The 48,438-nt window shown below is 65.9% G+C and carries 46 protein-coding genes and 1 pseudogene; 26 read left to right on the top strand and 21 right to left on the bottom strand.

The annotated features are described in order from the left end of the window. Positions 1-54 precede the first annotated feature (54 nt). A pseudogene (locus PAA8504_RS10195) lies at positions 55-360 on the top strand (integrase core domain-containing protein); the annotation flags it as partial. A 264-nt stretch (positions 361-624) separates the two neighbouring features. Here the strand turns inward: PAA8504_RS10195 and PAA8504_RS10190 are convergent. After that, positions 625-843: a hypothetical protein gene (locus PAA8504_RS10190; protein WP_108894053.1), complete on the bottom strand. Its 219-nt coding sequence runs from the start codon at positions 841-843 to the stop codon at positions 625-627. Between the two features lie 942 nt (positions 844-1,785). Between PAA8504_RS10190 and PAA8504_RS10185 the strand changes: the two genes are divergently transcribed. The 3 genes from PAA8504_RS10185 to PAA8504_RS10175 all read left to right on the top strand — a co-directional run bounded on the left by PAA8504_RS10185 (position 1,786) and on the right by PAA8504_RS10175 (position 3,606). Beyond that, positions 1,786-2,412, top strand: a complete 627-nt coding sequence (locus tag PAA8504_RS10185; RefSeq protein ID WP_108894052.1) for a VOC family protein — start codon at positions 1,786-1,788, stop codon at positions 2,410-2,412. 105 nt (positions 2,413-2,517) lie between these two features. Next, positions 2,518-3,201: a molecular chaperone DjiA gene (locus PAA8504_RS10180; protein ID WP_108894051.1), complete on the top strand. Its 684-nt coding sequence runs from the start codon at positions 2,518-2,520 to the stop codon at positions 3,199-3,201. 51 nt (positions 3,202-3,252) lie between these two features. Next, positions 3,253-3,606: an AAA+ family ATPase gene (locus PAA8504_RS10175; protein WP_108894050.1), complete on the top strand. Its 354-nt coding sequence runs from the start codon at positions 3,253-3,255 to the stop codon at positions 3,604-3,606. Here PAA8504_RS10175 and ppx read toward each other — a convergent pair. The 4 genes from ppx to PAA8504_RS10155 all read right to left on the bottom strand — a co-directional run bounded on the left by ppx (position 3,603) and on the right by PAA8504_RS10155 (position 9,298). Continuing rightward, on the bottom strand, positions 3,603-5,162 hold the full coding sequence (gene ppx, locus PAA8504_RS10170; RefSeq protein WP_108894049.1) for an exopolyphosphatase: 1,560 nt from the start codon (positions 5,160-5,162) through the stop codon (positions 3,603-3,605). The genes PAA8504_RS10175 and ppx overlap by 4 nt on opposite strands. Before the next feature lie 143 nt (positions 5,163-5,305). Next, positions 5,306-7,483 carry an RNA degradosome polyphosphate kinase gene (locus tag PAA8504_RS10165; RefSeq protein ID WP_108894048.1) on the bottom strand — a complete coding sequence of 726 codons (2,178 nt, stop codon included), beginning with the start codon at positions 7,481-7,483 and terminating at the stop codon, positions 5,306-5,308. 28 nt (positions 7,484-7,511) lie between these two features. Next, the gene (locus PAA8504_RS10160; protein ID WP_108894047.1) at positions 7,512-8,195 is read right to left on the bottom strand and encodes a P-loop NTPase family protein; all 684 of its coding nucleotides are present in this window, start codon (positions 8,193-8,195) and stop codon (positions 7,512-7,514) included. Then, positions 8,192-9,298 carry an AI-2E family transporter gene (locus PAA8504_RS10155; protein WP_108894046.1) on the bottom strand — a complete coding sequence of 369 codons (1,107 nt, stop codon included), beginning with the start codon at positions 9,296-9,298 and terminating at the stop codon, positions 8,192-8,194. Before PAA8504_RS10155 ends, PAA8504_RS10160 begins: the two co-directional genes overlap by 4 nt. A gap of 124 nt (positions 9,299-9,422) precedes the next feature. On the opposite strand from PAA8504_RS10155, the gene PAA8504_RS10150 reads away from it, so the two are divergent. Together PAA8504_RS10150 and proS are read left to right on the top strand one after the other, a co-directional pair. Beyond that, positions 9,423-10,223 carry a glycosyl transferase gene (locus PAA8504_RS10150; protein WP_108894045.1) on the top strand — a complete coding sequence of 267 codons (801 nt, stop codon included), beginning with the start codon at positions 9,423-9,425 and terminating at the stop codon, positions 10,221-10,223. Between the two features lie 61 nt (positions 10,224-10,284). Next, on the top strand, positions 10,285-11,622 hold the full coding sequence (gene proS, locus PAA8504_RS10145) for a proline--tRNA ligase (protein ID WP_108894044.1): 1,338 nt from the start codon (positions 10,285-10,287) through the stop codon (positions 11,620-11,622). 6 nt (positions 11,623-11,628) lie between these two features. On the opposite strand, the gene PAA8504_RS10140 is transcribed toward proS, so the two are convergent. The 3 genes from PAA8504_RS10140 to PAA8504_RS10130 are packed head-to-tail and all read right to left on the bottom strand — an operon-like array spanning position 11,629 to position 12,979. Continuing rightward, positions 11,629-12,030 carry a hypothetical protein gene (locus PAA8504_RS10140; RefSeq protein ID WP_108894043.1) on the bottom strand — a complete coding sequence of 134 codons (402 nt, stop codon included), beginning with the start codon at positions 12,028-12,030 and terminating at the stop codon, positions 11,629-11,631. A 60-nt stretch (positions 12,031-12,090) separates the two neighbouring features. Beyond that, positions 12,091-12,348: a hypothetical protein gene (locus PAA8504_RS10135; protein WP_108894042.1), complete on the bottom strand. Its 258-nt coding sequence runs from the start codon at positions 12,346-12,348 to the stop codon at positions 12,091-12,093. Continuing rightward, positions 12,335-12,979: a Rho termination factor N-terminal domain-containing protein gene (locus PAA8504_RS10130; protein WP_219928914.1), complete on the bottom strand. Its 645-nt coding sequence runs from the start codon at positions 12,977-12,979 to the stop codon at positions 12,335-12,337. Before PAA8504_RS10130 ends, PAA8504_RS10135 begins: the two co-directional genes overlap by 14 nt. A 141-nt stretch (positions 12,980-13,120) precedes the next feature. Between PAA8504_RS10130 and PAA8504_RS10125 the strand changes: the two genes are divergently transcribed. After that, positions 13,121-14,308, top strand: a complete 1,188-nt coding sequence (locus PAA8504_RS10125) for a PQQ-dependent sugar dehydrogenase (protein ID WP_108894096.1) — start codon at positions 13,121-13,123, stop codon at positions 14,306-14,308. A 28-nt stretch (positions 14,309-14,336) separates the two neighbouring features. Here the strand turns inward: PAA8504_RS10125 and PAA8504_RS10120 are convergent, their stop codons facing one another. The 9 genes from PAA8504_RS10120 to PAA8504_RS10080 all read right to left on the bottom strand — a co-directional run bounded on the left by PAA8504_RS10120 (position 14,337) and on the right by PAA8504_RS10080 (position 25,362). Further along, positions 14,337-15,197, bottom strand: a complete 861-nt coding sequence (locus PAA8504_RS10120) for an SMP-30/gluconolactonase/LRE family protein (RefSeq protein ID WP_108894041.1) — start codon at positions 15,195-15,197, stop codon at positions 14,337-14,339. Further along, positions 15,194-15,796: a 2-dehydro-3-deoxy-6-phosphogalactonate aldolase gene (locus tag PAA8504_RS10115; RefSeq protein WP_108894040.1), complete on the bottom strand. Its 603-nt coding sequence runs from the start codon at positions 15,794-15,796 to the stop codon at positions 15,194-15,196. Before PAA8504_RS10115 ends, PAA8504_RS10120 begins: the two co-directional genes overlap by 4 nt. Positions 15,797-15,799: 3 nt before the next feature. Continuing rightward, positions 15,800-16,693, bottom strand: coding sequence for a 2-dehydro-3-deoxygalactonokinase (locus PAA8504_RS10110; protein WP_108894039.1), 894 nt, complete (start codon positions 16,691-16,693; stop codon positions 15,800-15,802). A 141-nt stretch (positions 16,694-16,834) separates the two neighbouring features. Then, complete coding sequence (locus PAA8504_RS10105) at positions 16,835-17,686, bottom strand: dimethyl sulfoxide reductase anchor subunit family protein (RefSeq protein WP_108894038.1); 852 nt, start codon at positions 17,684-17,686, stop codon at positions 16,835-16,837. Between the two features lie 104 nt (positions 17,687-17,790). Then, positions 17,791-18,534, bottom strand: a complete 744-nt coding sequence (locus PAA8504_RS10100) for a 4Fe-4S dicluster domain-containing protein (protein ID WP_108894037.1) — start codon at positions 18,532-18,534, stop codon at positions 17,791-17,793. Continuing rightward, positions 18,531-21,398: a molybdopterin-dependent oxidoreductase gene (locus PAA8504_RS10095; RefSeq protein ID WP_108894036.1), complete on the bottom strand. Its 2,868-nt coding sequence runs from the start codon at positions 21,396-21,398 to the stop codon at positions 18,531-18,533. The genes PAA8504_RS10100 and PAA8504_RS10095 overlap by 4 nt, the downstream gene beginning before the upstream one ends. Positions 21,399-21,614: 216 nt before the next feature. After that, complete coding sequence (locus PAA8504_RS10090; RefSeq protein WP_108894035.1) at positions 21,615-22,484, bottom strand: amidohydrolase family protein; 870 nt, start codon at positions 22,482-22,484, stop codon at positions 21,615-21,617. Further along, entirely contained in the window at positions 22,453-24,387 is a 1,935-nt protein-coding gene (locus tag PAA8504_RS10085) for a TRAP transporter permease (RefSeq protein WP_108894034.1), read from the bottom strand. The genes PAA8504_RS10090 and PAA8504_RS10085 overlap by 32 nt, the downstream gene beginning before the upstream one ends. A gap of 54 nt (positions 24,388-24,441) precedes the next feature. Further along, positions 24,442-25,362, bottom strand: coding sequence for a TAXI family TRAP transporter solute-binding subunit (locus PAA8504_RS10080; protein WP_108894033.1), 921 nt, complete (start codon positions 25,360-25,362; stop codon positions 24,442-24,444). 116 nt (positions 25,363-25,478) lie between these two features. Between PAA8504_RS10080 and PAA8504_RS10075 the strand changes: the two genes are divergently transcribed. From PAA8504_RS10075 to PAA8504_RS10055, 5 genes are all read left to right on the top strand, one after another. Continuing rightward, on the top strand, positions 25,479-26,690 hold the full coding sequence (locus PAA8504_RS10075; protein WP_281259941.1) for a LysR family transcriptional regulator: 1,212 nt from the start codon (positions 25,479-25,481) through the stop codon (positions 26,688-26,690). 89 nt (positions 26,691-26,779) lie between these two features. Then, positions 26,780-27,646, top strand: coding sequence for an NAD(P)-dependent oxidoreductase (locus PAA8504_RS10070; protein ID WP_108894031.1), 867 nt, complete (start codon positions 26,780-26,782; stop codon positions 27,644-27,646). Between the two features lie 118 nt (positions 27,647-27,764). Then, positions 27,765-28,496 carry a PIG-L deacetylase family protein gene (locus tag PAA8504_RS10065; protein ID WP_108894030.1) on the top strand — a complete coding sequence of 244 codons (732 nt, stop codon included), beginning with the start codon at positions 27,765-27,767 and terminating at the stop codon, positions 28,494-28,496. After that, positions 28,496-29,170 carry a 4-carboxy-4-hydroxy-2-oxoadipate aldolase/oxaloacetate decarboxylase gene (locus tag PAA8504_RS10060; RefSeq protein ID WP_108894029.1) on the top strand — a complete coding sequence of 225 codons (675 nt, stop codon included), beginning with the start codon at positions 28,496-28,498 and terminating at the stop codon, positions 29,168-29,170. Before PAA8504_RS10065 ends, PAA8504_RS10060 begins: the two co-directional genes overlap by 1 nt. Further along, the gene (locus PAA8504_RS10055; protein WP_108894028.1) at positions 29,163-30,206 is read left to right on the top strand and encodes a 4-oxalomesaconate tautomerase; all 1,044 of its coding nucleotides are present in this window, start codon (positions 29,163-29,165) and stop codon (positions 30,204-30,206) included. The genes PAA8504_RS10060 and PAA8504_RS10055 overlap by 8 nt, the downstream gene beginning before the upstream one ends. Before the next feature lie 19 nt (positions 30,207-30,225). Here the strand turns inward: PAA8504_RS10055 and PAA8504_RS10050 are convergent, their stop codons facing one another. Further along, entirely contained in the window at positions 30,226-31,122 is an 897-nt protein-coding gene (locus tag PAA8504_RS10050; RefSeq protein WP_181375755.1) for a helix-turn-helix transcriptional regulator, read from the bottom strand. Positions 31,123-31,202: 80 nt separating this feature from the next. Between PAA8504_RS10050 and PAA8504_RS10045 the strand changes: the two genes are divergently transcribed. From PAA8504_RS10045 to PAA8504_RS22040, 9 genes are all read left to right on the top strand, one after another. Beyond that, positions 31,203-32,723: an aldehyde dehydrogenase family protein gene (locus tag PAA8504_RS10045; RefSeq protein WP_108894026.1), complete on the top strand. Its 1,521-nt coding sequence runs from the start codon at positions 31,203-31,205 to the stop codon at positions 32,721-32,723. Further along, positions 32,720-33,916, top strand: a complete 1,197-nt coding sequence (locus tag PAA8504_RS10040) for an amino acid ABC transporter substrate-binding protein (RefSeq protein WP_108894025.1) — start codon at positions 32,720-32,722, stop codon at positions 33,914-33,916. Before PAA8504_RS10045 ends, PAA8504_RS10040 begins: the two co-directional genes overlap by 4 nt. 57 nt (positions 33,917-33,973) lie before the next feature. Continuing rightward, complete coding sequence (locus tag PAA8504_RS10035; RefSeq protein ID WP_108894024.1) at positions 33,974-34,840, top strand: branched-chain amino acid ABC transporter permease; 867 nt, start codon at positions 33,974-33,976, stop codon at positions 34,838-34,840. Then, complete coding sequence (locus PAA8504_RS10030; RefSeq protein WP_108894023.1) at positions 34,837-35,769, top strand: branched-chain amino acid ABC transporter permease; 933 nt, start codon at positions 34,837-34,839, stop codon at positions 35,767-35,769. Before PAA8504_RS10035 ends, PAA8504_RS10030 begins: the two co-directional genes overlap by 4 nt. Continuing rightward, a complete protein-coding gene (locus PAA8504_RS10025) occupies positions 35,766-36,497 on the top strand; it encodes an ABC transporter ATP-binding protein (protein WP_108894022.1) in 732 nt (243 codons plus the stop codon). Before PAA8504_RS10030 ends, PAA8504_RS10025 begins: the two co-directional genes overlap by 4 nt. Beyond that, positions 36,490-37,833, top strand: coding sequence for an ABC transporter ATP-binding protein (locus tag PAA8504_RS10020; protein ID WP_108894021.1), 1,344 nt, complete (start codon positions 36,490-36,492; stop codon positions 37,831-37,833). Before PAA8504_RS10025 ends, PAA8504_RS10020 begins: the two co-directional genes overlap by 8 nt. Before the next feature lie 3 nt (positions 37,834-37,836). After that, on the top strand, positions 37,837-39,312 hold the full coding sequence (locus PAA8504_RS10015) for an aldehyde dehydrogenase family protein (protein ID WP_108894020.1): 1,476 nt from the start codon (positions 37,837-37,839) through the stop codon (positions 39,310-39,312). Between the two features lie 28 nt (positions 39,313-39,340). Further along, positions 39,341-40,891, top strand: coding sequence for a flotillin family protein (locus PAA8504_RS10010; RefSeq protein WP_108894019.1), 1,551 nt, complete (start codon positions 39,341-39,343; stop codon positions 40,889-40,891). 221 nt (positions 40,892-41,112) lie between these two features. Then, positions 41,113-41,283 (top strand): hypothetical protein, encoded by a 171-nt coding sequence (locus PAA8504_RS22040; RefSeq protein ID WP_181375754.1) that lies wholly within the window; start codon positions 41,113-41,115, stop codon positions 41,281-41,283. A 183-nt stretch (positions 41,284-41,466) separates the two neighbouring features. Here PAA8504_RS22040 and PAA8504_RS10005 read toward each other — a convergent pair whose 3' ends face one another. After that, positions 41,467-42,153: a DUF4386 domain-containing protein gene (locus PAA8504_RS10005; protein ID WP_245897582.1), complete on the bottom strand. Its 687-nt coding sequence runs from the start codon at positions 42,151-42,153 to the stop codon at positions 41,467-41,469. Positions 42,154-42,284: 131 nt separating this feature from the next. Between PAA8504_RS10005 and PAA8504_RS10000 the strand changes: the two genes are divergently transcribed. The 4 genes from PAA8504_RS10000 to PAA8504_RS09985 all read left to right on the top strand — a co-directional run bounded on the left by PAA8504_RS10000 (position 42,285) and on the right by PAA8504_RS09985 (position 46,298). Next, the gene (locus PAA8504_RS10000) at positions 42,285-43,184 is read left to right on the top strand and encodes a LysR family transcriptional regulator (protein WP_108894017.1); all 900 of its coding nucleotides are present in this window, start codon (positions 42,285-42,287) and stop codon (positions 43,182-43,184) included. 178 nt (positions 43,185-43,362) lie between these two features. Next, positions 43,363-44,439, top strand: coding sequence for a TRAP transporter substrate-binding protein (locus tag PAA8504_RS09995; RefSeq protein WP_108894095.1), 1,077 nt, complete (start codon positions 43,363-43,365; stop codon positions 44,437-44,439). 8 nt (positions 44,440-44,447) lie between these two features. Beyond that, on the top strand, positions 44,448-44,966 hold the full coding sequence (locus tag PAA8504_RS09990; RefSeq protein ID WP_108894016.1) for a TRAP transporter small permease subunit: 519 nt from the start codon (positions 44,448-44,450) through the stop codon (positions 44,964-44,966). 6 nt (positions 44,967-44,972) lie between these two features. Further along, a complete protein-coding gene (locus PAA8504_RS09985) occupies positions 44,973-46,298 on the top strand; it encodes a TRAP transporter large permease (protein WP_108894015.1) in 1,326 nt (441 codons plus the stop codon). Between the two features lie 19 nt (positions 46,299-46,317). Here the strand turns inward: PAA8504_RS09985 and PAA8504_RS09980 are convergent, their stop codons facing one another. Both PAA8504_RS09980 and PAA8504_RS09975 read right to left on the bottom strand, forming a co-directional pair. Beyond that, positions 46,318-47,007 (bottom strand): GntR family transcriptional regulator, encoded by a 690-nt coding sequence (locus tag PAA8504_RS09980; RefSeq protein ID WP_108894014.1) that lies wholly within the window; start codon positions 47,005-47,007, stop codon positions 46,318-46,320. Positions 47,008-47,096: 89 nt separating this feature from the next. Further along, complete coding sequence (locus PAA8504_RS09975) at positions 47,097-47,390, bottom strand: hypothetical protein (protein WP_146190478.1); 294 nt, start codon at positions 47,388-47,390, stop codon at positions 47,097-47,099. 153 nt (positions 47,391-47,543) lie between these two features. Between PAA8504_RS09975 and phnC the strand changes: the two genes are divergently transcribed. Continuing rightward, positions 47,544-48,359 carry a phosphonate ABC transporter ATP-binding protein gene (gene phnC / locus PAA8504_RS09970; protein ID WP_108894012.1) on the top strand — a complete coding sequence of 272 codons (816 nt, stop codon included), beginning with the start codon at positions 47,544-47,546 and terminating at the stop codon, positions 48,357-48,359. The last annotated feature ends 79 nt before the right edge of the window (positions 48,360-48,438 follow it).

The following is a 48,438-nucleotide window of genomic DNA, read 5'->3' as shown; positions in this document are numbered from 1 at the left end:
TACATCGCGTCCCGTTGCCCGGCAGGGTCATGCGGAGCATGATCCCGGGAGGGGGGAAAGCCAATGCAGAACGGTTTCGTCGAGAGCTTCAACGGCAGGATGCGCGATGAGCTGCTCGACGAGACCACGTTCCGCAACTTGGCCCATGCGCGGATCGTGATCGCCGCATGGGCTAACGACTACAACACCGAACGCCCGCATTCGGCCTTGGATTACCAGACCCCGGTCGACTACGCGCGGACCCTGACCACCGCAATCAACCGCCCCGCTGCGTGAGATGAAAGCTCCGCACGTCGGGCGATTGCTCAACCTGCGCCAGCCGGCGTAAACACCAACCGGGCTCCGGTCGTCGCTGGATGAAAGATCAGTGGCAGGTCAGGCCGACCATTGAAACGCGCGCGGCCTGGATGGATGACTCCAAGCCAGTGCAGCTAGGCTATAGGAGGCAAGAATGATGGATACTGCCGTGGCAAAGGCCATGCCGTCGCCTGACGGGAGGGATGGAACGATGAAATCGTCGATTCCGCCACGATCGCTTCCAACACGTACAAGCAGGTCGACCCCCGCGATGGCGCCCGCCAGGAAGGCGCAGATCGTCTGGACGAGGCGGCCGTCCGTTCTCGTCTACACGAAGAGCCCGGCTGAAAGCAGCATGAAGCACATGGCGGCGCTTGGAGCCATGGCCGCAAAGTCCGGCCGGATGCGGCGGAGGAAATCGATATCAGCTCCCCAGCCGAGGACCAGCACGGCCGCGCTCACGGTCGCCACGATCAGCGACAGTCGCCTCGACCATCTCGAACTATCCCAGGAACGGTCGGCGGTCCCGGTGTTCGGTCCTTGCATGCTGGCCTCCCGCGGTTTCGAGTTTCCTGCATCGGACCCTCGGCCAAGACCCGGGGAACGGCAAATTGCATCCTGTCCATGCTCCGAACCAAGATCGCAGAGTATCGTCGGACTACAAGCTTAGGTATTTGCCAGCATTGAACCGCATGCTGCTGCTGGGCATCGGGTTCAAGCTATTCCACCTATTATCTGGTGGATCTGGACAATGCCGTCATTGTGAATTTCGAACCGACGGCTTCGATCCAGCAAGTGGAAGCGCGCGCGTCCCTGATCACGACCACCCCCCTTGATGAACCCCGCCATGCTCGCTCTTTCCGTTTAAGTAAAGCATACAGCAAAATGCGGTTTGCACTTGGCCTCGGCCAAGAGCGGCTATCACGCTATGGCAGGACAAGCGCATAATCCGAGCCGTGCGTGGGTCAGTTCTTGTTTCGGTAGGCCGCCTTTTGAGACGCTGTTTGCCCCGCCGTGCCGGATTACGGCAGCCGACCTTGCCCTCGCCGAGATCCGCGATGTCGATCATGCTCCGTGTCCTGGGCGTTCTGACCGACGCGAACGGCGGCTCTAAGCTGCCTCCCGGATCCACGGTCTTGCCGATTACTACCGGACGATTGCCGAGGCGGGAATGAACAGCGCCATCGATCGCGACGAGGCCGGCATCGTTCGCAAGCGCCTCTATCCGCGTCGTATCGGCTCCGCGAGTTACGCGCAGAGCCCGACGGCGTGACCAAGCCAACGCACCTCTGCAAAGTCTCACCGGCATGATGGTCATCAGCAAGCAAACCACTGCCGAAGAAAGATCGCCGCCGGATCCCCTTGGCCCCCGACGGTCTTCTTTTGTCAGCGGTGTGCCCTGCCTCCTTCTGGACTTTTGCAGAAGATACGATCAACCAGCCGGTGTGTTCGGGGCAAAGCCCTGGAGCCTGTCAGGAGGGATACGACTTGAACATCGACCACATCGTCATCACGGCTCCCGATCTCGATACCGGGGCGGAGGCTGTACACGAAGCGCTCGGCGTTGCACCCGTACAGGGCGGCAAACATTCTCTGATGGGCACCCACAACCGGCTGCTTTCGCTAGGGCCGGACATGTATCTAGAGGTCATAGCCGTCGATCCTGACGCCCCCGATCCCGGACGTCCCCGGTGGTTCGCGATGGACCGGTTTTCGGGTCCGCCCCGCCTTACCAACTGGGCGGCGCAGGCGGATGACATGACCCGCGCACTGGCCGAGGCGCCCATGGGGATGGGGGAACTGACCTCGCTGACCCGGGGCGATCTGTCGTGGCAAATGGCCATTCCCCCAAGCGGAGAACTGCCGTTCGACGGCGTGCTGCCCATGCTTCTGTCTTGGCAGGGTCGGACGGCCGCCGATCTTTTGTCCCCATCCGGGTGCCGACTGCAGCGCTTGATCCTTACGCATCCCCGAGCCGGGGACATCCGGACGGCTTGGCCGCGACTGGCAGCGACGGATCGCTTGCAGATCGAGGTCGGACCGCAACCCGGTCTGGCGGCCGAAATTGCCACGCCAGAGGGTCTGAAGACGCTCTCTGGCGTCATCGGCAACTAGATTTTGTCCCTGGTCGCGGCGCCCGTCCAGCAGGTTGCGTTCCAGCAGCCAGCCAAGGTGTTTTCGCCGCTTTGCCTAAGCGCGCGCGAAGGCTAACTTCGCGCCATGTCAATCTGGTCCCGCATTACCGATGCTCTGTCGGCCCTGCGTCAGGGGGAAAGCCTGGCGACCGTGTTCGATCGGCTGCGCACCGCGCCGGAACGCAGCGTCGGCTTCACGATCGCCGTCATCGCCCTGGGGGCAAAGATGGCCAAGGCCGACGGACAGGTCACACGCGACGAGGTCACGGCCTTTCGCGAGGTCTTCCAGATCCCCGACGGGGCCGAGGCTGCGGCGGGACGGGTGTTCGATCTTGCCCGACAGGACGTTGCCGGGTTCGACGACTATGCCCGTCGCATCCGCGCCATGTTCGGCCCCGAAGGCAGCGACAGCCTGATCGACTTGATGGACGGGCTGTTCCATATCGCCGTTGCCGATGGGGCGTATCACCCGGACGAGGAAGTGTTCCTGCGCCGCGTCCAGGAGATTTTTGGCCTGGCCGAAAGCGAGTTTCGCCAGATCCGTGCCCGCCACGTCACGGATGCAGAACCGGACCCCTACGAGGTTCTAGGTCTGCAGCCGGGGGCCTCGCCGGCAGAGGCGCGAGCGGCCTGGAAGAGGCTGGTCAAGGAAAGTCATCCAGACCGGATGATTGCCAGGGGCGTGCCACCCGAGGCGGTGCACATGGCCGAACGCCGTATACGGGCACTCAATCGCGCATGGGAGCTGATCGAGGCCGAACAGGCGTGAACCTCGGCAAGCGCGCTTGACCTTCAGGGTGCGCACCCCACCATTTGTAGAATGAGACACATCATTCCCGCCTTGGTGACCGCGTTGCTTCTTTCTACCCCTGCGATCGCGCAGGAGGCGACCGAAGACCCGGACATGCCAATCGGTGATACGTCGGATGTCGAACAAGGCCTGGATTTGCTGTCCGAGGGGACGCGCCAGCTTCTCCGTGGCCTGATGGGCGAGGTCGAACCGCGGATGCGAGACTTGGCCGAATCGCTCGAGAATTTCGACTTCAATGGCATCGGAGTAGACGACCTGGGCGCCTACCACCCGCCTGAGATGTTGCCCAACGGCGACATCATCCTGCGTCGGAAGGAAGATCGACCGATCGATACGCCCATGGATGACGAGATCGAGATCTAGCCACCGCTGAGCGTTCCGCGCAGCATCTTGACCTCGGAAGTTGCGTCCAAGGCACTGACCAGGGCCTTGAATCGCGATTGCGCAACTTCGCCGAACAAATCCCGGGCTTCTTGTGCAAGGCGTAGTTCCAGGTGCCGGCGCTTGGGGAACCAACGCATTTCCCCGTGGCTCAGCGGTTCCCGCGCCGAGAACATCGCACCGAACCGCATCGCACGGCCCAAGACTTCAGCGTTCCTCAGTTCCTTGTCGGACAGCACGCCTTCCATCTGATCGAACCGGGTGCCAGAGCGTGATCCTTTGTAACGGTGCAGAAGGGACAGCCCCAGGAACAGGCGTTCCTCGTGGGTCAGTCCGCCGAGATTGGCGCGCGTGGCACTGTCGAAACAGGCCTCGTGGCGGTAATCGGGGTGCGCCCGCCAGTTCACATCGTGCAGCAGGCATGCCGCGCGCACGATCCGCAAGCGGCCGCCGGGGCGGTCACGGAATAGCGGCAGGATAAAGTGGTACAAGGCACGTCCGAACCCCGGCTGGCGCGCGTCCTTCTGTTCGATGAAGCGGCAGGCTTCGATCAACGGGTCGCGATCTCGCAAGGGCTGGGGCATCTGTTCGTATAGAATGCCTTCGCGGATGCCGTAGGACGAGACCGCGATTTCGGCCGGTTTCAAACCTTTCACCACCTCCTTCAGCACCAGGCTGGCCAGCGGGACCAGCGTCATGCGGCTTTCGCCGATGCCGGTCAGGGCGCGGAGTTCGTCGACTGAGCGTTTCTGGATGTATTTCAGAGTTTCACGCACGTCCTTCGGGGTCATCCGGTATTCGTGCAGAACGTGCAGGGGATAGTCCCTGCGGCTCATGTCGATCCGCGCGATGGCCCGCCAAGAGCCGCCGACCAGGAACATGCGCGGCGCTTTCTCGCCCACCTCGTCCTTCAGCGTGTCGACCGTCTCGCGAATATGGGCCACCAGCGTCTTTTTGTTCCCCCCAAGCCCTTCAAGGCGCAGCGGCCCAAGCGGAGAGGTCACACGGTGTCCGATCCGCCCCGATCCGATGACCGCAAGCTCCATCGACGAACCGCCGATGTCGCAGACCAGCCCCTCTGCGCCCGGCCAGCCCAAAAGGACCCCCTGCGCCGACAGCCGCGCCTCTTCCTCGCCGTCGATGATGGTGATCGAGATTCCTGTCTCGCGCTCGACCTCGTCGCGGAATTCCGCTCCGTCCTCGGCCTCGCGCATGGCTGCGGTGGCGACCGCGATCACGGGCGAGGCGCCCATGCCGTCGACCAGCTTGGCAAAGCGGCGCATCGCGGCCATGGCACGGGCCTTGCCCTCGGGGTTCAGGCGCCCCGTCTCGCTGAAGCCGGCGCCGAGGCCGGCCATGACCTTTTCGTTGAAGAAATACGCGGGCGACCGTGCGGCCCCGTCGAACACGACCATCCGGATGGAATTCGATCCGATATCGATGACGGCGACGCGGCTGACGGCCCGCGCGGTGGGGTCGTCGAACAGGGGAGGACCGAACGGTCCATATTCATCGGCAGGCGGGGCAGGGGGCGTCATGCGCGGGGCCTCGGTCCTTGCGGTTCGATCAGGTACTTGTGATCCAGCTCGGGGAAATCAAACGCAACGTGGATCACGCGCAAGCCCTGACCTAGAGGCAAGCATCCAAGACGGCGCCCGGATGCGTCCCACGTGCAGCCCCATCATTCCGCGGCGTGGGTCAGTTCTGGTACGTCCTTCGCCCCGGCCGAACCGCGCCCCGACAGCGATGGGTTCTCCAGGAAGAAGCGATGGCAGGAGAACGACCGTTCCTGCGTTTCGGGGGCCGGGCGTTCGAACTGGCCGTTCGGGCGCAGTATCCAGCTTTGGGCCGTGTCTGCCATGTTCGCGGCCATGATCTGGCTGACGATCTGTGCCTTGACGGTTGGGTTCTCGCATTCGACCAACGTCTCGACCCGGCGGTTCAGATTGCGTCCCATCCAGTCGGCGGATGAGATGAAGACCCGCGCCTTCTTAGAGGGAAGCTCGTGCCCGTTGCCGACGCAGACGATGCGCGAATGCTCCAGGAAGCGGCCGACGATGGACTTGATGCGGATGTTCTCGCTCAGGCCTTCGATCCCGGGGCGCAGGCCGCAGATCCCCCGCACGACAAGCGAGACCTTCACCCCCCGCTGACTGACCTCATAAAGCTTGTCGATCACGTCCGCCTCGATGATCGAGTTCATCTTGCCCCAGATCGCGGCGGGCTTTCCGGCCTCGGCGTTCAGGGCCTCCTGCTCGAACATGTCCAGCAGCTTCTGTTTCAGCGTCAGGGGCGAGACGCCGAGATTTTCCAGATCCTCGGGCTGGGCATAGCCAGAAAGATAGTTGAACAGCCGCGTCATGTCGCGGCCCAGCACCGGATCGGTCGTGAAGAACGACAGATCGGTATAGATGCGCGCCGTGATGTGGTGGTAGTTGCCCGTGCCGAAGTGGCTATATGTCACCGTCTTGTCGCCTTCGCGCCGGATGACGGCCGACAGCTTGGCGTGGGTCTTGAGGTTCAGGAAGCCATAGACGACGTGAACGCCCGCGCGTTCCAGCTTGCGGGACTGGCGGATGTTCGCGGCCTCGTCGAAGCGCGCCTTCAGCTCGACCAGTGCGGTGACCTGCTTGCCCGCCTCGGCCGCTTCGCAAAGGGCGTCGACGATTGGGCTGTCTTGGCTGGTCCGATAAAGCGTCTGCTTGATCGCCACCACGTTCGGGTCGGCCGCTGCCTGCTTGAGGAAGCGAACCACCATGTCGAACGTCTCGTAGGGGTGGTGCAGCAGCATGTCCTTCTGGCGGATCGCTGCGAACATGTCGCCCTCGTGATCCTGCACCCGTTCGGGTACGCGCGGGGTGAAGGCGGGCCAAAGCAGGTCGGGGCGTTCTTTCAGCACAAGCTCGGACAAGTGTCCGACGCCGATCAGCCCCTCCGTCTCGATGGTTTCGTCTTCCTTCACGGGAAGCTCTTCCATGATGATGCGCTTCAGCCCCTCGGGCGCTTTGGCCGAGATGTTCAGGCGCACGACCTCGCCCCGGCGACGGCGCTTCAGGGCAACCTCGAACTCGCGCACCAGATCCTCGGCTTCGTCCTCGACCTCCAGATCGCTGTCGCGCAGCACGCGGAAGGTGCAGTGCCCCTTCACCTTGTAGCGCGGATAGAGGGTGCCGATGTGCAAAAGCAGAAGCTCTTCCAGCGGGATGACCCGCACCTGGCCTTCGGGCGCGTTGAGGCGCACGAACCGGTCGATCTGCTGCGGGATGGGCAGCAGCGCGCGCAGGGTCTTGCCGTCCTTGGCCCGTTCCAGCTGAAGCGCAAGGGAATAGCCTGTGGACGGAATAAAGGGGAACGGATGTGCCGGGTCGATGGCCAGAGGCGACAGGACCGGGAACACGCTTTGCAGGAAGACACCTTCGAGGAAAGTATGGTCGGCTTTGTCCAGATCCGACCGGGTCAGAATGTGGATGCCTTCCTCGGCCATCCGCGCCTTCAGCTCGGCATAGACGTCCTGCTGGCGGTCCATCAGGTCGCGTGCATTCGCGTTGATCCGGGTCAGCTGTTGCGCGGGGGTCAGACCATCGGCGGCCGGGGTCGTGTTCCCCGACAGCGCAAGCTCTCGCAGGCCCGCGACGCGCACGGTGTAGAACTCGTCCAGGTTGGTAGCCGAGATCGACAGGAAACGCAGGCGCTCCAGCAGGGGAACGCGCGTGTTCTCGGCCTCTTCCAGGACCCGCCAGTTGAATGCCAGCCACGACAGTTCGCGATTGAAATAGCGCCCGGGGCCCGACAAATCGTCGGATGGATCGGGTGCCGTGGCTGCGGGGAATGGGGCGTTGAGGAAGTCGGTTTCGGTCATGGCGGCCTTATGCGTTGTCTTGATGACGTTACGGCGACACGCCTACGCGCGCCAGAGCCTCGCGCGCCATGTCACGCGACACGGCACGCCGGCGCGCATACGACAGACGGTTCAGCTCGACCGCGATATCCCGCGCGGCTTCGGCGGTGCGCGGCATCCGGTTGACGAGGTAGACCAGCGTCGACAGGTCGGCGGACAGTTTCTGGTCATTCAACTGCTTTTCCAGAAGTGCCCCCAGAAGGGCGTCGTCCGGCGCCTGGATCGTCGCCACGGTCATGGCGGAAAGGCGACTGGCGAGGTCCGGGAGGGCAATGCCCCATCTTGCGGGTGCGTCCCCACCCGTCACCAGAAGCTGCCCCCCCATGCTGCTCAGCCGGTTGTACAGATGGAACAGCGCCGCTTCGGCGCCGCGCTGACCCGCGATCCCGGGCACATCCTCGACCGCCACCCGGGTCGCGCCAGCCAGCGTGGCAATGTCGTATCGGGTCAGGTCAGCGGCTTGCACCACCACCGCGTCGGTCGCGGCGGCCCAAACGTGGACAAGGTGGGTCTTGCCGCAGGCCGGCGGGCCGGTCAGTGCGAGCCGTCCGCCGGGCCAGCGTGGCGCCTCGATCAGGGCCAGCGCCGTGGCGTTTGCCTGCGTGACGACGAAATCGGCGCGACCCAGCGCAGGGCGGCGGGCAAGGTCGAGGGGAAGCTGTTCGGCCCTCATGAGCCTCTGCTCCCGGACCCCTGGTAAAGCGAGCTTTCGCGGTAGCGCGCCGTCAGGAAGCGGGCGATCACGCCCATCGCCGCTGCCGCGGGCACCGCGATAAGGAAGCCCACGAAGCCGAACACGGCGCCGAAGGCCGACAGCGCGAACAATAGCCAGACCGGATGCAGCCCGACCGAGTCGCCCACCAGCTTGGGCGTCAGGAAGTTGCCTTCGACGAACTGACCGGACTGAAAGATGGCCCAGACGACTAGGATCCACACCCAATCCCCCCAGAACTGGAACAGCGCCAGACCGATGGCGAGGATGCCGCCCACCAGCGCGCCGACATAGGGGATGAAGGTCAGAAAGCCGGCGATGGCGCCAACGATCAGCCCGAATTGCAACCCCACGGCGGCCAACGCGGCGGCATAATACACCCCCAAGATCAAACAAACGAGGCCCTGTCCCCGCACGAACGACGCCAGCGTGTCGTCGATATCGCGCGCCACGCGGCGGATCGTCGGTGCGTGGTCCCGCGGCAGAAGGGTGTCGATCTCGGCCATCATGCGATCCCAATCTATCAGCAGATAAACGGCGACCACCGGCACGATCAGGAACAGCACAAGGACGTTCACCAGCCCCGAAGCGCTGGCCAGCACCCCTTCGACCAGGCTGCCGGCCCGGTCGCGGATCGCCTGCGTCGCGTTCGCCAGCATGTCACGCAGGGTCGTGTCGATGTCCGCGAAGTCGGGGAATCGTTCCACGAAACCGGGAAACCGCCCGGACAGCCAGGTCTGCAGCCCCTCGACCGTATCGGGCGCGCGTTCGATCAGCAGGGCGATCCGCTCGGTCAGGGACACGGCCTGGGTTGCCAGTGTCGGCACCACCAGAAGGATTGTCGCCACAAGGATCAGAAGCGTGGCGACCGTGATGATGGCGACCGCAGCTACCCGCGGCAGGCCAAGACGCTGCAACCTGTCTGCCACCGGATCCAGAAGATAGGCGATTGCTGCGCCCAAGAGGAAGGGCAGGATCACGTCACCCAGCCACCACAGCACCAGAAGGAACAGCGCCAGCGCGACGCCCCAGTATTTCATCTGATCTCGCACGGGCAGGGCCATGGCGCTCTCGCAATAGGGGCCGGGGCGTCTCGGCGCGTTCCGGGTATGGATCATCTTGGACCCGGCTTACACCAAGTGAAGGCCACCTTGTAGCGGTCACTTGGCATCCGTATGAGACGCGACGATGAAACAGGTGATCTGCATCCACTGGGGGACCAAATACGGCCCGCCCTATATCAACCGCCTTTATGGCATGGTCGCGCGCAACATCACGCCACCTTTCCGGTTCATCTGTTTCTGCGACGACCCCACCGGCATCCGGCCCGAGGTCGAGACACTGCCGCTGCCCGAAATCGACTATGAAATACCGAAGACCCGATCGGGGATCTGGCCGAAATCGCGGCTTTGGGGCGCGCGGCTGGGTGATCTGTCCGGGCCGGTCCTGTTTCTGGACCTCGATCTTCTGGTGACGGGGTCGCTCGACCCGTTCTTCGAGTTTGGCGCGCCGGACGACGTGATCCTGTCGCGCAACCCCTCGAACCCGTTGGAGCGGTTGGGCCAGACCTCGGTCTTCCGCTTTCCCGTCGGCAAGCTTCTGCCCTTGCAGGAAATATTCAAGGCGGACCCACTGGGCGTGGCCGAGGCCTACCGGTACGAACAGCGTTTTGTCACCCGCAACGCGCCCGGCGGGGTGAAGCTGTTCCCGCGCGGCTGGGTGGCGCATTTCAGGCGCGATTGCCGGCGGATCACGCCCCTGAACTATCTACTGCCGCCAAAGCAGCCCAAAGACGCGCGGATCGTGATCTTCCCCGGTCACCTGACCCCCGAGGACGCCATCCTGGGGCGGTACAACGCGAACGGCGCGACCAGTGCCCGCGAACACCTGAGACGCCTGCTGACGGGGCGCGTCAAATCCCGCCGTCTTGGCCATATCCGCCATTTCATCCGACCCGCTCCTTGGGTTGCCGATCACTGGCGCGAGTGACTTGCGGGGGCGGGGGCTTTGGCCTACCCCCGAACCGACCCGCCGAAGGAGCCCTGAGCAAATGCGCCTGTCCCGTTATTTCCTGCCCGTCCTGAAGGAGACACCCTCGGATGCGCAGATCGCCTCTCACCGGCTGATGCTGCGTGCGGGCATGATCAAGCAGAACGCGGCGGGCATCTATTCCTGGCTGCCGCTGGGCTATCGTGTCCTGCGTAACATCGAGCGGATCGTTCACGAAGAACAGCAGGCCGCGGGACACATCCCCATGTTGATGCCGACCCTGCAACCGGCCGACCTGTGGCGCGAGAGCGGCCGCTATGACGCCTATGGCCCCGAAATGCTGCGCATCCGCGACCGGCACGAACGGGACATGCTGTACGGCCCCACGAACGAGGAGATGATCACCGACATCTTCCGCAGCCACGTCGGCAGCTATCGCGACCTGCCGTTGACGCTGTATCATATCCAGTGGAAGTTCCGCGACGAGGTCCGCCCCCGTTTTGGCGTGATGCGCGGGCGCGAGTTCTTCATGAAAGACGGCTACAATTTCGACCTCAGCTACGAGGATTCGATGTATGCCTACGATCGCCACATGGTTAGCTATCTGCGTACCTACGAGCGGATGGGCCTGAAGGCGATCCCGATGCGCGCGGATTCCGGCCCCATCGGCGGCGACGACACGCACGAGTTTCTCGTGCTGGCCGACACGGGCGAGTCCGAAGTGTTCTACGATGCGGCCATCACCGACCTGACCCTGGGTGACCGCCAGATCGATTTTGACGACCGCGCGGGCCTGCGCGCCATCTGCGAGGAATGGACCACCCCCTACGCCCGCACGGACGAGACACACGATGCTGCCCTGTTCGACCAGATCCCCGAGGAGCAGCGCCGCACCTCGCGCGGGATAGAGGTGGGCCAGATCTTCTATTTCGGGACCAAGTATTCCGAACCGATGGGCGCCACCGTCGTAGGGCCCGATGGCGCGAAGGTGCCGGTCCACATGGGGTCGCACGGGATCGGGGTCTCTCGCCTGGTCGGTGCGTTGATCGAAGCGCATCACGATGATAACGGGATCATCTGGCCCGAGGGCGTGACCCCGTTCCATTGCGGCATCGTCAACCTGCGCCAGGGCGACGGCGATTGCGATGCAACCTGCGAGAAGATCGATGCGGCGCTGAAGGCCAAGGGCCTCGACCCCCTTTATGACGACCGGGACGAGCGGGCAGGGGCCAAGTTCGCGACGATGGATCTGATCGGTCTGCCGTGGCGTATCACCGTCGGTCCGCGCGGCCTGAAGAACGGTGTGGTCGAGCTGACCTCTCGCAAGACCGGCGAGTCCGAGGAGATGTCGCTGAAGGCCGCCGTGGACCGGGTCGGGCAAATCTACGCGCGACCCTGATCTACGTTAGCCATAGGGACGCAGGGTGAAGCCACGAGGCTGCCCCTGTAGCCTTGCAATGCATCCTGCGCGCAGTCCTACCACGCGATCCATGGTGGGCGTCGCGGGCAGGATACCGGTCGGCGGAATGGGTACGATCTGGGCGTTCGTATATGCCATCTGCTCCAGGACGATCCGCCGGGGGTCTGCCTTGCACAATCTTCGGATGCCGTCGGTGATGCGGCTGAAATCCTCCAGCGTATAAAGTTTGAACGTCTCGCTGCGCGGTTCACTGCGCGCAAGCATCAGGTGCGGTCCCGGATCGCTGATCGGGTCGGAGGCGAGTGTGGCCAGCCACCAGACTTGTGGCAGGGGAATACCGCCATCGACCATGATTTCGACGGCATAATCGCCAGTAAAAACGGTCACACTCTCTCTCCTTTTCGCTGCCGACCGATCCGCGCCGTAGTCCTGGCCTTCTTGGGGGCGTCACACCCTGCCAGCCAGTTCGAGGATCAGCGACCGCTTGTCCTTGTCCTTGGCCCCGTCGATGCCAGCCTCTGTCGCGGCCCCGTAGATTTCCTTGCGTGTCAGGCCCAGCCACGGGGTCAGATCGTCCTCGGCCTGATTGTCCATCGCGTCGATCAGGTCCGCCTTGGTCATGTCCGTATGCCCCGGCACTTCGCGCACAGAGGCGAGGTCGCGCAGGGCATCTTTCGACAGGTCCGACAACTCAACCGGCATCATTCAGGGCCTCGACCAGATCGTCCTTGTCCATGTCGGACCGCCCGTCGACATCGCGCTCCTGCGCCATGCCGTAAAGTTCGCCCTTCGTCTTCGCCTCTAGCGACGCTTTCGATCCCTTGCCGCGCCCGTTCTCGTCCGTCGCGTCGTCGATGGCTGACAGAAGCTCATCCTTGGTCATGTTCGACCGTCCTTCGATGTCCAGATCCCGGGCACGCTCGTCCAGCATGTCCTTCGTCGGACCGTTCTTCTTGATCTTCGCAACCTTGTCCTCGACGTCCTTCGGCTGGTCGACATATTGGCCCGACCCGTCCCTCTTCTTCTCGGTCGAGCGGGCATATTCGTCCTGGGTCAGTAGCATCCGGACCTTCTTGGGCAGATACCGCTCGCCGGTCTCGCCGGATTGGCCGCCCGACTTGGTGCCCCAGTCCTCCTCGGTCCAGTCATGCAGATCGGTATCCTTCTGATCGGGGCCGTCATCGGCATACCCCCCGCCGCGTTTCTTGTATTCCTGCACGGCCATCTGGGCCTTGCGCGCGGACCACTGGCCGGGATCGCCACCCTTGCCGGACTGCGTCACCTCGTCCTTCACCTTTTCCCACAGCTCGGGGTCGGTCTTCTTTGCCTCGCTCATCAGGGCCTCCGTCAATCATGCGTGTCGGGCCAAAACGCGGGAAGGCGGCCCGCAGATCCCGCTGCGACGAATTGCGCCGGCCGGAACGGGGGCGGTGTATGTCCGTTGATCCCGCAAACCAACGAAAGGGAGATCGACAACATGACGCGCACCCTCACCATGCTTTTGTCCACCGCACTGGCCACTGGCGCCGCGGCACAGGTCGAGCAGGGGCCGAAGAACGTCCCCGAATTCGAACCCGCATTCGAGAACCAGACCCGGGCCCCCGCCGTAGAGACAGTGGTGGCCCTGTCGGTCGAAACCGTGGCCGACGGCCTGATCCATCCCTGGGCCGTCGAGGTCCTGCCGAATGGCAACTACATCGTGACCGAGCGTGCCGGTCAGCTTCGAATCGTAACCCGTGACGGCACCGTTCAGGATCCGATCCAGAACGTGCCCGAGGTCGCCGCGCGCGATCAGGGCGGTCTACTGGACGTAGCATTGGCCGAAGACTTCGCCGAAAGCCGCACCCTGTTCCTGACCTACGCCAAGCCCATGGGCAGCGGCCAGACCGCGACCGCCGCCGCCCGCGCGACCCTATCCGAAGATGGCACGGCGCTTCAGGACGTCACCGACATCTTCGTGCAGGATCCGCCCGCAGACAACGCCATGCATATCGGCAGCCGCGTCGTACTGGACGGTGATTATGCTTTCGTGACGACGGGCGAGCACTTCACCGCAACCTATCGGGATTACGCTCAAGATTTCGACAAGACCTACGGCAAGATCGTGCGTGTGCATCAGGATGGCAGCCTGCCCGAGGACAATCCCTTCGACGACGTCGACGGTACGAAAGGCGAGATCTGGTCGCTGGGGCACCGCAACGTGCAGGGTGCTGCGCTTCATCCCGAGACCGGTCAGCTTTGGGGCTTGGAACATGGCCCCGCCGGCGGTGACGAGCTGAACCTGATCGAGGCCGGGCAAAACTATGGCTGGCCCGTCGTCAGCTATGGCCGCCAATATTCCGGCCCCCTGATCGGGATCGGAGAGCCGCGCCGCGAGGAATTCGTCGAGCCGCGGTATTACTGGGACCCGGTGATCGCACCCGGCGGTTTCGTCTTCTACGAGGGGGACATGTTCCCGGAATGGGATGGGAACGTCCTTGCGGCATCCCTTGCGCCCGGCGCACTGGTCCGGTTGACGATGGACGGCGACACGGTCACGGGCGAGGAACGTCTGGTGACAGATCGCGGGCGTATTCGCGACGTCGATGTCGACCAGGACGGAGCTGTGCTTCTGGTGACCGACAAGCCGAACGGAGAGCTTCTGCGCATCACGCCCGAAGGGTAGGCGGACCGTGATCGTCGTCGGCCCGGCGCTACATGATCAGCTGATGCTCGCGCTGACCGACACCTTCACCGGCCACGGCAAACGTGCGGCCGTGGCCGACGTCTGAAGTCACGGCATCTTCCGACAGCCCAACGGCAGCCGACGTGGCGAAAAGCGTGGCCAGACCGGGACCGCCGAAGGCCGGGCAGGTGATCTGGGTGGCAGGCAGGCGAACCTCTCGCTCGAACTGGCCGTCGGGGCTGTAGATCGCAACCCGGCCCGATCCCCAATGCGAGACCCACAGCCTGCCATCGCTGTCGCAGACGGCACCGTCCGGGCTGTGTCCCGCGCGGGTCTCGTCGATGAAGGGTTCGGGGTCGCCCAATGGGGTTCCGTCGCTCCCCAGTTTCCAACGCATGACGATCTGCGTCGGCGTATCTGTGAAATACGCCCAGTCGTGACGGGGTGAGAAGCAGATGGCGTTCGTGATCGTGATACCGTCCAGAAGCTGCGTCAAAGCGCCCTTGTGAAAGCGATAGATCGACCCGGCCTGCGCCTCTTTCCCGGTGCCCATGGTTCCGATCCAGAACCCGCCCCAGGGGTCGACGCGCCCGTCATTGGACCGTGTGGCGGGGTTGTCCGCCTCCAATGGGTGAAGATGGGTTTGTTCCCCGGTCTCCACGTTCAAAAGCGCAATATCGGTCTGCGTGGCAACCGCCAGATGTTCCTGGTCGACCCACGCAAGGCACGAGACGAAGCGGTCGAAATCGAAGCTGCGCAGACGGTCGCCTTCGCGCGTCATCACCCGGCGCGAGAGGATATCGCACCAGTAAAGCTGTTCGCGCTGGGGATGCCAAAGGGGGCCTTCACCCAGAAGGCAACGCGTCGTGTCGTGGACGGTGACTGTCATTCGAAAGCTCCATCATGGGCTGCAACCATCTCGGCGGCGCGGGTCGCGACGTCCTCGGGCGTGTCGCCGGGGCGGTAGAGGGCCGAGCCGATGCCGAAGCCCGACGCGCCCGCGCTGACCCACTCACGGAAGGCCGCGGGGCCGACACCGCCGACCATGTAAAGCCGCGTCTCGATTGGCAGGACCGCGCGCAGGGCCTTCAGCCCCTCGATCCCCATCTGGAAGGCGGGAAAGACCTTCAGGGCCGTCGCGCCGGCCTTCAGCGCCGCGAAGCATTCCGTCGGGGTCAGGACGCCGGGATAGCTGTCGAGGCCCGCCGTTCGCGTGGCGGCGATGACCTCGGGGTCGCAATTGGGCGAGACGACCATGCGGGCGCCCGTCTCGGCCACGTTACGTACATCTTCGGGCGTCAGGACCGTGCCCGCGCCGATCTGGGCCACGTCGCCGAACGTGTCGACCATCGCCCGGATCGACAGAAAGGGAGAGGGGGAGTTCAGCGGGACCTCGATCCGGGTTATTCCAGCGTTCACAAGGGCTTCGGTGACGGGGACCGCCTCATCGGGGTCGATGCCGCGCAGGATGGCGATGATCTCTCGCATGGGTCAGGTCTCCTTCCATAGGGCGCGGGCGGCCTTCAGGCCGGCAAGGGTGCAGGCATCGCCCCTTGCGATCAAGGGGGCCACGCCCTGGGCTTTCAGGGCGGCCGCGTAGTGGGAAACGAGCTTGGGGGCGCCGACGATGGCGGTCGGAAGGCCCAGCCAGTAGGGGCGTGCATTGGCCAGTTCCGCGCCTACCAGAAGGCCCGACAGGCGCGCGGCGGCCGTGGAAGAGTCCAATCCGTTCAGAAGGTTATCCGCCCTGATCTGGAAGGCGCGGGTGGCCAGCGCCTCAGGGCGGGACAGGCCGTCCGAGATCGCGTCGAGGAAGGCCGCGTCGTCCCAGCCGTCGGTGATGGAATGGCGCAGGACCGTATGGTGGGCGAGGGCCGCGTAGATCTCGCCGGTCATCGCGGTCTGGAACGACACGACCTCACCGGCCGAAATCTGCACCCATTTCGTGTGCGTTCCGGGCAGGATCAGGGTCCCGTCGAACTTCGGGTTGGGCGACAGGAACCCCGCGATCTGCGTCTCCTCGCCGCGCATCACATCGGGCGGGCGGGTCTGGCTGAGGCCGGGGACGATCCGCACGACCAGCTGATCGGACAGCGTTTCCACGCGGGTGGGGGTGCCGGAAAGTGGCGCGCAGGGGACCGCCTGATACCCCGCCTCGGCCCAGCCCTGACGGGCGCCGACCATGCCGCAGGCGAAGACGGGGCAGGCGTCGGGCAGGGTCCAGTCCGAGACGAGGTCGAGGAACGCGGGCTCGAACTCTGCGGGGCTGAGGGTCGCCATGCCGCGGGGGGAGGATGCTTCTGCCAGAACGCCGCCTGCGCGGTCCATGGCCCAAGCCCTGACGTTCGAGGTTCCCCAGTCGAGGGCGATCCAGTCCGGGTGCATGACCCCTCTCCATATTTCGGAATAAACGTCGGGCTTTCGTCGGACATGCGCCGGACAAAGGCAAGGCCCGGGTCGGGTTTGCGTCGGGCAAATGCCGGATACGCGTCGGACAAACGCCCGGCACCGCGCGGGACGGGCCGATCAGCGGTAGTAGAGGGCGAGGGTGTGCTCGGCCTCGGCGAAGAACAGCCAGCGGATCACCAGCGTGCCGCCCAGATGCGTCAGTGCGGCCAGCGGCAGGGCCAGCGGGGCGGGCGGGATCGCAAGGAAGGCGAGCGGGGCAAGATAGGCCGCGGCCAGTCCGATAGAGCGCAGGCGCAGCCGGTGCTTGCGGCCTACGACGAACACCATCTCGCGCGTGAGGTAGCTTTCGCCGGTATGGGGCGCCTCGAACGGGCGGACCTTCGGCCCGAGGCCGGTCGCGGATTCGCGGGTCGTAGGGCCGGTGCGCGCGTCGCCCGCTTTCCACGCGGCGAACTGCGCGGCTGCAGTCAGCACCAGCAGGATCGCCGCGGGCAGGCGGTGCCCGGCCAGCAGCGTTCCGGCTGTGGCGGCATGGGCAAGGAACAGCGCTGGTGTGGACCAATGGTGCCAGCGCGGCACGGTTTTGAGCTGGGCATAAATCATGGCGGTGGCGGTGATGGTCGCGATGGCCAGAAGGGCGGTTGGCAGACCGAGGAACAGCGCGGGCAGGCCGGTCAGCGACAGGATCGCCGTCAAACCGCCCAAGCCCAAGGTGCCAAAGGCCAGCCACGCCTCGCGCGACAGCCATGAGCTGCGCCATTCGCGGAACGCCTTCAGCGCGCGTTCGGGGCGGCCCAGATGCAGGGTCGATGCGGCAAGACCGGACAGCGCCAGTCCGAAGGCCAGCGCGAATTCCAGCAAGCCGCCCCAGCCGGTTGACGGGGCAATGCCGAGGCACGCCAGCGCCAGAAGGGCAAAGCCTGCCCCCGATAGGGTGGTGAAGAAAATGAGGGACGGCGCGGGATGCATTGCGCCTTGTTGCCGGGTTTTGCGGGTGAAATCGAGTCCCGCGGCGGGGCAGGATTTGGTAGGGCAGATTTCCGGATCGAAAATCTGGCCCGGACCTCGCGCGGTCAGCCCAGCCGGTCGAGCGTCCGGTCGAGCCAGCCGAGGAAGCCGCCCGGCTCTTGGTCCACGGGGGCGAGGAGGGGGGCGAGGATGTCGATCTCCTCGTCCTTCTGGCGGGGTGGCAGGTACTTGTTCACGGGCCGGGTGCCCTGTTCGGGGGCCAGATCCATGCCGCCGCGCTCGGCCACGAGGCGGCTGACATGGCTTTCCGGATCCGAGAGGTCGCCGAAATGACGCGCCTTGGCGGGGCAGGTGCGCACGCAGGCCGGTTCGCGGTCGATTTCGGGCAGGTTGTGGTTGTCGATGCGGTCGACGCAGAGGGTGCATTTCTTCATCACCTTTTGCGACGGGTCCTGTTCGCGCGCGCCGTAGGGGCAGGCCCAGGCGCAAAGGCCGCAGCCGATGCATTCGGCCTCGTTCACCAGCACGATCCCGTCCTCGGTGCGCTTGTAGCTGGCGCCGGTTGGGCAGACGGTGACGCAAGGCGCGTCCTGGCAATGCAGGCAGGATTTCGGGAAGTGGACGATCCGGGGCGGACCGGCCTCGGGCGTGACCTCGTAGGAGTGGACGCGGTTGAGCCATGCGCCCGAGGGGGTGGCGCCGTGGGCGTCGGTGTCCGACAGGGGCGCCCCGTAATTCTCGGTATTCCAGGCCTTGCAGGCGACGACGCAGGCGTGACAGCCGACGCAGGTGTCGAGGTCGATCACCAGACCCAGCGTCTTTTCGGTGTGGGTGGGCAGGTCGGTCACAGGAAGCGCGCCTTCAGCCGGTCGAGGAGAGAGGGCGCGGGATCGGCCGCAGCACCTGTATGCCGCGCGACAATGGCGGGGCCTTGGCCCACGGGGCTGTCCTGCCGCACGATCGCGGGGTGGGAGACCTTGGGCGCCTTCACCTTTTCAACCTTCACGCGGCAGTCGAACCACGCCGCCTGCCCGGTGATCGGGTCCGAGTTCGACCAGCGCAAGCCGTCGCCCTTCTCGGGGTGCAGCTCGTGGATGATGTGGTTGAGCAGGAAGCCTTTGGTGGCTTCGGGGGCCTTCGGCGACAGCGCCCATGCGCCGCGGCGCTTGCCGACGGCGTTCCACGTCCAGACCGTGTTCTCGTTCAGGGCGGCCATATGGGCGACGGGGACCGTGATCTCGCCGTGGACCGAGGCGACGCGGGCCCAGTCGCCGTCCTGAAACTTGCACTTTTCCCACAATTTGGTGGGCAAATAGAGGGGATTTCGCCCGTGGATTTGACGTAACCAGACATTCTGACCGCCCCACGAGTGATACATCGCCGCCGGGCGCTGGGTCAGGGCATAATACGGATATTCATAGGGATCGGCGTGGCCGTCTTCCAGCGGAGCGTACCAGATCGGCAGGGGATCGTGGGTCAGCCGCATGCGGGCGCGATAGGGTTCGGGGCAAGGGCCGCCGTCCTCGGCCGCCATCTGGAAGCGGCGCAGCGGCTCGGACCACAGCGCGAAGGGCGCGGGGGCGGGTGCGTCGGTAAAGCCCATCTGCTGCGACCAGTCCCACCACGCGGTGTTGAAGGTCTTCATGTAGCGCGCGGCCTGCGGAACCTCGTAGGTCTTGAAGCCGCCATGCTTGATATACTGGTCGATCTGGCCGCCATTGGGCTGGCCGCGCCCGTCTGTCAGGCCGGTCTCGGCGATGCGCCAGCCGGCCAGCGGGCCCACGCCCGGGCGGCGTTCGTGGTTGGCCATGTAGTCGGCGTAATCGGCATAAAGGGGCTGGCCGTCCGCGACGAAGCCGGGCAGGCCCATGCGGTTGGCGAGGTCGATCAGGACGGTCTGGAAGGGGCGCACATCCCGATCGGGCGCGACCACGGGCCAGCGGATGGCGTCGGCGGCGTGGTCAGGTTCGGAAATCGGGCGATCCAGAAGCGAGATGCAGTCGTGGCGTTCAAGGTAGGTCGTGTCGGGCAGCACGATGTCGGCATAGGCCACGATTTCCGAGCTGTAGGCGTCGGCGCAGACAATGAAGGGGATGACGTGGTTGCCGTCCTCGTCCTTGTCCGAAAGCATCCCCATCACCTGGCTGGTGTTCATGGTCGAGTTCCAGGCCATGTTCGCCATGTAGAGGAACAGGGTGTCGATCTCGTACGGGTCGCCCGCATAGGCGTTCGAGATCACCATGTGCATCAGGCCGTGGATCGACAGCGGGTTCTCCCAACTGAACGCCTTGTCGAGGCGTTTAGGCGTGCCGTCGGCTTCGACCAGCAGATCCTCGGGGCCTTGTGGAAAGCCTAGATGTGGGCCGTCCAGCGGCTGGCCGGGTTTGCAGCCCGCGTGGGGGCGCGGGTGGGCGTGGGCCGGTTTGGGATAGGGCGGCTTGAAGCGGCTGCCACCGGGGACGTCGATGCTGCCCAGCAGCAGTTGCAGGAAATGGATGGCCCGCGCGGTCTGGAAGCCGTTGGAATGGGCCGAGATGCCGCGCATCGCGTGCATGGCGACGGGGCGGGCGGTGACATGGGTGTGGCGCTGGCCGCGCATGTCGGTCCAGTCCTGCTTGTGCTGCCAGCTTTGGTCGAAGGCGGTGTGGGCAAGATCGGCGGCGATGCGGTGGATCTGCGCAGGGTCGATCCCGCATTTCGGTCCGATGCGCTCGGGCGCGTAGTCCTCGGACAAGTAGCGGTCAGCAATGTGAAGGAACACCGAACGGTGCGTGGCCCCGGCGCGGCGGTAGCGCCCCGAAAGGTCAGGTTTCACGCCCGCCGCGTCCCACGGGCGGGGCTTGCGCGTCGCGCGGTCGAGGACCAGCGGCGTGCCCCGGTCGTCCTTCAGCAGAAGGCCGTGGGTCGGGGATTTCGGGTCGCCGTCGACCAGACAGCCCGCATTCGTCCAGCGCGCGAGGTAATCCAGATCGACCTTGCCTGATCGCAACAGGCAGTGGATCAGCGACAGCACGAACAGTCCGTCGGTGCCCGGCGTGATGCCGACCCATTCGTCCGCGATCGCGTTATAGCCGGTGCGGATCGGGTTCACGGCGATGACCTTCGCCCCGCGTTCCTTCAACTTGGCGAGGCCCAGCTTGATCGGATTGCTGTCGTGATCCTCGGCCGTGCCGAACAGCAGGAACAGCTGCGCGTTCTCCCAATCAGGCGACATGAATTCCCAGAAGGCGCCGCCGATGGTATAGATCCCCGCCGCCGCCATGTTGACCGAGCAGAAGCCGCCATGCGCGGCGTAGTTGGGCGTGCCGAACTGCTGCGCCCAGAAACCGGTGAAGCTTTGCGACTGGTCGCGGCCGGTGAAGAAGGCCAGCTTTTTGGGGTCTGTGGCGCGGATATGGCTCAGGCGGTCGGCGACGGTCGTCAGCGCCTCGTCCCAGGTGATCTCCTGGAACTTGCCTTCGCCGCGCTCGCCTACCCGTTTCAGCGGCGCGCGCAGACGCGCGGCAGAAGTGTGCTGCATGATCCCCGCAGCGCCCTTGGCGCACAGGACGCCCTTGTTGATCGGGTGGTCGCGGTTGCCCTCGATATAGGCGATCTCCTCGCCCTTCATATGGACGTCGATGCCGCAGCGGCAGGCGCACATGTAGCAGGTGGTCTTGCGGACCTCGTCGCCCAGGCGTGGGGCGGGATCGAAATGGGGGCTGTCCTTCATGGCCCTTCGAGTAGTGACAGAGGGACCAGGGCAGGGAAAGGGGGTGCGGCGGCGACCGGCGCCGGCGGAGGTCGCAGGCGGAGCGCAGCCTGTGGTCTCGTGCGGAGGATCGTCCACTTGTTCGCACTGTCGGACACTGTCAGCCGTATCGGTATGGTCGGGACGGCCGCGGGCTATGGTCCGGGTCGGGCAGGACTTTCCCCCGGCGTGAACATGCTAACGCGCGAAATACAGCCGGTGCGGGTTGTCGACCAACAACTTCTGACGCAGCTCGGGCGTGGGGGCGATCACGGGGATCCGGTCCACCAGAAGCCCGTCATCCGGCACGTGGCTTTTCATGTTCGGGTGCGGCCAGTCGGTGCCCCAGAGCACGCGATTCGGGATCTGCTCGACAAGCGTGCGGGCGAAGGGGCTGACGTCGTCATAGGGCGGGCCGTCCTGGGTCATCCGCTCGGGGCAACCGACCTTGACCCAGAATTTCGGATCGTCGACCAGCGCGCGGAATGCGTCGAACCCGGGCGCGTCGACGCCTGCCGCGATGTCCGGCCGCCCCATGTGGTCGATCACCACGTCGCAGGGAAGCTGCTTGAGGAAGGGCGCGAGGTCCTCAAGATCGGATGCTTCGAAATAGACCACCACGTGCCACCCCAGCGCCGCGACCCGTGCCGCAAGGCGGGCCGAGACGTCCAGAGGATCGGGATCGACCAGACGGCGCACGAAGTTGAAGCGGACGCCGCGCACGCCGGCGGCATCCATCTCGTGCAGGGTGGAGTCCGAGATCTCCGGGTCGACCACGGCGATGCCGCGGCATCCTTCCGGGTCGGCGGTCAGCGCATCGAGGAGGGCGGCGTTGTCGCGCCCATGGCAGCTGGCCTGCACGATGACGTTGCGCGCAAATCCCAGGTGGCGGCGCAGCGCGAACAGCTTTTCCTTCGGCGCGTCGGTGGGGGTGTACTTGCGCTGGGGCGCATAGGGAAAGCGGTCGCCGGGCCCGAAGACGTGGCAATGGGCATCGACGGCGCCCTCGGGCGGGGCATAGTCGGGAACGCTGGGGTCATGCGCCCAGGTTGGCGGATCGATATCCATGGGATCTCCACAATGAGGCGATGAGGAAGAACAGCGCGACCAGCGCCAGCGCCAGCGCCAGAAGGCTGGCACCCGAGGCGATGGGCAACACGAGCGAGACGGTGCAAAGCGCGGCCACGGCCCAGAAACCGCCCCGATGCGCCAGGGTCAGCGGGGCGATGCACCATCCGCTGAGCGCGGTGCCCGCGGCGAAGGTGCCCGCGAAGGCCGCGATGGTGGCCAGCGCGATGGTCAGGGGCGTGCCGATCAGCAAAAGCTCGGGCGCGTAGACGAACAGGAACGGGGCGACGACCTTCACGAAGCCCAGCCGGATGGAGTCGATCGCCACGGCATTGGGCGGTGCGCCGGCGATGGACGCCCCGGCATAGGCCGCCAACGCCACCGGGGGCGTGATCGCCGACAGAAGCCCGTAGTAGAAGATGAACATGTGCGCCGCGATGATCGGCAGGCCGAACTGTTCCAAAGCGGGGGCGATGAGGATGGCCAGCAGAAGATAGGCCGCCGACGTGGGCATCCCCATGCCCAGAACGAAGCTGGCGACCATGGTCAGAAGCAGCACCGCCAGAAGGTTGCCGCCGCCCACGTCGAGGATCAGCGCCGACATCTTCAGCGCCATGCCGGTCAGGGTCAGCACACCGATCAGCATGCCCGCGATCGCCACGGCCGCCACCACGGGCAGGACGTTGCGGACGGTCAGCATCATCACCTCGACCAGGCCCTTGGGGCCGATGCGCGTCTCTTTCGAGATGACCGAGACCAGCAGGGTCGCGATGATGCATAGGACCGCCGCGGCCGACGGGGTATAGCCCACGGCCAGGAACACGATAAGCGCGATGAGGGGGATCAGCAGATGCCCGCTCGTTTTAAGGACCTCGCTCATCGCCGGGATGTCGGCGGGATCGGCCCGGGCCAGATCGCGCTTGCCGGCTTCCTCGCGCACGGCGACGAGCATTGCGAAGACGTAAAGCAGCGCCGGGATCAGAGCCGCGGCGGCGATGGTGGCATAGGGGGTCTGCGTCAGCTCGGCCATCAGGAAGGCCGCGGCGCCCATCACGGGGGGCATGATCTGGCCCGCCGACGAGGCGGCCGCCTCGATCGCAGCGGCCAGCCGGGGCGGATAACCGGTGCGCTTCATCAGCGGGATCGTGAAGGTGCCGGTGGTCACAACGCCCGCCACAGCCGAGCCGTTGATCGAGGAGAACATGGTCGACGACACCACCGCCGTCAGCGCAGGTCCGCCCTGAACGCGTCCGGTGGCGGCGTGCGCCAGGTCGACGAAGACCTGCCCCAGCCCCGTGCGCAGAAGCAGCGCCCCCAGGAACGAGAACAGCAGGATGTATTGCGCGGCCACGCCCATGGGCAGGCCGAACAGGCCCTCGGTCCGCAGGAACAGGTTCGAGGTCACCCGTCCGAGGCTGTAGCCCGCGTGGCCATAGGTGCCCGGAATGAGATAGCCGAAGAAAGCGTAAACCAGGGCCACGACGCCCAGCGCCACCATCACCCACCCGATGGAGAACCGTGACACGATCAGCGCCGCCAGCGTCGAGATGATGAACAGCGCGATATGCGTCTGGTTCGCGATCCCGCCGGAGCGGATGATATCGATGTAGTTCACCCACAGGAACGGCCCCGGGATCAGTACCAACGCGGCCAGCACGTAGAGGACGATCCGCCACCAGACCGCAGGACGCGCGACCGCCACCACAACGAGGCCCGCGGAAATGGTCAGCGAGAAGAACACCGCGCGCAGGATCAGCGCAGTGATGTCGCCGAACCAGGCCGACCACATCACCAGGGCCGTCGCAGCCACGGCGGTCAGGGCCAAGGCTGCGGTGGCGAGGCCGTGCTCCCACCGCGAGACATGGTCCCGCGGCAGGATCGTGGCGAATGTTTCGTCAATCATGGGGTGGGCTTTCGATAGGGCCGGGACGCGATGGGTCCCGGCCCGGGAGTCCGGTCAACGGCCGTCGAAATACGCCTGCGCGCCCGGATGCAGGTCGATCGGGGTGTTGCCCGCGGCTTCGACCGTGATCTTGGCAGCGGCGGGATGGACGGACCCCAACGTTTCGAGATTGTCGAAGAGGGTGGCCGTGATCTGGCGGACCATCTCCTCGTCCGCATCCGCTGCTGTGAACAGGATTGCCGGATCGCCCACCGCCGAGACTGCACCGTCCTGCCCTTCATAGGTGCCTGCGGGGATGTCGACTAGTTCGTAGAACGGATAGTCCTGAAGCAGACCTTCGACGCTGCCGCCCTCGACCGGGATCAGTCGGACGTCTTCGGTCGTGAAGAGTTCAATGAAGGCCGAGGCGGGCGTGCCGGCCAGGATGATCGAGCCTTCCAGTTGCCCGTTCTTGATCGCACCGGTCGCCTCTCCGTAGGACAGGAACGATACGTTGCCCATGTCGAACGCGTCCTGCGAGGTCAGCAGACGCTCGGCGAAGATCGACGAGTTCGATCCCGGCGGTCCGATGGAGATATCGAGGCCGCCCAGATCGGCCACGGTTTCGGCACCGCTTTCGGCCGTCGCGGCAAGCTGGAGCACGGCCGGGTAGAGATAGGCGATGGCTGCGACATTCTGCGGGTCGCCGTCGAAGGGGCCTTCGCCGGCCTTGCCCTCGTACAGCGTAGAGGCCGAGGAGAAGCCCATGGTCATCTCGCCGTTCGAGACGCGGCGGATATTCTCGACCGAGGCCCCGGTGACTTCGGCATTCGCGGACACTCCGTCGAGCTGCCGGTTCAGCAGATCGGCCATGCCGGCGCCGACGGCATAAAACACGCCGCCCGTGCCGCCCGTCCCGATCGAGACACGGTCCTGTGCGGCCAGCGGCGTCGCTGCAGCCAGCGCAAGCGCAGTGAAAGTGCACCTGAGATACATCGCTAAATCCTCCCTGATTTATTATCCGCATCATACGGGTCGGGCGCGCCGGACACTAATTGGATTCGACGCGGTCTCATTCGGGCGATATTCAGATTGCGCAACAAGCAGCGCCGGTGGTTCCCCTGAGATCCGATCCCCCAAACTTGCGCCATCTCGCCGGAGTTGTGGCAATCGCCGATATCGGCTCTCTCTCGGCGGCGGCGGATGCTATCAGCCTTTCGCAACCGGCCCTGACCCAAGGCGTCGCGAAGATTGAGGGCGACATCGGGTTGCCGCTGTTCTGGCGGACCAGCGGGGGCATGCGGATCACCGAGGCCGGAGAGACCTACGTCGCCCGCGTCCGCCGTGGTCTGGCGCTCTTGGACCGGTCGGGGTGGCCCGCCGAAAGGCCCCGCGTGTGGAAGGCGCTGAGCCACGCGCAGCTGACCGCGCTGGTTGCCGCGGTCGACCATCTAGGGTTTCGCGCAGCGGCCCGTCAGATGGGGCGCGAGGTCTCGACCGTCAGCCGGTCGCTGCGCGCGGCCGAGCGTCGGGCGAATGCGCCGCTGTTCGAGATGACCTCCCGCGGCATGCGCCCCACGCGCCTGGGCGAGTCGCTGGCCAATGCCGCGCGCCTGGCCCTTGCCGAGTTCCAGCAGGCCCGCACCGATCTGGCCGACTGGCAGGGGCATTTTTCGGGCCGGCTGAATGTCGGGTGCCTGCCGCTGGCGCAGACGGCGGTGCTGCCCCGGGCGATTGACGCATTCTCGGACGCCTTTCCGAAGGTCGAAATTCGTGTGGTGGATGGCGCATACCAGCCGCTGGTGCGGGCGCTTCTGCGCGGCGAGATCGACGTCCTGATCGGGGCGCTGCGCGAGGGCGCGGTGCCCGACGGGGTTGAAGAAACACTGGTCCTGCACGACCCGCTGTGGGTGGTGGCGCGATCCGGTCATCCGCTTGGAGCCAGATCCGATTTGTGCCTGGCCGACCTTGCTGGGCACGCCTGGATCGCCCCACGGGTCGGCGCGCCGGCCCGCGTGCATTTCGATGCGCTGGTGGGCAGGCTGGATTTCGGGGACGAGATCGCGATGCCGGTTGAGATGGGGGCCCCCGCGCTGTTGCAGGCGATGCTGCGGGACTCGGACCGCTTGACTCTGATCTCGAGGATGCAGGTGGCCGAAGCGGTGGCCATGGGGCATCTTTGCCGTATCGAGGTCGATCTGGGACCGACCGGGCGCGCAATCGGATATACCACGCGCGCCGACTGGCAGCCCTCGATGCCGCAACAGCGGTTCCTGGATATCCTGAACGTGGAATTCGAAGCGATGGATCGCGCGATGGGCTGAGGTCCTGCGGCCGGGGCAATCGGCTTGTCATGTCGCCACCATGCGCGGAGTATCCGTCCCGCGCCCGACATTGCACAAGGAGACGCAGGATGAATGGCACGATAGCCTTCGTGGGTTTCGGCGAGGCCGGACAGGCCTTCGCGACCGGCTGGTCGCGATCGGTCGGCCAGGTCGCGGCCTTCGACATCAAGACCGATACATCGCAAACGCGCGCCGCGATGGAAGCGCGCTATGCCGCGGCGGGTGTGACGGGTGCGGATCGCATCGAAGCTGCCTTGGACGGGGCGGAGCGCGTCTTCTGCCTTGTGACGGCCGATTGCGCCCTGGAGGCCGCGCGGGCAGGCGCCGGGTCCGTCGCGCCGGGGACGCTGTGGTTTGACGGCAATTCCTGCGCGCCGGATACCAAACGCGCCGCCGCGGAGGTGATCGAAGGGGCCGGGGGGCGTTATGTCGATATGGCGATCATGGCCCCGGTTGCCGGGAAGAAACACCGCGTTCCGATCCTGCTGTCGGGCCCCCATGCCGATGTCGCGCTGAGCGCGCTGACTGCGCTGGACATGCAGGTCCGCGTGGTGGGGGACACGGTCGGACAGGCGTCCTCGATCAAGATGATCCGGTCGGTCATGATCAAGGGGATCGAGGCGCTGACGGCCGAATGCTTTCTGTCCGCCCGCCGCGCCGGGGTGGGGGCCGAGGTTCTGGGCTCGTTCGAAGCATCGGACCCCGGAATGGAATGGCCGTCCCGCGCGGCCTATAATTTCGAGCGTATGATGGTGCATGGCAAACGCCGCGCGGCCGAAATGCGCGAGGTCGCGAAGACGGTCGAGGCGCTGGGCCTGGGCGGTGGCATGGCCGCGGCGACGGCGGCGTGGCAGGACCGGGTCGCGGACACGCAAGCCAACCCGTCTGGCGACGATCTATGGCAGGAGGTCGACCGCGTGCTGAACCGCCTGTAACCCGGCGTTGCGCAGATTGAATGGTCGGAACGACGAACGGATTGGCCGAACTTACCGCATTAGCCTACTCTTCGATGCGTAAAAGCAATCTGTTGCAACACCGGAAGGAGCCGTTCGGATGGCCGGAAAAACAGGTCTCGTGATCAGTGCGCACGCCGCGGATTTCGTCTGGCGCTGCGGGGGTGCCATTGCGCTGCACCAATCGCGGGGCATCGACATGACGGTCGTCTGCCTCAGCTTCGGTGAGCGCGGAGAGAGCGCCAAGCTGTGGAAACAGGGCGGCTACACGCTCGACCAGGTGAAGGACGCCCGCAAGGCCGAGGCCCAGGCGGCGGCGGATGCGCTGGGCTGCGCCGACATCCGCTTCATGGATTTGGGGGACTATCCGCTGCACCTAGACCGTGATGACAAGGACGCGCTGGTGGATATCCTCCGCGAGGTTCAGCCCGGCTTCATCCTGACCCATTCCCAGCGCGATCCGTACAACACAGATCACGCCTATACCTATGCGCTGACCATCGAATGCCGGATGATCGCGCAGGCCTGGGGCCATAACCCCGGGCAGACGGTTCTGGGCGCACCTCAGGTCTATCAGTTCGAGCCGCACCAGACCGAACAGATGGGCTGGGTGCCCGACACGTTCCTCGACATCTCGGACGTGTGGGACAAGAAGCGCGCCGCCATCGAATGCATGCAGGGGCAGGAGCATCTCTGGGACTACTACACCAACGTCGCCCAGAACCGCGGCAATCACTTCCGCCGCAATTCGGGCGGGCAGGCGGGCGGGCGCAAGGCCACCCATGCCGAAGGCTTCCAGTCAGTCTTCCCGCGCTGCGTGGACGCGCTGTGATGGGGGGCGTCGTTCGCACGAAGATCGTCCGCGCCGATCCCGACGTGGTGCGGCGCCTGGGTCAGGCCGGTGTCGCGACCGTGCACGAGGCGCAGGGCCGGACAGGGCTTATGGCGCCCCACATGACACCGATCTGGCAGGGTGCGCAGACGGCAGGGTCTGCGGTGACGATCTCGGCCCCGCCGGGGGACAATTGGATGCTGCATGTCGCCATCGAGCAGCTGTCGGAGGGGGATATCCTGGTCCTCGCGCCGACCTCGGCCTGTGACGACGGGTATTTCGGGGATCTTCTGGCGACGTCGGCCATGGCGCGGGGCTGTCGCGGCCTGGTCATCGATGCCGGTGTGCGCGACGTGTCGGAGCTGACGGAGATGGGGTTTCCCGTCTGGTCGAAGGTTGTCCACGCGCAGGGCACGGTGAAGGAGACGGTGGGGTCGGTGAACGTGCCCATTGTCTGCGCCGGGGCGTATGTCGACGCCGGTGACGTGATCGTCGCCGACGATGACGGCGTCTGTGTCGTCAAGCGCGCAGAGGCCGAGGCGGTTCTGGAAAAAGCCGAAGCGCGGCTGGCCAAGGAAGATGAGAAGCGCGCGCGGCTGGCGGCGGGCGAGTTGGGGCTTGATATCTACGACATGCGCGGCCGGCTGGCCGAACGGGGCCTGCGCTATGAGTGACGGCGTGCGCGTCATGTGGATGCGGGGCGGCACCTCGAAGGGCGGGTATTTTCTCGCCGACGACCTGCCTTCGGATCGCGATGCCTTCCTGCTGTCGGCCATGGGGTCGCCCGATCCGCGCCAGATCGACGGGATGGGCGGAGGCGATCCGCTGACCTCCAAGATCGCGGTCATCCGGCGTTCAAACCGCGCGGGGATCGACGTGGATTACCTGTTCCTCCAAGTCTTCGTCGATCAGCCTGTAGTCTCGGACGGACAGAATTGCGGGAATATCCTTGCCGGAGTCGGCCCCTTCGCGGTGGAGCGTGGGTTGGCGGACGCCGTCGACGGAGAGACCGAAGTCGCGATCTACATGGAAAACACCGGGCAAACGGCGCGCGCCACATTCCCCACGCCGGGCGGGCGGGTGTCTTACTCCGGCGAGGCGCGGATCGACGGTGTTCCCGGCACGGCGGCCCCGGTCGCGCTGGCGTTCGAAGACACGGCCGGGTCGACCTGCGGCGCGCTTCTGCCGACCGGCAACCGGGTGGACCAGATCGAGGGCGTCGCCTGCACGCTGATCGACAACGGGATGCCCTGCGTCGTGATGCGCGCCGATGCGCTGGGGATCAAAGGCGACGAGGACCCCGCGGACCTGGAAGCGAATGCCGACCTGCGCGAAAAGCTCGAAGCGATCCGGGCCATTGCCGGGCCGATGATGAACCTTGGCGATATTTCCGAGAAATCCGTGCCGAAGATGACGCTGGTGTCCCCTCCGCGTTCGGGCGGCACACTGTCGACCCGTACCTTCATCCCGCATCGCTGCCACAAGGCCATCGGTGTTCTGGGCGCCGTCAGCGCGGGCTCGGCGGCGCTGCTTTCGGAAGGTCCGGCAGTCGAGGTCGCGAACCTGCCGGAGGGGGAGGAGAAGCACCTGCGCATCGAACACCCCACGGGAGAGACCACGGTCGTGGCCACGCTGCGCGAGGGTGCGATCGTGCGCACCGGCATCTTGCGCACGGCGCGTAAGCTGATGGACGGGCATATCTTCGGGTGAACCGCGGGCGAAGGCCGACCTATGGCCACGCGAAAAGCTGCGCCTCTTTCGGTTGGCTGCCCGCGGGGCGCCTGTTCGCCGCGCGGTAAGCACCGGGCGGCTGGCCGGCCTCGCGCGAGAATGCGCGAGAGAAATGCGACGCCGAGGCGAACCCCAGCATGTCGGCGATCTGCTGCACGGTTTGGGTCGAGTTTGATAGCATCAGGCGCGCTTCGACCAGGGTCCGACGTGCGATGACGTGTTTGGGCGCATGCCCGCAGGCGCGCATGCAAATGTCCCCCAGCCGGTCGCGTGAAACACCCAGTGCCGTTGCGTAATCCTGCACCTTCCAGCGGTCACGGTAATGCAGATCGACGAGGGTGGTAAATTGTTCGAACACTTCCTCTTCGAAGGCGCGTCGCGGACCCTGCTTCAGGTGGTCGTCCCCTGCGCGCGCAAGCGCGACAAGCAGAAGTTGCAGATGTGCTTCGATCGCGATCACGGAGCCTACCGCCTGACGGCGGCGTTCTTCAAGAAGCGCCCCAAGTCGGTCTCGGGCGTCGCAGAGAAGGTCCGGGCAGTCGACCAGGGGCAGGATCACGTCGCGCTCGGCCGTTTCGCTTAAAACCTCGGCGCGGCGGCCGATAGCGCCGCGCACAGGGAGGCGTCCGATCAGGACGTAGGTTCCGACCGCCCCGGGCGCCAGCGACAGGCGCAGGTCCTCGGCCTGGTGCGTCCAGAACAGCGCCGGTCCCTTCAGATCGTCCCGGCCCGAGGGCCGGTCGATGCGCGCCGTACCGCTTTCCAGAAGCAGTGCGCCATAGGACCGGCCCGGGATCGCTTCGGCCCGACCTACCACGGTGGCGCGCAGGTCACCGGCGATCCTTCGGCCGTGGATCAGGTAGGTCGTCGCATGATTGGGGATCGGCATCGGCATAGAGCAGATTTCCCGCAAAGTGGAAATATTTCCCCGCATTGAGGCATTTATTCCGCCGCGAAACAAGGAAAGGCTGTCTCATGCCCGACGGAGGAGGTCGGGCGGGGGGAAGTTCACTGTACGAGGCGCAACTCATCATCGATGGGGCAGGTCTGCCGTGTCCCGGGGCATCGGTCTTCGAATTGCGGGGGCCGCTGACCGACGCTGTCGTCACCCGCGCGGTGGCGGCCCGGGCCTCCCAGGCGCGGGCCGCGGCAACCTCGGCCGCGGCCGCATTCCCTGCGTGGTCCGAGACACCGCCGCAAAGGCGGTCCGCCATTTTGCGTGACGCGGCACGGCTGATGCTGGAACGGCAGTCCGAGGTCGTGGCCATCGCCGCCCAGGAAGTCGGTGCTTCTGCCGAATGGACACGGTTCAACGTGGGCATCGCCGTGGCGATGCTGCGCCAGGCCGGGGAGATCGCGATGCCGAGCGCCGCGGAGTCGTCTTCGGACCTCGGGGCGGCAGGTCTGATGACGCTGCGCCGCCGCCCGGCCGGGGTTGTGCTTGCGATCGCGCCATGGAATGCGCCCGTCTCGCTAGCGACGCGGGCCGTGGCGGCACCGCTTGCCTGCGGCAACACGGTCGTGCTGAAGGCGTCGGAGCTTTGCGCCAAGACCCACGAATGGGTCGCCCGCGCGGTCATCGACGCGGGTCTGCCGCCCGGGGCGCTGAACTTCGTCACCAACGCGCCGGATCATGCGCAGGAGGTCGTCGGCGCGCTGATCGAACATCCCGCGGTGCGGCGTGTGACCTTCACCGGGTCCAGCCGGGTGGGGCGCGAGATCGCCGTGATGGCGGCGCATCACCTGAAGCCCTGCGTTCTGGAGCTTTCGGGCAAGGGCACCGCCATCGTTCTGGCGGATGCCGATCTGGACCGCGCCGCGCGCGAGGTCGCCCATGGCGCGTTCTTCAATCAGGGCCAAGTCTGCATGTCCACCGAGCGCGTGCTGGTCGAAGAGGCGGTGGCCGAGCCATTCCTGGCGAAGCTCGTCGCCGAAGCGAATGCCCAGCGGGCTGCCACGCCTTCGCAAAGTCCCCTGGGGGCGCTGGTCAGTCCGGGCGCGGTGGCCCGCCTGCGCGGCTTCATCCACGACGCCGAAAGCCGCGGCGCCGTGGTGGCCGCGGGGGGCGAGGCCTTGGGCACGCTGGTCCAGCCCACGGTGATCGACCGTGTCACCCCCGACATGCGGCTGTTTTCCGAAGAGGCGTTCGGCCCCATCGTCGGCGTCACCCGCGTCGGCGATGCCGAAGAGGCCGTGTCGCTGGCCAATCTTACCGAGTTCGGCCTTGTCGCCTCGGTCTTCAGTCGGGACGAGGGGCGCGCGATGCGGATGCTGCGCCAGATCGAGACCGGGATCGGCCATGTCAACCGCACCACGGTCTTCGACGATCCCACCATGCCGTTCGGCGGCGTGCGCGCCTCGGGCTACGGCCGGTACGGCGGGCTGGAGGCAATCCACGAATTCACCGAATGCCACGCGCTGACGACCAACCCGGCGGGCGACGCGTCCGCCGGCAGCACCGACCATCATCACGTCAACAGGGAGGAGACGACATGACCAGGTATCTTACGGCGGCCAGCCTCGTGGCGCTTGTCGCGGGCGGCGGCGCGGCCTTCGCGCAGGAAACGCTGACCATCGGGGCGGTGGGTCCCAAGACCGGACCGCTGGCGGGCGGTGCGGCGGTCACCTACTGGCCCAACGTCCAGCTTTGGGCCCATGACGTGAACGAGGCCGGCGGCATCCAGGTCGGCGACACGTCCTACATGGTCGAAATCATCGAATACGACGACCAGACCAACCCCGGCCAGACGATCCAGGCGGTGCAGCGTCTTGCCACGCAGGACGAGGCCGACTTCATCCTACCGCCCTATTCCACGGGCCTGAACCTGGCCGCCGCGCCGATCTATGACCGCTTCGGCTATCCGCAGGTCACGTCAACCGCCAATACGGGCAACGTGGACGAGCTGTCTGACCAGTTCCCGAACCTGTATGTCACGCTTGGCGCAGCGTCGGGCATGGTGGGCGGATTGATCGACGTGATGACCGAACTTCGCGAGGCGGGCGAGATCGACAACACCGTCGCCATGGTCAACGTCGCGGACGCCTTCGGCATCGAACTGGCCGAAGAGGCGCGCCCGCTGTTCGAGGAAGCCGGGTTCGAGATCGTCTATGACAGCTCATACCCCTTGGGCACGCAGGACCTGTCGCCGGTGATCCAGGGGGCTTCGGACGCCAATCCGTCCAGCTTCGTCGCGTTCTCGTATCCCCCCGACACGTTCGCTCTGACCGAACAGGCGATCATCGAGGAACTGGATGTCGGGGTGTTCTATACCGCCGTGGCTACGGCCTTCCCGGCTTATGGCGAACGCTTCGGCCCAGCTGCCAACGGCGTGATGGGGATCGGCGGCGTCAATGCCGACGACGCGGGCTTCCAGGACTATGTCGCCCGCCATCTGGAGGTGACGGGCCAGGCGCCAGACAGCTGGGCCTCTCCGATGGTCTACTCGACCTTCCAGATCTACCAGCAAGCCATCGAGGGCGCGGGCTCGATCGACCGGGCCGAAGTTTCGGAATACATCGCGAACAATTCCTTCGACACGCTGATCGGCCCGATCGAATGGGACGAGAACAACAACAACCCGGCCTACTGGACCGTCGGCCAATGGCAGGACGGCACCTATCGCGGCATTGCGTCGACCGGGCGCGAAGGCGAGGTCGATCCGATCGTCAAGCAAGGCTGGGGCGAGTGAGCCCCGGGTCGGGCCGGTGATTCCGGCCCGCCCCGAAGCAACGGACAGGCGGACGACATGGACATCATATTCACCGGCCTTCTGCTGGGCGGGACCTACGCGCTGATCGCGCTGGGGTTGAACCTGCAATACGGCATGGCGCGCATCATGAACCTCGCCAATGGCGAGACGCTGGTGGCCGGCGGCTTCGGCGCCTACTGGTTCTGGACGGGCGCGCAGCTGAGCCCGCTTCTGACGGTGTTCGTCGTCGCGCCGCTGGCCTTCGCGGTGAACTGGCTGATCTATGTCGTTATCCTGCGCCCGCTGGTAAAGCGGGCCAAGTCGCGCGGCCAGCTCGAGGTCGACACGATCCTGACCACCTTCGGACTGTCGTTCATGGCCGTGGGCATCATGATCGCGCTGTTTGGCGGCGACTATTTCTCGTATTCCTACCTTGCGACCCCGGTGCGCTTCATCGGCGAGACCTACGGACTGAACCGGGTCGTGGCCTTCGCCTCGGCCGTGCTGATCGGCGGGGCGCTGTGGCTTTGGCTCTATCGCAGCAAGGCGGGCATGGCGGTGCGGGCCATCGCCGTGTCGCCCGAAAGCGCACGGTTGGTGGGGATCAACGTGCCGCGCATCTCGGCCATGGCGTTCGCGTTGGGCGGGGCGGTGACGGCGGCGGGCGGCGCGCTGGTGTCCACCTTCCTGACGCTGGACGCGTCGACCGGGGTGATGTTCACGCTGAAGGCCCTGATCATCGTCATAATGGGGGGCGTGGGGGACATTCGCGGCACGGTGGTCGCCGCCGTCCTCCTTGGCATTCTCGAGACATTCGTGGCCACGCTGATCGACCCCGGGCTGACGCTGGCGGCCGCCTATCTTCTGTTCGTCGTCATCCTTCTGGTCCGCCCGCAGGGCCTGTTCGGGCGGTCGCAGACATGAAGGGCATGGACACGAAAAGCCTCGGGCTCGCGGGCCTAGTCCTGCTTGTCGCGGCGGGGCTGCCGCTGGTGTCGGACGCCTATCTGCTGTCGATCGGCGTCACCATCGCGATGTATACCTGCCTTGCGACCAGTTGGGCGCTGTTCTCGGGGCCGACGCATTACATCTCGCTGGCGACGGCGGCCTTCTTCGGGATCGGCACCTACACGACCGGCATCGGGATCGAGCATCTGCCCTACTGGATGCTGCTGCCCATCGCGGGAGTGCTGGGGGCGGTGGTCGCCGCGCTGGTGGGCGTCGCCACGCTGCGCCTTTCGGGCGTCTATTTCGTCATCTTCACGCTGGGCTTGGCCGAGCTGATCCGCCAGATCATCACGTGGGGGCAGAACGTCTCGGGCGCGAAGGGAATCTATGTCCTGACCTCGATCACCGAGGAGCATATCTATTGGCAGCTTCTGGGCCTCGCGGCGCTGGTCTTCCTTGGCGGGTTCCTGATCTGGCGGTCTCGGCTTGGCTTTGCGGTACGTATCCTGGGCGATGACGAGGATGTCGCACGCCATGCCGGCATCCACACCGCGCGGGTCAAGGTGCTGCTTTTCATGATCCCCGGCGCGGTCGCGGCGATCACCGGGGCGATGCTGGCGCCGCGCTATGTCTATGTCGAACCCTCCATCGCCTTTACGCCAATGCTGTCCTTTCAGGTCGTCATCATGGCGCTACTGGGCGGAACGGGCCGCCTGTGGGGGCCGGTGGTCGGCGTGATCCCCTTCACCCTCCTGTGGGAGGCGATCTCGGGCACGTTCCCCAATCAGACCACGCTTCTGCTGGGCCTGTCCTTCCTTGTCATCGTCTACCTACTGCCCCGCGGCTTCGTCGGGTTGATCGAGGGCGGCCGGGCCCGGATGCGCGCGGGCGGGGCGATGGCATGAGCGCGGTTCTGAGCCTGAGCGGCGCGACCAAGCGTTTCGGCGGGCTGGTCGCGGTGAACCAGCTGGAGTTCGAGGTGGCCGAACATGAGGTGCTGGGGCTGATCGGGCCGAACGGATCGGGCAAGTCCACGACGCTGAACCTGATTTCCGGCGCGCTGCCTTTGACCGCCGGGACGATTTCATTGCGGGGCAGTCGAATTTCCGGGTTGCCGCCGCAGGACATCGCGCGGAGGGGCGTGGCGCGGACGTTCCAGCTGGTCAAGCTGCTCCCCTCGATGAGCGTTCTGGAGAACGTCATGGCCGGCGCGGTGTTCGGGCATCGGCGGCGCTGGGGCGAGGAGGCCGAGGCGCAGGCCATGGCGATGCTGGAGAAGGTCGGGCTGGCCCGGCGGGCGCATGCGCCGGTGGGGGAGCTGACCTATATCGACACCAAGCGGGTCGAACTTGCGCGAACTTTGGCCGGCGAGCCGAAGGTGTTGCTGCTGGACGAATGGCTGGCGGGGTTAAACCCGACCGAGTTGGAACAGGGGATCGCGCTGATCGCGGCATTGCGCGACGAAGGCCGCACGATCATCCTGGTCGAGCATGTGATGGACGCGATCCGCTCGCTTTGCGACCGGTGCGTCGTGATGTCCTCGGGCAGCAAGATCGCCGAGGGTACGACGGCGGATGTGTTGCAGGACAAGGCGGTTATCGAGGCGTATCTGGGGGCGGACGAGGATGCTTGAGGTCGCGGGTCTGCATGTCTCCTACGGCAAGCACCGCGCGCTGGAAGGTGCCGGGCTGGTCGTGGCGAAGGGCGAGATCGTCGTGATCCTGGGCGCGAACGGGGCCGGGAAATCGACGCTTCTGAAGGCGATCTGCGGGGTGTGCGAGGGGTCCGTCGCGGGGTCCGTGCGGGTCGAGGGGCGCGATATCCTTGGCCGTCCGCCCCACGAGATCGTCGACGAAGGTCTGGCGCTGGTGCCCGAGGGGCGGGGCATTTTTCCCGACATGACCGTGGCCGAGAACCTGACGCTGGGCGCCTATTCGGACCGCGCGCGGGACGAGGCGCAGGCCAGTCTGGAACGGGTTTTCAAGCTTTTCCCGAAGCTTAGGGAGCGGCGGCGTCAGGTGGCGCGCACCATGTCGGGGGGCGAGCAGCAGATGGTCGCCATCGGTCGCGCGATGATGTCGAACCCCGCGATCCTGGCCCTGGACGAGCCGTCGCTGGGTCTGTCCCCGATCCTGTGCAAGGAGCTTTTCCAGACACTGGGCACCGTGCGGGATGCCGGTCTTGGGCTGCTGCTGGTCGAACAGAACGCACGCCAGTCGCTGGCGATCGCGGATCGCGGATACCTGCTGGAAAACGGAGAGATCGTGCGCGAGGCGACGGGGGCCGAGCTGCTGAAGGACCCCGCGGTGCAGGAGGCGTATCTGGGCGGGGCCGCGGCCAAAGGGGGCGCAAAACCCGTCCCGCACGCGCCGGACAAACGTCCCGCCGCCGCCGGGCCTGCGCCGGGCGCACGTCCCGCCTCGGTCGCGCAGATGCCGGACACGCGTCCCGCACATGTCCCGACACCGCGTGGGACGGGGCCGTCGCCGTCGGAAATCGCGGCGCATGCGGTGCGCTCGGCCCAGGGCCGGGCCACGCCGCGATCCGCGCAGTCCGCGCCGCCGCGCCCTGCGGTGAAGCCGGCCCCGGACCCGACGCCGACCCCGGCGCAGAGCCGTCCGATCCCGACGCCGACCCCGCGCACCCCCAGCACTGGCCGGGCGCGCGATGTGCTGGGCGGGGTGGAGATCGGGGATTTGGTGGCCAATGCCACCTCACGCGCCGACCGGCGCGGTGGGGGCGGGACCCGGCCTGGGCCGGGTGTGCCCCGGTCGATGCCGGATGCGCAGGGGCCACCGGCGCGGTCGACGACACAGACCGCCACCTCTGCCAGACTGCCCGATGTTCCGATGCCCGATCTGGGATCCTCGGCCGACCGGCTGCGACGGATCCTCGACGAGATCGAGGGCGCCGCGAAACAGGCCGAAAGCTGGCGCCCGCAATCCAGCACAAACCCCCGAGGGAGGTAAGACATGCTTGATCAGATGAAGGCCCGCCCGACCATCCGCGGCAACTATATCGACGGCGCGTGGGTGCCTGCCGCGCGCAGCTTCGACGACCTCAACCCGTCGGATAATTCGCTTTACGCGCATATGCCCGACGGGTCGGTCGAGGATGTGCGCCGCGCCATCGCCGCCGCCAAGAAAGCGTTTCCCGCCTGGGCGGCGCAGCCCTTCCACCACCGCGCCGCCGCGCTGCACCGGATCGCCGAGGTGTGGGAGAAGAGGAAGGACGATTTCGTCGCCGCCGCCGTGGCCGAAGGGGGCGGCTGGCTGGGCAAGGGCATGTTCGAGGCCGGCTATGTCGGCGAGGTGTTCCGGTCGGCAGCGGCCCTTTGTTATCAGAACACGGGCGAGGTCCTGCCCAGCGAGCATGGCAAGCTGATGATGGCGCAGCGGGTGCCGATGGGGGTGGTGTCCGTCATCTCGCCCTGGAACATGCCGGGGATCCTGACCTCTCGCGGGTTTGCCGCCGCATTGGCCGCGGGCAACACGGTGGTGCTGAAGCCGTCCGAGGACACGCCTTATGCCGGGGGCCTTTACTTCGCCGAAATCCTGGACGAGGCGGGCGTCCCGCCGGGGGTGTTCAACGTCGTCACCTGCTCGCGCGAAAGCGTGTCCGAGGTAGGCGACGAGATGATCGAGAACCCGGATGTGAAGGCCGTCAGCTTCACCGGCTCGACCGCCGTGGGGCGCCATATCGCGGCGAAATGCGGGGCGCATCTGAAGAAGGCCTGCGTCGAGCTGGGCGGCAAGGATTCGATGATCGTGCTGGAGGATGCCGATCTGGACGCCGCCGCACGCGCCGCGAATTTCGGCAGTTTCATGCACCAGGGCCAGGTCTGCATGTCGACCGAGAAGCTGCTGATCCACGAGGGGGTGTGGGACGACTTCATGGGCCGGTTCCTGGACCGGGCGCGCAAGCTGAAGACCGGGCCCACGGACGACAAGGACAACGTGATCGGGCCGCTGGTGAACACGCGGCAGGCCATCCGCGTCAAGGCGTTGATCGACGACGCGGTGGGAAAGGGCGCGCGGGTCGAGCTGGGCGGCCATGCGTGGGACAATTTCGTAGAACCTACGGTGCTGACCCATGTCGACCGGTCCATGGACATCTGGCACGACGAGACCTTCGGGCCGGTCGTCGTGGCCTTGCCGTTCCGCACCGATGACGAGGCCATCGCGCTGAACAACGACACAGAATACGGTCTGACGGGCGCCGTCTGGAGCCGCGACGAGCAGCGTGCGCTGGGTATCGCGCAACGGCTGGAGACCGGGATCGCCCATGTGAACTGCCAGAACATCAACGACGAGCCGCATGTGCCGTTTGGCGGCGTGAAGGCCAGCGGGATCGGGCGCTATGGCGGGCGCTGGTCGCTGGATGCGTTCACCGAGCTGCGGTGGATCACGCTGGATCGCGGCGGGCGCCATTTCCCGCCGGTCTTCTGAGCGTGGGATATAGGGGAGGAGAACCGGGATGAGCGCTTTGGGCTGGATCGTTTTGGGACTGATCGTCATCGCGGGGGTGATCGGGCTGGCCGCGTGGGTCTACGAGCGGGCGACCAACGAGGTGGCGCTGGTGCGCACCGGCGTGGGCGGGCGCAAGGTCGTGGCGGACGGGGGGGTGCTGGCGATCCCGTTCTTCCACGAGATCGCCCGGGTCAACATGCAGACGATCCGCATGCATGTCTCGCGCATGGGCGAGGCGTCGTTGATCACCCATGACCGGATGCGCATTGACGTAGGCGCGGAGTTCTATGCCTCGGTCATCCCCGAGACGGACGCGATCGCGCGGGCCTCGCAAACCCTGGGCAAGCGGACCTTCCAGCCTGACCAGCTGAAGGATCTGATCGACGGGATGATGATCGACGCGCTGCGTGCCGTGGCCGCCCAGCGCAGCATGGACGAGCTGCACGAGGATCGCGCGGGCTTCGTCCGCGCGGTACGCGATGCGCTGGGCGAGGTTCTGGCGCGATACGGTTTGCAGATCGACAGCGTGTCGCTGACTGCTTTCGACCAGACCCCGTTTCGCGCGCTGGACGAGAACAACGCCTTCAACGCGGTGGGGATGCGCAAGCTGGCCGAGGTGATCGCCAAGTCCAAGCGCGAGCGCGCCGAGATCGAGGGCGAGAGCCAGGTCGCCGTGCGCCGCGCCGAGGTCGAAAGCAACCGCCGCAAACTGGAAATCGAGCTGGAGCAGCGCCGGGCCGAGATCGCCCAGACCCAGGAGATCGAGACGTTGCTGGCCGCCCAGCTGACCGAGGTCGCCCGCCGCAAGGCCGAGGCCGAGCAGGAGGCCGCCCAGGCCCGCATCCGCATGGAGCAGCAGATCCAGTCGGCCAATATCGGGCGCGAACTGGCGATCCGCGAGGCCGAGATCGCCCAGCTGCGAGCGCTGGACATGGCCGAGCAGGATCGGGTGATCCAGACCGCCGCCAAGAGCCGCGAAGAGACGCAGGCCAAGGCCGAGGCGACCTCGGCCCGGTCGGCGCTGGTCGAGGCCGAGGAGGCATTGCAGACCCTGCGCGCGATGGCCGAGGCCGAGCGGCGCAAGCGGCTGGCGCAGGTCGCCGCCGAGCAGGAGGCCGAGACCGAGGCGTTGCGCGCCTCGCGCCGGGCCAGGTCCGACCGGGAGGTGGCCGGCGCCCGCGCCGAGATCGACCGCGAAGCCGCCGAGACGATGAAGCTGCGCAAGCTGGCCGAGGCGGAGGCCGAGGGCGCCCGGATCGCGGCCGAGAACAACCGGTCCGAGGCGCTGACGGCGATGGAGCTGGAGAAGGCGCGCCTGGCCGCGATGCCCGCGATCATCGGCGAGATGGTCAAGCCGGCCGAGAAGATATCGGGCATCTCCATCAACCACATCACCGGGCTGGACCGGGGCGCGGCGGGGGAGCGGCCGGCCTCGCCCGTGAACCAGACGGTGGATGCGATCCTGGACATGGCGGTCAGCCTGCCCGCGATGAAGAAGCTGGGGGACAGCCTGGGCGTCAATCTCGATACAGGCGCGGCGAAGGACGGCAAAGGCTGAGCCGCTCTGGACTGGCTAGAAGGCTTGACGGAGCGTCCCATCCTGTCAGTGCGTTTTTCAGGGCGGGGCGTCGATCTGGCCGAAGCGTGATCCCGTTCCGACCAACAATTATGGCAGCGAGCGTGGGTGCGGCGTTCTCATAGTTGCCGGAAGCGGGTCGGGCACGGTAGGCGGGGGGGGCGTACCGGCGCTGTCGCCCCAATGTATCCTGCGGTGAGCGATTGCAGTATCGTGCGGTTTCCCGGGCGGCTCGGGCCCGCGAGCTCTACGCATCGTTGCTGACGAACCTGCCGAAGCCCGATGCCTACAGGGTGTTCGTGAGCCGTGATCACGGCACCGATGAGCGCGAGGACCCGGCCCGGGAAAGCGCGGTCGCCGGGCTGACCGCGTAGAACATCCGTCTGGGGGGCCGCACGCCGTGGACGCCTATGCCGAGGTCCGCGCGGCGCGCGATGCCATCTTCGACATGTCCAAACAGATGCTGCACACGCCTCAGGCAACCATGCGCGGCGGCCGGTTGCCCCGCCGGCGGAGGGCGGGGACAGCTCCCCGCAAACCGGTTCTGATCAGGGGCGTCAGGCCGGCTCGGGGACCATCCCTTGGCGGGGGCTGCGCGGGCCGCGGATCAGCATCCACATGGCGAAGCCGATCTCGGCCATCGTTACGATCAGCAGCAGCACGACCTTCAGGCTTGCCAGCAGGGTGGCCTCGGGCAGGGCGAACATCTGCACGCTGTCGACCAGATAGCCAAAGCCACCAACGACCAGCCCCGCGCCCAGAAGCCGGGGATACACCCCTGAGCGCGCGACGAGCGTCCCCAGCAGGATCAGGTGCAGCCAGAAGAAGACCTGCCAGATCCACACCCCGGCATCGTGGACATGGCGCATGAGGCCAGCCAGTTCGATCCGTTGCGCCGCGGAGAAGCTGTCCAGCGGCACGGTCCCGTCGGCCAAGGCAAGCGCGGCCGCGTGGAAGAACAGCATCGCCGCCATTACGGCGACCATCAGCACCCGCGCGTAAGAGGCGGCGAGCGACAATGTCGGGCTCACCTTGCGAAACATGAAATAGAGCATGGCGGAAACGAGGATCTCGGCCGTCATCATCACCACGTCGCCCGCGATCCCTGCGTGGAAAAGGCCACGGCGGTCCGCGATGTTGGCGAATGTCGCCACGGGATCGCCGCCCACATTCAGTGCGCCGGGCACGTAGAGAATGGAGAAGCCGCCGGCGATCGCGATGACGAGGTAAAGTCCGCCGGTCATGCGGGCATAACTGCGGGAAGTGGGGTCCTGGAACGGGTGCATATGGGGCCGCCTTTCGGGATGGGGTTGGGATGGCCGCGATCTACTCCCATACGTTTGCGTAGAGAATGAATTGAATCCTGCGAACTGGTATGCATATCCGTATGGATTGGCGCAGCGTCACGTTCGACTGGACCCGTGTCCGCGCCTTTCTGGTGACGGCCGAGGAGGGGTCGCTGTCGGCTGCGGCACGCGCGCTGGGGATGTCGCAGCCTACGCTGGGCCGCCAGGTCGAGGCATTGGAGGCCGAACTGGGGGTCGCGTTGTTCGAACGTACGGGCCGGGGTTTGCGGCTGTCCCCCATCGGGCACGAACTTCTGGAGCATGCGAGGGCGATGGGCGATGGGGCCCGTGCCCTGTCGCTGGCTGCGTGGGGCCAGACCGAGGCGTTGGAAGGGGAAGTGGCGATTTCCGCTTCGGACGCCTATGCGGCGTATCTTCTGCCGCCGATCCTGGAAAGGCTGCACCGGGCCGAGCCACGCATCCGCATAGATATTGTGGTCTCGAACGACCTGTCCGACCTGTCACGCCGCGAGGCGGACATCGCGGTGCGCAACGTCCGGCCCACCGCGCCCGACCTGATCGCAAGGAAGGTCCGCGACGCTTCGGCCCGCCTGTATGCCGCGCCGGAATACCTTGATCGGGTGGGACGGCGCGGGACGGCGGCGGAATTTTCCGACGCCGAGTTCATCGAGATCGACGATCAGGGCAGCCTGATGCACCTGCTGAACGACAGCGGGTTCGCGTTGACCGGGGCGAATTTTCCTTATCGTTGCCGGAATTTCACCGTGATGTGGGAAATGGTCCGCCGCGGCATGGGGATCGGTGTCATCGACGATCGCATCGGTGACAACGACCCGCACGTCGTGCGCGCGCTGCCGGGGTTCGGGCCGATCGGCTTTCCGGTCTGGTTGGCTGCCCATCGCGACATCGCCCGGTCCCGCCGTCTACGCCTTGTCTTCGATGCGCTGGTCGAGGGGTTGGGACCGTAACCGTCCGGCGCTGACGCCTTCTCAAAGCGCATTAATTGTGGACAGTTTAGGCCCGTCGCGACCAAATCGTATACAAAGAGATCGTCGTCCCGTCTGGAGCGCGATGCAAACTGGTCATCATGCCATCCGGCGTGAAGCCTTGGGCTTGCACATCACTCACGCCAGCGAGGTTCCTGCCATGCTCAGACGAAAGTTTCTCACGACCGCCGCGGTCGCCGGTGCCGCCGCCCCCCTTGCCGCCCCTTCGGTCGCCCGCGCCCAGGACAGCTTCAACTGGCGCATGACCAACGCCTACGGTCCCGGATCGCCCTTCTATGTCGAAGGTCCCGGCAGCCCGACCGATTTTTGCGACAAGGTCGCGGCCATGTCCGGTGGGCGGTTGCAGATCCAGCATTTCGCCGCCGGGGAACTGATCCCCGCGCTGGAAGGCTTTGACGCCGTGCGGGGCGGGGCGGTTCAGATGAACGCCGCCAACGCCTATTTCTGGGCAGGCCGTATCCCGGCGGCGCAGTATTTCACCACCGTGCCTTTCGGCATGAACTTCCAAGGCATGAACGCCTGGCTTTACCACGGCGGCGGTATGGAGCTTTGGGACGAGCTTTACGCGCCGCTGGGACTGAAGGCGTTGCCGATGGGGAATACCGGCGTGCAGATGACCGGCTGGTTCCGCGAGCCGATCGAGAGCGTCGCGGATTTCCAGGACCTGAAGATGCGGATCCCGGGCCTTGCCGGCAAGGTCTATGCCGAGCTTGGCGTCGATGTCCGGCTGCTGCCGGGCGGCGAGATTTTCCCCGCGCTGGAACGCGGCGTGATCGACGCGGCCGAGTTCGTCGGCCCCTATCAGGATCGTCGCCTGGGCCTTCAAAACGCGGCGTCCTACTACTATACCACCGGTTGGGCCGAGCCGTCGAACACGACCGAGCTGCTGATCGGCCTTGAAGCGTGGAACAGCCTGCCGGCGGACTTGCAGGCGATCGTCACCGCCGCTGCCACGGCCTGCAACCTGGAAAGCCACGCCTGGAGCGAGGCGGTGAACGGCGAGGCCATGACCGACCTGGTCGAGAACCAGGGCGTGATCGCCAACGTCCTGCCGCCCGAAGTCGTCGCCGAGTTGAAGAGCGTCACCGAGACGGTGCTGGCCGATGCCGCCGCCGCCGACCCCGATCTTCAGCGCGTGCACGACAGTTACATGGGCTTCATGGCCGAGCACAAAACCTGGGCCGCGCTGTCCGAAAAGGTCCTGTTCGAGCTGTAGGGCATCAGGTGACGGTATTTCTGAAAACGGTCGCGGACATTGCGTCAGGCATTGTCCGCATCATCGGCCAGGTCACCGCGTGGAGCGGCCTGGCCCTTGTGCTGCTCGTGGCGTTCAACGTGCTGGGGAGATACCTGTTCAACTTCGGTACGGTCGGTCTGCAGGAACTGGAATGGCATGTGCTGGCGGTCTCGGCGCTGTTCGGCATGTCCTATTGCCTGAACCAGGGCGGCGAGGTCCGCGTGGACATCTATTACGGCAGGATGGGGCCGCGGGCGCAGGCGGCGGTCGATCTGTTCTCCAGCATCGCGCTTGTGGTCGTGTCGCTGATCATCGCGTGGCTTTCGATCGGCTTTGTCGAGCAGAGCTATTCGATCGGCGAAGGGTCCGCCGATCCCGGCGGACTGACCCACAGATACATTCTGAAAGCCTGCATTCCGGTGGCGTTCCTCCTGCTTGCATTGCAGGCGCTGGCCATGACCTGCGAGGCGGCCGTCCGGCTGCTGACACCAAAGACCGAGGCGTAGATCCAAATGCCGATGATGGAAATCCTGGCCCTGTGCATGATCGGCGCCTTCTTCCTGCTGCTTCTGGCGGGTGTTCCGGTGGCAATCTGCCTGGGCGTGACCGGCCTTGCCTTCGGATACGCGGGCTTCGGGGGGATGCTGTTCACGCTGATGCCGTCGCGCATCTTCGGGGTGGTGACGAACTACACGCTGCTGGCGCTGCCACTGTTCATTTTCATGGGCATCATGCTGGAGAAGAGCCGAATAGCCGAGGACCTGCTGGAGGTCATAGGGCTGGCGATGGGCGGGCTGCGGGGCGGCATGGCGCTGGCCATCATCCTGGTCGGCGTCCTGATGGGCGCGGCCTCGGGCGTGGTCGGGGCGACGGTCGTGACGGTCGGGCTGATCGCGCTGTCGCCGCTGTTGCGCCGCGGTTACGACACGGGCGTCGCGGCGGGGATCATCTGCGCGTCGGGTACGCTGGGCCAGATCATCCCGCCAAGCCTTGTTCTGATCCTGCTGGCCGACATCATGGGTGAAAGTGTCGGCACGCTGTTTGCCGCGGCGCTGTTTCCGGGACTTATGCTGGCCGGGCTGTTCGTGGCCTACATCCTGATCCTGGGCATCGTCTCGCCCGACAGCGTTCCGGCCATCCCGGCCGAAGAGCGCGCCGAGGTGTCTGGCCGCGATCTGGCGGTGCGATTGGTGAAGGTCGTCCTGCCGCCGATCGCGCTGATCGCGCTTGTTCTGGGGTCGATCATCGGGGGGGTCGCGGCCCCGACCGAAGCTGCGTCGATGGGGGCCTTCGGCGCGCTGGTGCTGGCCGCGCTGGCAGGGCGGCTGAACTGGCCGACCCTGCGCGAGACGGTGCGTTCGGCCTTCGTGACATCCGCCATGGTCTTCCTGATCCTGATCTTCGCGCAGCCCTTCGGTCTGGCGTTCCGGGGGCTGGGCGGCGAACGGCTGGTGCAGGATGCCTTCGGCGCCATGCCCGGCGGGCTGAACGGGCAGCTGCTGTTCCTGATGATCCTGCTGTTCGTGCTGGGGTTCTTCCTGGAATGGATCGAGATTTCGTATATCGCACTGCCGCTTTTTCTGCCGGTGTTCCTGGCTTCTGGCGTCGACATGGCATGGATCGCAATATTGGTGGGCATGAACCTTCAGACGTCCTTCCTGACGCCTCCCTTCGGTTGGGCGCTGTTCTTTCTGAAAGGGGTCGCGCCGCCCGAGGTGAAGACATCGCAGATCTATCGCGGCGTGCTGCCATTCATCGCGATCCAGCTGTTCGGCCTGGTCCTGGTGTTCCTCTTTCCCGGGCTGGCGCTCTGGTTGCCCGAGGCGATCGGGTGGTAGGCCTCCGGGGCACCGATTCCTAGCCGTAGGTGCCCTGCCCGGGGTCGGCGGTCTCGGTCGCGTCGTTCAGTTCGCGCAGGACTTCCCGCGCAGCGCTGAGCAGATGCCGCCGTAAAGCGCGCGCCGTGCCTTCGGGGTCGCGGTCAAGGATCGCGGCGACGATGGCGGAATGCTCCTCGTTCGAGCGGTGCATCCGTTCGATCGACTGCAGTTGCGACTTTCGGAAGGGGGCCAGCTTCAGCCGCAGGGAATTGCTGACCTCGGAAAGATCCGCGTTGTGGGCCCCGTCGTAGATCAGCTGGTGGAACTCGGCGTTCGCGACCTCGTACCCTTCGGGGTCCTTTTTCGCCGCGATGGTGCCCAGTCGGGTGTGATGCTCCTCGAGCAGGGCGCGTTCGCTGATCTTCATCCTCTCGCTCGCGAGGCGCCCGCATAGCGCCTCGATCTCTCCCATCGCTTCGAACATCTGCTCGACCCGTTCGGGCGTGATGTCGACGACGATGACCCCGCGAAAGGGGATTCGCTCGGCCAGCGAGCGCGAGACGAGGATATGCAGCGCTTCCCTGACCGGGGTTCGGGACACGCCGAACCGCCTGGTCAGCGACGCTTCGTCCAGCCGCGCCCCGGCGTTCAGGCGCCCGGTGACGATCTCTTTCTCCAATGCGGCGGCGATTGCGGCGCTGTGGACCATGCGCGACGCGGTCGTCATGAAATGCAAGTCCTTCCGCGTCTGATCCGGGGTCCGACAACCATACAGAGAATGATCCCCCTAGAAAAGGGCGGGTCCGGCGTGCTGGATCAGGCCGGTTCGCGCAGGGTGCCCTGCCAATGCTCGCCCATGGCGACGATGCAGGACGTGCCGTTCGCGTAATTCTGCAATATCACCCAATCGCCGCTGGACCGCGATACCCAGACCTCCAGCGTGGTTTCCGGGTCGCGCAGACCCGCGCCGTGACGTTCGGCGCCCAGAACCTGTTTCAGGGTCTGCGACATGCGCGCGCTGTCGTCGCAGCTGACATCCGCCATGGGCGATTGCGCGTGGCCCGGAAACGCCAGGCCAACACACACCATCACTGACAAACGTATGATCATTAATGAAACCTACTCGCCTACCGGATGTAATGTAACAGCTTTATGACGCAGCGCCGTCACAAATCCGTCGTGCAGCTGTCAGAAAACTGAAAGACCCCCGTCACGGAACTGTAGCGTTCGGTGCCTATCCGCCTTCCAAAGACTGGGGGCGACATGCTGAGAATTGAAACGCTGACGAAGCGCTTCGGGGACAAGACGGCGGTGGATGCCGCGAATATCGCGGTCGAGCGGCCCACGATGATCGGGATCATCGGACGGTCGGGCGCGGGCAAATCGACGCTTCTTCGCATGCTCAACCGATTGAGCGACGCGACCGAAGGGACGATCACGTTCGAGGGGGAGGAGGTTTCCTCCCTACGGGGCGCGGCGAAGCGGGACTGGCAATCGCGCTGTGCGATGATCTTTCAGCAGTTCAACCTGGTGCCGCGCATGGACGTCGTCTCGAACGTGCTGCACGGCACGCTGAACAAGCGGTCGACCATGGCCACGATGTTCAACCTCTATCCCCAGGCGGACATCCACCGGGCGATCGAGATCCTCGACCGGCTAGGCATCGCCGAGCAGGCCCCGAAGCGCGCCGAAGCGCTGTCGGGCGGGCAGCAGCAGCGCGTGGCGATCGCGCGGGCGCTGATGCAGGACCCGAAGATCATCCTCGCGGACGAGCCCATCGCCTCGCTCGACCCGATGAACGCGCAGGTGGTGATGCAGTCGCTGCGCACCATCCACGAGGAAGACGGCCGCATGGTCATCGCCAACCTGCACACGCTGGATACCGCGCGGCGCTATTGCGACCGGGTAATCGGCATGCGCGACGGGCGCATCGTCTTCGACGGCACGCCCGCCCAGCTGACGACCGGCGCGGCGCGCGACATCTACGGGGCGGGCGCGGATTTTTCCGAGGATGCCACGTCCACCCAGATCGAAACGCTGGACAGGCCGGAGGTGCGCAAGGCCAAGGCCCTCGTCTGATCCAGTTCTGCCCGCGCCCGCCGCGGACCCCGCTTCATCAACCCGCCCTCAAGCCGCTGTCAGGCAACAGGGCAAACCC

It is taken from the genome of Palleronia abyssalis, assembly GCF_900302445.1.
GTDB lineage: Bacteria > Pseudomonadota > Alphaproteobacteria > Rhodobacterales > Rhodobacteraceae > Palleronia > Palleronia abyssalis.
The sequence above is the reverse complement of the archived record's forward strand: the minus strand, read 5'-3'. Positions and strand labels throughout refer to the sequence as shown.

Bases quoted from the DNA above. Each gene is read 5' to 3' on its own strand.
- PAA8504_RS10190 (WP_108894053.1), bottom strand. From the start codon at position 843: ATGCAAGGACCGAACACCGGGACCGCCGACCGTTCCTGGGATAGTTCG.
- PAA8504_RS10180 (WP_108894051.1), top strand. From the start codon at position 2,518: ATGTCAATCTGGTCCCGCATTACCGATGCTCTGTCGGCCCTGCGTCAG.
- PAA8504_RS10175 (WP_108894050.1), top strand. From the start codon at position 3,253: ATGAGACACATCATTCCCGCCTTGGTGACCGCGTTGCTTCTTTCTACC.
- ppx (WP_108894049.1), bottom strand. From the start codon at position 5,162: ATGACGCCCCCTGCCCCGCCTGCCGATGAATATGGACCGTTCGGTCCT.
- PAA8504_RS10165 (WP_108894048.1), bottom strand. From the start codon at position 7,483: ATGACCGAAACCGACTTCCTCAACGCCCCATTCCCCGCAGCCACGGCA.
- PAA8504_RS10160 (WP_108894047.1), bottom strand. From the start codon at position 8,195: ATGAGGGCCGAACAGCTTCCCCTCGACCTTGCCCGCCGCCCTGCGCTG.
- PAA8504_RS10155 (WP_108894046.1), bottom strand. From the start codon at position 9,298: ATGGCCCTGCCCGTGCGAGATCAGATGAAATACTGGGGCGTCGCGCTG.
- PAA8504_RS10150 (WP_108894045.1), top strand. From the start codon at position 9,423: ATGAAACAGGTGATCTGCATCCACTGGGGGACCAAATACGGCCCGCCC.
- proS (WP_108894044.1), top strand. From the start codon at position 10,285: ATGCGCCTGTCCCGTTATTTCCTGCCCGTCCTGAAGGAGACACCCTCG.
- PAA8504_RS10135 (WP_108894042.1), bottom strand. From the start codon at position 12,348: ATGATGCCGGTTGAGTTGTCGGACCTGTCGAAAGATGCCCTGCGCGAC.
- PAA8504_RS10130 (WP_219928914.1), bottom strand. From the start codon at position 12,979: ATGAGCGAGGCAAAGAAGACCGACCCCGAGCTGTGGGAAAAGGTGAAG.
- PAA8504_RS10125 (WP_108894096.1), top strand. From the start codon at position 13,121: ATGACGCGCACCCTCACCATGCTTTTGTCCACCGCACTGGCCACTGGC.
- PAA8504_RS10120 (WP_108894041.1), bottom strand. From the start codon at position 15,197: ATGACAGTCACCGTCCACGACACGACGCGTTGCCTTCTGGGTGAAGGC.
- PAA8504_RS10115 (WP_108894040.1), bottom strand. From the start codon at position 15,796: ATGCGAGAGATCATCGCCATCCTGCGCGGCATCGACCCCGATGAGGCG.
- PAA8504_RS10110 (WP_108894039.1), bottom strand. From the start codon at position 16,693: ATGCACCCGGACTGGATCGCCCTCGACTGGGGAACCTCGAACGTCAGG.
- PAA8504_RS10105 (WP_108894038.1), bottom strand. From the start codon at position 17,686: ATGCATCCCGCGCCGTCCCTCATTTTCTTCACCACCCTATCGGGGGCA.
- PAA8504_RS10095 (WP_108894036.1), bottom strand. From the start codon at position 21,398: ATGAAGGACAGCCCCCATTTCGATCCCGCCCCACGCCTGGGCGACGAG.
- PAA8504_RS10090 (WP_108894035.1), bottom strand. From the start codon at position 22,484: ATGGATATCGATCCGCCAACCTGGGCGCATGACCCCAGCGTTCCCGAC.
- PAA8504_RS10085 (WP_108894034.1), bottom strand. From the start codon at position 24,387: ATGATTGACGAAACATTCGCCACGATCCTGCCGCGGGACCATGTCTCG.
- PAA8504_RS10080 (WP_108894033.1), bottom strand. From the start codon at position 25,362: ATGTATCTCAGGTGCACTTTCACTGCGCTTGCGCTGGCTGCAGCGACG.
- PAA8504_RS10070 (WP_108894031.1), top strand. From the start codon at position 26,780: ATGAATGGCACGATAGCCTTCGTGGGTTTCGGCGAGGCCGGACAGGCC.
- PAA8504_RS10065 (WP_108894030.1), top strand. From the start codon at position 27,765: ATGGCCGGAAAAACAGGTCTCGTGATCAGTGCGCACGCCGCGGATTTC.
- PAA8504_RS10060 (WP_108894029.1), top strand. From the start codon at position 28,496: ATGGGGGGCGTCGTTCGCACGAAGATCGTCCGCGCCGATCCCGACGTG.
- PAA8504_RS10055 (WP_108894028.1), top strand. From the start codon at position 29,163: ATGAGTGACGGCGTGCGCGTCATGTGGATGCGGGGCGGCACCTCGAAG.
- PAA8504_RS10050 (WP_181375755.1), bottom strand. From the start codon at position 31,122: ATGCCGATGCCGATCCCCAATCATGCGACGACCTACCTGATCCACGGC.
- PAA8504_RS10045 (WP_108894026.1), top strand. From the start codon at position 31,203: ATGCCCGACGGAGGAGGTCGGGCGGGGGGAAGTTCACTGTACGAGGCG.
- PAA8504_RS10040 (WP_108894025.1), top strand. From the start codon at position 32,720: ATGACCAGGTATCTTACGGCGGCCAGCCTCGTGGCGCTTGTCGCGGGC.
- PAA8504_RS10035 (WP_108894024.1), top strand. From the start codon at position 33,974: ATGGACATCATATTCACCGGCCTTCTGCTGGGCGGGACCTACGCGCTG.
- PAA8504_RS10030 (WP_108894023.1), top strand. From the start codon at position 34,837: ATGAAGGGCATGGACACGAAAAGCCTCGGGCTCGCGGGCCTAGTCCTG.
- PAA8504_RS10025 (WP_108894022.1), top strand. From the start codon at position 35,766: ATGAGCGCGGTTCTGAGCCTGAGCGGCGCGACCAAGCGTTTCGGCGGG.
- PAA8504_RS10020 (WP_108894021.1), top strand. From the start codon at position 36,490: ATGCTTGAGGTCGCGGGTCTGCATGTCTCCTACGGCAAGCACCGCGCG.
- PAA8504_RS10015 (WP_108894020.1), top strand. From the start codon at position 37,837: ATGCTTGATCAGATGAAGGCCCGCCCGACCATCCGCGGCAACTATATC.
- PAA8504_RS10010 (WP_108894019.1), top strand. From the start codon at position 39,341: ATGAGCGCTTTGGGCTGGATCGTTTTGGGACTGATCGTCATCGCGGGG.
- PAA8504_RS10005 (WP_245897582.1), bottom strand. From the start codon at position 42,153: ATGACCGGCGGACTTTACCTCGTCATCGCGATCGCCGGCGGCTTCTCC.
- PAA8504_RS10000 (WP_108894017.1), top strand. From the start codon at position 42,285: ATGCATATCCGTATGGATTGGCGCAGCGTCACGTTCGACTGGACCCGT.
- PAA8504_RS09995 (WP_108894095.1), top strand. From the start codon at position 43,363: ATGCTCAGACGAAAGTTTCTCACGACCGCCGCGGTCGCCGGTGCCGCC.
- PAA8504_RS09985 (WP_108894015.1), top strand. From the start codon at position 44,973: ATGCCGATGATGGAAATCCTGGCCCTGTGCATGATCGGCGCCTTCTTC.
- PAA8504_RS09980 (WP_108894014.1), bottom strand. From the start codon at position 47,007: ATGACGACCGCGTCGCGCATGGTCCACAGCGCCGCAATCGCCGCCGCA.
- PAA8504_RS09975 (WP_146190478.1), bottom strand. From the start codon at position 47,390: ATGATCATACGTTTGTCAGTGATGGTGTGTGTTGGCCTGGCGTTTCCG.
- phnC (WP_108894012.1), top strand. From the start codon at position 47,544: ATGCTGAGAATTGAAACGCTGACGAAGCGCTTCGGGGACAAGACGGCG.